This window comes from Microcoleus sp. Pol12A5 (assembly GCF_036701435.1).
Lineage (GTDB): Bacteria > Cyanobacteriota > Cyanobacteriia > Cyanobacteriales > Microcoleaceae > Microcoleus.
Map to the genome: position 1 here is coordinate 1 of NZ_JAUBQU010000055.1, position 40908 is coordinate 40908.

36 protein-coding genes are annotated in these 40908 nt (G+C 45.8%); 16 read left to right on the forward strand and 20 right to left on the reverse strand.

The window, feature by feature from the left end; genetic code table 11:
- The first annotated feature begins 281 nt into the window (after positions 1–281).
- Together QUA45_RS16030 and QUA45_RS16035 are read left to right on the forward strand one after the other, a co-directional pair.
- Positions 282–974 (forward strand): YqiA/YcfP family alpha/beta fold hydrolase, encoded by a 693-nt coding sequence (locus QUA45_RS16030; RefSeq protein ID WP_333100718.1) that lies wholly within the window; start codon positions 282–284, stop codon positions 972–974.
- Between the two features lie 32 nt (positions 975–1006).
- Entirely contained in the window at positions 1007–1714 is a 708-nt protein-coding gene (locus QUA45_RS16035; RefSeq protein WP_333100716.1) for an ROK family protein, read from the forward strand.
- 192 nt (positions 1715–1906) lie between these two features.
- Here QUA45_RS16035 and QUA45_RS16040 read toward each other — a convergent pair whose 3' ends face one another.
- Positions 1907–2191, reverse strand: a complete 285-nt coding sequence (locus QUA45_RS16040; RefSeq protein WP_333100715.1) for a WGxxGxxG family protein — start codon at positions 2189–2191, stop codon at positions 1907–1909.
- Positions 2192–2374: 183 nt separating this feature from the next.
- Here QUA45_RS16040 and QUA45_RS16045 point away from each other — a divergent pair, with 183 nt between their 5' ends.
- Positions 2375–3562 (forward strand): histidinol-phosphate transaminase, encoded by a 1188-nt coding sequence (locus tag QUA45_RS16045; RefSeq protein WP_333100714.1) that lies wholly within the window; start codon positions 2375–2377, stop codon positions 3560–3562.
- Positions 3563–3615: 53 nt separating this feature from the next.
- Positions 3616–4011 carry a VOC family protein gene (locus QUA45_RS16050; protein WP_333100713.1) on the forward strand — a complete coding sequence of 132 codons (396 nt, stop codon included), beginning with the start codon at positions 3616–3618 and terminating at the stop codon, positions 4009–4011.
- 34 nt (positions 4012–4045) lie between these two features.
- On the opposite strand, the gene QUA45_RS16055 is transcribed toward QUA45_RS16050, so the two are convergent.
- A complete protein-coding gene (locus QUA45_RS16055; protein WP_333100711.1) occupies positions 4046–4624 on the reverse strand; it encodes a hypothetical protein in 579 nt (192 codons plus the stop codon).
- A gap of 58 nt (positions 4625–4682) precedes the next feature.
- On the opposite strand from QUA45_RS16055, the gene QUA45_RS16060 reads away from it, so the two are divergent.
- Both QUA45_RS16060 and QUA45_RS16065 read left to right on the forward strand, forming a co-directional pair.
- Positions 4683–5108: a DUF2358 domain-containing protein gene (locus QUA45_RS16060; RefSeq protein ID WP_333221514.1), complete on the forward strand. Its 426-nt coding sequence runs from the start codon at positions 4683–4685 to the stop codon at positions 5106–5108.
- 165 nt (positions 5109–5273) lie between these two features.
- On the forward strand, positions 5274–5690 hold the full coding sequence (locus QUA45_RS16065; RefSeq protein WP_333221492.1) for a fasciclin domain-containing protein: 417 nt from the start codon (positions 5274–5276) through the stop codon (positions 5688–5690).
- 195 nt (positions 5691–5885) lie between these two features.
- Here QUA45_RS16065 and QUA45_RS16070 read toward each other — a convergent pair whose 3' ends face one another.
- The gene (locus QUA45_RS16070; protein WP_333100707.1) at positions 5886–7352 is read right to left on the reverse strand and encodes an alpha-amylase family glycosyl hydrolase; all 1467 of its coding nucleotides are present in this window, start codon (positions 7350–7352) and stop codon (positions 5886–5888) included.
- A gap of 760 nt (positions 7353–8112) precedes the next feature.
- Between QUA45_RS16070 and QUA45_RS16075 the strand changes: the two genes are divergently transcribed.
- From QUA45_RS16075 to QUA45_RS16085, 3 genes are all read left to right on the forward strand, one after another.
- A complete protein-coding gene (locus tag QUA45_RS16075; RefSeq protein ID WP_333070968.1) occupies positions 8113–9402 on the forward strand; it encodes a glucose-1-phosphate adenylyltransferase in 1290 nt (429 codons plus the stop codon).
- Between the two features lie 717 nt (positions 9403–10119).
- A complete protein-coding gene (locus QUA45_RS16080) occupies positions 10120–10275 on the forward strand; it encodes a hypothetical protein (protein ID WP_333100704.1) in 156 nt (51 codons plus the stop codon).
- A 435-nt stretch (positions 10276–10710) separates the two neighbouring features.
- Positions 10711–11715 carry a J domain-containing protein gene (locus tag QUA45_RS16085; RefSeq protein WP_333100702.1) on the forward strand — a complete coding sequence of 335 codons (1005 nt, stop codon included), beginning with the start codon at positions 10711–10713 and terminating at the stop codon, positions 11713–11715.
- Between the two features lie 162 nt (positions 11716–11877).
- Here the strand turns inward: QUA45_RS16085 and QUA45_RS16090 are convergent, their stop codons facing one another.
- From QUA45_RS16090 to QUA45_RS16110, 5 genes are all read right to left on the reverse strand, one after another.
- Positions 11878–12153: a DUF1816 domain-containing protein gene (locus tag QUA45_RS16090; RefSeq protein ID WP_333100700.1), complete on the reverse strand. Its 276-nt coding sequence runs from the start codon at positions 12151–12153 to the stop codon at positions 11878–11880.
- A 373-nt stretch (positions 12154–12526) separates the two neighbouring features.
- Complete coding sequence (locus QUA45_RS16095; RefSeq protein ID WP_333100698.1) at positions 12527–12814, reverse strand: DUF1816 domain-containing protein; 288 nt, start codon at positions 12812–12814, stop codon at positions 12527–12529.
- Between the two features lie 235 nt (positions 12815–13049).
- Complete coding sequence (locus QUA45_RS16100) at positions 13050–13805, reverse strand: DUF2993 domain-containing protein (protein WP_333100696.1); 756 nt, start codon at positions 13803–13805, stop codon at positions 13050–13052.
- A gap of 128 nt (positions 13806–13933) precedes the next feature.
- Entirely contained in the window at positions 13934–14527 is a 594-nt protein-coding gene (locus QUA45_RS16105; protein WP_333100695.1) for a pentapeptide repeat-containing protein, read from the reverse strand.
- A gap of 246 nt (positions 14528–14773) precedes the next feature.
- Positions 14774–16186, reverse strand: coding sequence for an HD domain-containing phosphohydrolase (locus QUA45_RS16110; RefSeq protein WP_333100693.1), 1413 nt, complete (start codon positions 16184–16186; stop codon positions 14774–14776).
- A 275-nt stretch (positions 16187–16461) separates the two neighbouring features.
- On the opposite strand from QUA45_RS16110, the gene QUA45_RS16115 reads away from it, so the two are divergent.
- The 3 genes from QUA45_RS16115 (at position 16462) to QUA45_RS16125 (ending at position 18918) form a co-directional block, all read left to right on the forward strand.
- Positions 16462–17199 carry a DUF2993 domain-containing protein gene (locus QUA45_RS16115; RefSeq protein ID WP_333100690.1) on the forward strand — a complete coding sequence of 246 codons (738 nt, stop codon included), beginning with the start codon at positions 16462–16464 and terminating at the stop codon, positions 17197–17199.
- A gap of 234 nt (positions 17200–17433) precedes the next feature.
- A complete protein-coding gene (locus QUA45_RS16120; protein ID WP_333221494.1) occupies positions 17434–17988 on the forward strand; it encodes a DUF6658 family protein in 555 nt (184 codons plus the stop codon).
- Positions 17989–18642: 654 nt separating this feature from the next.
- A complete protein-coding gene (locus QUA45_RS16125) occupies positions 18643–18918 on the forward strand; it encodes a PP2C family protein-serine/threonine phosphatase (RefSeq protein ID WP_333100497.1) in 276 nt (91 codons plus the stop codon).
- Positions 18919–19374: 456 nt separating this feature from the next.
- Here the strand turns inward: QUA45_RS16125 and psb35 are convergent, their stop codons facing one another.
- Positions 19375–19587 carry a photosystem II assembly protein Psb35 gene (gene psb35 / locus QUA45_RS16130; protein WP_333071025.1) on the reverse strand — a complete coding sequence of 71 codons (213 nt, stop codon included), beginning with the start codon at positions 19585–19587 and terminating at the stop codon, positions 19375–19377.
- 211 nt (positions 19588–19798) lie between these two features.
- Here psb35 and QUA45_RS16135 point away from each other — a divergent pair, with 211 nt between their 5' ends.
- Positions 19799–22816 (forward strand): glycerol-3-phosphate acyltransferase, encoded by a 3018-nt coding sequence (locus QUA45_RS16135; RefSeq protein WP_445305324.1) that lies wholly within the window; start codon positions 19799–19801, stop codon positions 22814–22816.
- 143 nt (positions 22817–22959) lie between these two features.
- Here the strand turns inward: QUA45_RS16135 and QUA45_RS16140 are convergent, their stop codons facing one another.
- The 4 genes from QUA45_RS16140 to QUA45_RS16155 form a co-directional block, all read right to left on the reverse strand.
- Positions 22960–24690, reverse strand: a complete 1731-nt coding sequence (locus QUA45_RS16140) for a phosphatase PAP2 family protein (RefSeq protein WP_333100480.1) — start codon at positions 24688–24690, stop codon at positions 22960–22962.
- Between the two features lie 318 nt (positions 24691–25008).
- A complete protein-coding gene (locus QUA45_RS16145) occupies positions 25009–26229 on the reverse strand; it encodes an ABC transporter permease (protein WP_333100481.1) in 1221 nt (406 codons plus the stop codon).
- A gap of 82 nt (positions 26230–26311) precedes the next feature.
- Complete coding sequence (locus tag QUA45_RS16150; RefSeq protein WP_333221498.1) at positions 26312–27529, reverse strand: ABC transporter permease; 1218 nt, start codon at positions 27527–27529, stop codon at positions 26312–26314.
- A gap of 108 nt (positions 27530–27637) precedes the next feature.
- Positions 27638–29506: an efflux RND transporter periplasmic adaptor subunit gene (locus tag QUA45_RS16155; RefSeq protein WP_333100483.1), complete on the reverse strand. Its 1869-nt coding sequence runs from the start codon at positions 29504–29506 to the stop codon at positions 27638–27640.
- A gap of 518 nt (positions 29507–30024) precedes the next feature.
- Between QUA45_RS16155 and QUA45_RS16160 the strand changes: the two genes are divergently transcribed.
- The gene (locus QUA45_RS16160; protein WP_333100485.1) at positions 30025–30435 is read left to right on the forward strand and encodes a hypothetical protein; all 411 of its coding nucleotides are present in this window, start codon (positions 30025–30027) and stop codon (positions 30433–30435) included.
- Positions 30436–30446: 11 nt separating this feature from the next.
- Here the strand turns inward: QUA45_RS16160 and QUA45_RS16165 are convergent, their stop codons facing one another.
- A complete protein-coding gene (locus tag QUA45_RS16165; protein ID WP_333221499.1) occupies positions 30447–31457 on the reverse strand; it encodes an ABC transporter permease in 1011 nt (336 codons plus the stop codon).
- A 267-nt stretch (positions 31458–31724) separates the two neighbouring features.
- Here QUA45_RS16165 and QUA45_RS16170 point away from each other — a divergent pair, with 267 nt between their 5' ends.
- Positions 31725–33980 carry an SBBP repeat-containing protein gene (locus QUA45_RS16170; protein WP_333221501.1) on the forward strand — a complete coding sequence of 752 codons (2256 nt, stop codon included), beginning with the start codon at positions 31725–31727 and terminating at the stop codon, positions 33978–33980.
- 52 nt (positions 33981–34032) lie between these two features.
- Here QUA45_RS16170 and QUA45_RS16175 read toward each other — a convergent pair whose 3' ends face one another.
- From QUA45_RS16175 to gor, 6 genes are all read right to left on the reverse strand, one after another.
- Positions 34033–35640 (reverse strand): ABC transporter substrate-binding protein, encoded by a 1608-nt coding sequence (locus tag QUA45_RS16175; RefSeq protein WP_333221503.1) that lies wholly within the window; start codon positions 35638–35640, stop codon positions 34033–34035.
- Positions 35641–36178: 538 nt separating this feature from the next.
- A complete protein-coding gene (locus tag QUA45_RS16180; RefSeq protein WP_333221505.1) occupies positions 36179–36664 on the reverse strand; it encodes a Spy/CpxP family protein refolding chaperone in 486 nt (161 codons plus the stop codon).
- Between the two features lie 19 nt (positions 36665–36683).
- A complete protein-coding gene (locus tag QUA45_RS16185; protein ID WP_333221507.1) occupies positions 36684–37130 on the reverse strand; it encodes a hypothetical protein in 447 nt (148 codons plus the stop codon).
- Positions 37127–37717 carry a sigma-70 family RNA polymerase sigma factor gene (locus QUA45_RS16190; RefSeq protein WP_333221516.1) on the reverse strand — a complete coding sequence of 197 codons (591 nt, stop codon included), beginning with the start codon at positions 37715–37717 and terminating at the stop codon, positions 37127–37129. The genes QUA45_RS16185 and QUA45_RS16190 overlap by 4 nt, the downstream gene beginning before the upstream one ends.
- A gap of 284 nt (positions 37718–38001) precedes the next feature.
- Positions 38002–38538, reverse strand: a complete 537-nt coding sequence (locus QUA45_RS16195; protein ID WP_333221509.1) for an opioid growth factor receptor-related protein — start codon at positions 38536–38538, stop codon at positions 38002–38004.
- Positions 38539–38722: 184 nt separating this feature from the next.
- A complete protein-coding gene (gene gor, locus QUA45_RS16200) occupies positions 38723–40066 on the reverse strand; it encodes a glutathione-disulfide reductase (RefSeq protein ID WP_333221510.1) in 1344 nt (447 codons plus the stop codon).
- Between the two features lie 525 nt (positions 40067–40591).
- On the opposite strand from gor, the gene QUA45_RS16205 reads away from it, so the two are divergent.
- Positions 40592–40908, forward strand: a 317-nt coding sequence (locus tag QUA45_RS16205; protein WP_333221512.1) for a hypothetical protein, incomplete at its 3' end; no start/stop codon positions are given.

Consider the following 40908-nt stretch of genomic DNA (forward strand, 5'->3'; position numbering starts at 1 on the left):
GAGTATGGCATTATCCGCTCTGAGTATTTTGATTGTAATTTTACATTAGCCGATCGCCCGTGACACGAGCCGATCGCCCGTGACACGAGCCGATCGCATCTCTACGGGCGATCGTCAAAAGATCTCAAATGGGTTCTATAATTTAAATCCCTGCGACTCCTTAATCTCTTCCGAAGATCGGTATATATTTCCTTTGAGTTAGCGTCTTAACTTTTTTACTTTAGTTAATAACTCATATTAAGTTAAAATAATTAGTTGGGAAGTCTCATAAATTTTTCTGGATGAATCTACAGAACCATTCGAGTTACATTTATTTACATGGATTTGCTTCAAGTCCTGATTCAGCGAAGGCTAAATATTTCCGAGATCGCTTTTCTTACCTAGGAATTGACCTAATAACTCCCGATCTCAATCAAAATGATTTTTCGGGACTCACTCTCACCCGCCAATTAAATCAAATAGAAACAGACTTTTTGTCAAGCGAATCATCCCAATCTCCAACAGAAAATGTAAAAAGTATAGGGGGAGTCACCATAATTGGGTCTAGTTTCGGGGGACTGACAGCAGCTTGGTTGGCCCAGCGACAATTGTCAGTCAAGCAAATAGTTTTGTTAGCACCGGCTTTTGACTTTATCTCCCACTGGCTGCCACTGTTGGGACAGCAACAGTTAGAAAAGTGGCAGTCTGAGAAATATTTGCCCGTTTACCACTACGGCCAACAGCGTTATGTGCCACTGAATTATCAGTTTTTGGCAGATATGGCTCAATACCCTGAAGAAAAATTAATCCGGTCAGTCCCTACGTTAATCCTTCACGGTCAGCATGATACAATAATACCGGTTCAAGCTAGCAGAAATTTTGCCGCTAACCGTCCCTGGGTGCAATTAATCGAATTAGAAGACGATCATTCTTTGGGAAATGTCCTAGCGGAAATGTGGGAAGCGATTCAAAAGTTTTGCCCATTCAAAAATTAAAATTAGACAAACTTGCAAGTCTTAACAATAAAATGACTGAACAAGATAGATCGACTCGCACCTTAGCCGTTGACATTGGCGGAAGTGGCATCAAAGTTATGGTTTTGGACAATGAAGGCGCACCCCAAACGGAACGCAGCCGTTTAGAAACGCCTCAACCACCTAAACCGGAACCGATACTAGAGGCGATCGCCTCTTTAGCCAGCGGACAAGGGGAATTTGACAGAGTATCCGTCGGTTTTCCAGGCGTCGTGCGTCTAGGCGTCATCAAAACCGCAGTGAATTTAGATCCGTCTTGGATAGATTTTGACTTAGAAACTACTCTCAAAGATCGCTTGGGAAAACCTGTGCGAGTGGCTAACGATGCGGATATTCAAGGATTGGGAGCAATTGCTGGGACGGGGGTAGAATTAGTAATTACCCTTGGCACCGGTTTTGGTTCTGCCTTATTTGTCGATGGTATCTTGGTACCAAATCTTGAGTTAGGACATCACCCGTTCCGCAAAGGGGAAACTTACGAACAGCAATTAGGCCGATCGGCATTAGATACAGTCGGTTCCAAAAGGTGGAATCGCCGTCTAGAAAAAGCGCTCACGTCTCTGCAAAATCTCTTTAACTGCGATCGCATTTACATCGGTGGCGGCAATACTAAAAAAATTGCTTTTGAGTTACCGCCACAGGTTAAAATAGTACCAAATGTGAGCGGTTTATTGGGCGGGATTGCTTTGTGGCGCGATTGAATAAACTTTGTGGCACAAATGCCCATCATCAATATCAAAGAAAATCAAAGAAACCGGATCTTTGGCTCTGATTAAAGGCAATAATCGAGTCTTGCGGTAAAAAATCCGGTTTCTGAATCCACCCACCACTGTTGATTTTGTTTTGGGCTTGGGCGGTAGCGGATCCATCGAAGAGGGTCGCCGTTGAAAAAGTTATTCGCCCATTGGATCGCGGTAGCGTTTGGGTTCATCCTTGCGAAACAGATTCGCCAAACCGAGGATGCCCAACAAACCCAAAGCACCCCAATGATTGTTGTCGTTTTTGCTTTCTTGAAAGGGAGTTCTGTCTAGAACGACTCCATTAGAACCAGTATTGTTCTGGGCTGGAGCTGAATCGGTTTGAGCTGAGGCAGGCATAGCTGAAGGGAGAACAGCCAAACTCAAAGCTATGATGGTAGCGGCGGCATTTTTAGAGATATCGGACGGCTTGACTTTCATACTTGGTTTCCACATATTAGCAGTTACTTTCTAAGAATAATCAATTTGCCGCAGCCGACGCATCAATCGATCGACAGAAACTAAATCCCTCCTCTCCTCTTGCTTTCGAGATAGAACAAGCTCTATGCTAAGTTCAGATGCTTGTAAGCAGATTATCTAAAATAAAAAGTCTAAAACTCTACCATGCTTCCCTTTATCCGAAAAGATTTAGCCGAACTTACCGCATACACTCCCCATCCGGGCGGCACATCAGGAGAACCAGCGCACTCGGAAAGGGCGATCGATCGCCTAGATACCAACGAATGCCCCTACGACTTGCCAGAGGAATTAAAAAAAAAGTTAGCTTGGAGTTACCAGCAGTTAATTGAGACAAATCGCTATCCCGACGGAGGACACGCCGTCCTCAAAGAGGCGATAGCCCAATACGTCAATGAATCCCTAAATGTCGCCCCCCTTATTAAGGGGGGGTTAGGGGGGGTGACACTGCCAAAAACCGCCATTACAGCCGACAATATTTCTGTGGGTAACGGTTCCGACGAACTAATTAGATCGCTCTTAATAGCTACTTGTTTAGGCGGACAAGGCTCTATTTTGGTAGCCAATCCCACCTTCTCGATGTATGGAATAATCGCCCAAACCCTCGGCATTCCCGTTGTAAGTGTTCAGCGGAAAGAGGAGAATTTTGAAATCGATATCGAGGCGGCTAAAAGGGCGATCGCCCAAAATCCAAATCCCCCCGTGCGCGCTGTCTTTGTCGTTCATCCCAATTCTCCCACAGCCAATGCTTTGACAACCGATGAAATAGAATGGTTGTCAACTTTACCAGAAGAGATATTAGTAGTAATTGACGAAGCTTATTTTGAATTCAGCCAAAATACTTTAGCCGACCAATTGCACCAACACCCGAATTGGATAATTTTACGCACATTTTCCAAAGCATTTAGATTGGCATCAATGAGAGTCGGATATGCGATCGCCCATCCCGAACTCGCAGCCGCCTTAGAAAAAATCCGCCTCCCCTACAACCTTCCCAGTTTCTCGCAAACTGCAGCCGAGTTAGCCTTAGCGCAGCGGCAGTTATTGCTAGCAACCATTTCCAAAACTATATCAGAAAGAACAAAATTAATTGCAGCGCTAACTCAGCATCAAAAATTACAAGTTTGGCCGAGTGCGGCTAACTTCGTTTACCTGCGGGTGAAAGCCGGCGATCGTAATTTAGCAGAAACTGAACACAAACAAATCATGCAGCAGCTAAAAGAGAGAGGTACTTTAATTCGGCATACTGGGGGAGGTTTGCGAATTACGGTGGGCAGTCCCGATGAAAATCAGCGAACCGTCTATCGAATTGGAGAAATTTTTGACAAGTCATAATATTCGGTATCCAGTTTCTGCTTGACACAAAAATAACTTTGGAGAAGATATATATGCTTCAAGGAAAGGTTTTACGAGTTGCTCGTCCAACGGATTGCCTCGATCAAGTTGTTCATTTCTACACAGAGGGTTTAGGGCTGCAAATCCTCGATAGTTTTGAAAACCATGAAGGTTTTGACGGAGTAATGGTTGGGATGCCAGGAGAAAGCCACCACTTTGAATTCATCCATCAACGGGGACATATTGTAGGTGGCGCTCCAACTCAAGACAATATTATCGTCTTTTACCTTCCTAACCAACAAGAATGGCAGCAGGCTGTTGAGCGAATGAAAGCAATTGGACTTGAGCCGGTAAACTCCTACAATCCCTACTGGGACAAAGATGGAGTGACCTTTGAAGACCCAGATGGCTATCGAGTCGTTTTGCAGAATGCCGAGTGGAGCTTGTAGCAGCGCGATCGTCGCATCAGGTATCTACACCAATTTATAACTCATCCTTTCCTTGTCGCGCCGCCCGAATGGTTTGGGGAAATACGCCTACTAAAAGTGCCAAAGCTTCATCGGGAATTTGTGCCACCGTTTCCGAATCCAAATATTGTTCAAATTGAGTTAAAACCATTTGTGCGCGTTCCAAAGCTGCTGGCTTTGCCGTTAACTGTTCCATTAACCGCACCCACTGCCGCCGAATTCCAAAAGCTTTCTGTATTTGTTCGGGAGATTGAGGGCAAACCAAACAAAAATTCCCGACGGGAATCGCCTGTTGAGAGTCAAGATCAAAAGCGCCCCCAACGGCAGCCCCAGGCCCGGCAAACTCCGCGTGGAAACGTTTAATCAAAATTAGGCCGTTCCGGCGACGGCTATCTACCATCAACAGCTTGCCGCTGTTGATTTCTACGAGAATGTCAGAGGAGTGGGGGTGTTCTGTCAAATCTGTGTCAAGGTTTCGATGTCGCAAGTCCGGGCCAGCAGAAAGGCCGGCGCGGACAATATAATTAGAAGTAAGATTAGAGCTGGATGAAGTATCAATTTTTTTCTCATCCCGCTGCCGATCGAGATTATTCATTTAAAGTTATAAATTAATACTGTCACAAGGTGGTAGTTTGAGCGCGATCGAATATCAAATGCAGGTAGAAAAAGCAGTAGACACCCTGAAAGCGGATCTCCCGACACTTGTTGAGAAAGACATCTCCTACGACATCTACACAAAAGATGTTTATTTTCAAGACCCTGTTAACAAATTTAAAGGAAAAATCAACTATCGCATTATCTTTTGGACTCTGCGATTTCACGGGCAGCTATTCTTTAGCGACATTAACTTCGACCTGCACGGCGCAAGTCAGACAGCGCCTGATACTATTGTGGCAAATTGGACTGTTCGCGGCGTCCTGCGGGTTCCGTGGAAAGCTCGGATCTTCTTCAACGGCTACTCTACTTATAAACTGGATAAAGACGGCTTAATTTACGAACATCTCGACACCTGGGACAGAAAACCCGGAGAGATTTTAAAGCAGTTTTTCCGCAAGGGGGAGGATTCCAGCCAAGGATAAGCTAAAAACGTCGATCGCCCCGATCCATCAGGGCCGGCCATCCAAATAACTTATAATGAAGAAAATAATCATCATCCCTCCGATTCATTTTCTGCTATTTGTAAATTGCTAAAATGATTGTCGCCTCTGATTCATTTTCTGCTATTTGCACTCCTGAAAAACATCATGCCAGATATTGTCGAGACTGCCACTAATGCCGGCTCTTTCAAAACACTCGTGACTGTTATTGAAGCGGCTGGTTTGTTAGATTTATTGCAAAGTCCGGGTCCCTACACCGTCTTAGCACCAACTGACGAGGCATTTGCCAAAATTCCTACAAATACTATTACGTCTTGGTTGGAAGACATACCCAAGCTCAAGAAAATTCTGACTTATCACATTCTGTTTGGAGAGGTACTAACTGAGAACTTACTTGAGTTAAGTTCTGCTGAAACAGTGGAAGGTTCTGTGGTGGGAATTGATACTTCTGACGGCATTAAAGTGAATGATGCTAAAGTTCTCAGTTCAGATATTCTTGCCGACAACGGCCTCATTCATATCATTGATTCGGTGCTACTACCAGCAATGGTTGCAGCAGAATAAAACTTGTGTTTTCGCTGATAAATTTCGGGTGCGCTAGGCGCACCTGATGCCTATAATAAATTCTAATAAATTTAGAATACGCGGGGCAAATCACCGATAAATGCCTGGTGCGCACCTTACACCCATAAATGTCTGGCGCGCACCTTCCTGCTATAAATGTAGGTCTACGGGGAGCAGATTACCCTACATTTTAAACTAATTATCCGAACCTAAAATCAAGCCAGATCGTGCCGGCAGCATCAATTCTAACTGCCGAGTTTCCCCTTCACCTTTCCAAACAAACTCGCCTTTACCGAACAGCAATTTCTCGTGAGGAGATTTCAAATTAGCTGCCTCAAAGCTAATATTAGCTTCTTCGGTCGCGACATTGACAGCAACAACTATTTCCTCATCCCCCAAAATTCGGGCAAAAACGTAAACTGTTCCTTCAGCAAACAGAATGTGGTACGCTCCAGTGCGGAGAGCTTCGTATTTGTGCCGCAAAGCTATCAACTGCTTGTGATAATCTAAAACATCGAGTTCCCAGTGAGCTTTTAAGGGGAAACCGCGACGAGAATCGGGATCTAGAGCACCGGGTAAACCAACTTCATCGCCGTAGTAAATGCTGGGAGCCCCAGGAAAAGTTAACAGCAGCAAAGTAGCGAGTTCGACGCTAGCTTTATCGCCCCCAGCAATTGACAGCAACCTAGCTGTATCGTGACTTGCCAACAAATTAAGTTGAGTTAGCTGTATCGGCCACGGGTACAGTTCCAAAACGTGCTGAATTTTGTCACCGTATTCTTTAGCAAAAAGCGGCGGATAGGGATGGTAAGAACGACCTTCTATTTGAGCTAAATCTACCCGATCACCCGCTGCAAAAGCAATAGTCGGGGCAGCAAAAAGATAATTCATTACTCCGTCAAATTGACTGCCGTCGAGCCACTCTCTGGCATCTTCCCAAACTTCGCCAACAATGTAAGCTTCGGGATTAATGGCTTTAACTCGTTCTCGAAATTCCTGCCAAAATCCCGGCGTTTTAATTTCAAAAGGAACGTCCAGCCGCCAGCCATCGATGCCGAATTTAATCCAGTATTCGGCGATTTCCATTATGTATTCTCGCACTTCTGGATTGTCGTGATTGAATTCAGGAAGTGCTCGATTCCCATCCCAACCGGCATAATTAGCAGGAAAATTGCCGTCGTAGGCAGATAGCGGCCAGCCTTCAACTTTAAACCAATCTACCCAAGGAGAATGGGGGCCGTTTTCGAGGATGTCGTGAAAGAAGAAAAAGCCGCGGCTGGCGTGGTTGAATACGCCGTCGAGGACGATTTTGATGTTGCGATCGTGGGCGGCGTCTAGAAGTTCTTTAAACGCTGGATTGCCGCCCAACATCGGATCGACTTGATAGTAGTCGTGGGTATGGTAGCGGTGATTGCTGGCCGACTGAAATATGGGGGTGAAGTAAATTGCGTTAATGCCTAAGTCTTGCAAGTAGTCTAGCTGTTCCATCACGCCCCACAAGTCGCCACCTTTGTAGCCTTGGAGGGTGGGGATGTCGTGCCATTCTTCCCACATGAAGTTTTGCAGCAGGCGTTTGCGGGGCTGTTTGCTTTTGGCGAAGCGATCGGGGAATATTTGGTAGAATACGGCGTTTTTCACCCAGTCCGGCGTTTGAATTTGCATACACTTTTTCTAGCTTTTACGGCTTAGGCTACCGTAGCAGGGGTTTCCAGGGGATCTAGCTTTTGGTAGAGAATAGACATTTAATCCCATTTGATCGATCGACAAATTGTAAAATATTACACAAATGTGCAGTCAATTTAAGATTGAAAACTGACTCTACCTATAAATTTATAGTCCCGCCGGCCTGCGCTTCCTGAGTGCTGTGGAGTTAGACAAACTCACATAACAGGAACGCCAGCAAAAACAACAGGATCAAACTCAAGCATAACCAGAGCGAACTTTGGGCCCATACAAAGCCTCACTGGGCGTGGCGGTGCCGGCCACCCTGGAAAAAGAACAACAGCGCGCGCCATCCTGGAGGGAGAAATTGCGAAAACGAGCAATTTACCTAAGAAAGTTGTTATTAACAGCCAAAATCCCCAACCTTATTCTTTCCTTAAACTGCCGTTATTTACTGAGGGGTATTTTAACTCACAACTCAAAACTTTGTTAAATATCCATTATTGATTGATGGGTATTTTAACTTAAAACTCAAAACTCAAAACTCCAGTCCCGAACGCACTCCAACTCTTATAAACCGGGTTTTTTAACTCTTATTGAGGGTGTGAAGAAGTATTTGGATTAAACAACCCGGTTTCTGCGTAAGCGACTCCACTCATAAGTGAAAACTCAAAACTTCCTTGCTCTCCCCCCTTGTCAAGAAGCCCTCACCATCCGACACTGTACTTGGAGAGTTAATCGACCCTAGGGAGAAAGTTCCTTGAAAAAAGTCTTAGCCATCATCCTCGGTGGCGGTGTAGGCACCCGCCTTTACCCCCTAACCAAACTGCGGGCCAAACCCGCAGTTCCCCTCGCAGGCAAATATCGCCTCATCGATATTCCTGTCAGCAACTGCATCAACTCCGAAATAGTCAAAATTTACGTCCTCACGCAATTCAACTCGGCATCCCTCAACCGCCACATCGCTCGCACCTACAACTTTTCCGGCTTCACCGACGGATTTGCTGAGGTGCTCGCCGCCCAGCAAACTCAGGAAAACCCCAACTGGTTTCAAGGGACAGCGGACGCAGTTCGCCAATATCTGTGGCTGCTAGAAGAGTGGGACGTTGACGAATATTTGATTCTTTCGGGCGACCACCTCTACCGCATGGACTACCAGAAGTTTGTGCAGAGACACCGCGAAACCAACGCCGATATCACCCTCTCGGTTTTGCCAATGGACGAGAAGCGGGCCTCGGATTTTGGTTTGATGAAAATCGACGACAACGGCCGCATTGTTTCTTTCAGTGAAAAGCCAAAAGGCGATGCGCTCAAACAAATGCAGGTGGATACTACTAAACTGGGACTGACAGCACAGCAGGCTCAGGAAAGTCCTTACATTGCTTCGATGGGGATTTACGTCTTCAAAAAAGAAGTTCTGATTAAACTTCTGAAAGAATCTCCCAACCAAACTGATTTTGGTAAAGAGATTATTCCGAATAATGCAAAAGACCACAACGTTCAAGCTTATTTGTTTGACGATTACTGGGAGGATATCGGAACCATTGAGGCTTTTTACGACGCTAACTTGGCGCTGACAAAACAGCCTCAGCCACCTTTCAGTTTCTACGATGAAGATGCGCCGATTTACACTCGCCCGCGTTTCTTGCCGCCGACTAAGCTTTTAGATACTCACGTAACTGAATCGATTATTGCTGAAGGCTGCATTCTCAAGCAGTGCCGGATCGACCATTCTGTGTTGGGAGTTCGATCGCGCATTGAAGCTGGATGTACGATTCAAGACACTCTAGTCATGGGTGCTGACTTCTACGAACCCGACGCCGAACGCCATTCGAGTTTGGACAACGGCGGCGTCGCCCTCGGTATCGGTGCAGATACTACAATTCGCCGCGCGATTGTGGATAAAAATGCCCGCATCGGCCGCAATGTTCAAATAATTAATAAAGACCGAGTGGAAGAAGCAAACCGCGAAAACCAAGGTTTTTACATCCGCAGCGGCATTATCGTAGTCCTGAAAAATGCCACAATTCCTGATGGAACTATCATTTAGTTATTAGTCATTAGTCATTAGTCGTCAGTCATTAATTTTTTAAGTTAAAATCTGTTACCTCTCAGCAAGTGACTGATGATAAATAAGTAAATTAGTGACAGATCACCAATGACCGATGACTGATGACTGATGACGAAATTCATTCTTTTTTTTGTTGATTATTAATTCCCACCGCTGAGGCGAGGTTGTCGAAATACTTGGCTGCATTCAAAGGCTCGCGCATTATTAATAAGGGACAGTCTCTGTTACTGTGTGCCGTGATACAGATATGTCCGATCGCCTGCGTCTGGAGAATAGCTTCTGATTCTTGTATTTGCGCTCGTAGCACGACTGACAAATGCGCTGCCCGTTTCTGAGTACAACACAACTCTCGGAACTATCTTTCCACTCGTCGCAGCAGCCGCAAGGCCAACTTAGCAAATAATTCATAATGTGAGCACCCTCGTGGCGTTAAAACCTGATCCCTTTATTATCTTATCTTAATGTTTTATAGAAGTGTGTGATGTAGCTAACAGACAGCAGAGATATTATGCTATATTAGTTTGATTAAAATCTATTCAGAGGTTGTAAAAATAAGCTTCTATAGCACTGGTCTGGGGTGAGCAAAAAATATCTCGAAATTTTGTGGGATGACGGCGCACTTTAGGGTATAATACAGTCACAATTCAGACACCAGATTCGACCGGAATTGCTGCTGAGAACCTGCTAAGATTTGCATTGAGTAAAACCTCCTATAGAGAAGTTCGATCGCACCGCGCACCGCAACAAAAGAGCAAAAAAAGCTCGCTCTTCCGCAACACTCAACCCGACGGGTACTCGCGCCAGCAACAGCAGCAGCTCTCCCGGGCTCGCTTCAACCGGGATGCACCCTAAAGCTCTCGCCTCCTCCCAAAAGCCCGAAGGCGCACAACTCCTAAAAATTTATGGTGGCAAGAGTCTTACCCTCTAAAAGTTCAAAGGTGTAGCAACCGCCCATAGGGTAAGGGTGTTGTTCATTCATTGATGAAACATTGTTTTTGTTGTCGAATGCCAAAAGCATTTCTAGACCCGGCTGCTCAGGCTGTCCTCAGCACCAGAGAGCCGAATCCTATAAAATCTCAAACAACAGCGGGGTGCGGAAATTGCGATCGTCGCGCAAGCAACAACCGAACTCGATCGAGTCCAAACCTTTGATAACCTATAATTTGAATGAGATGCCGCAGGTACTTTTACCCCTGGCATTAAACTAATTCGCCATCCTGAGGCTAATTTGGGATTTATTCTTTCTAACAACTAACAAATAACAACTAATAAAGAGGGGATTGCTTAATGGCTGCGACAGATTTTAAAGACTATTACGCTATTTTGGGACTCAACAAAACTGCCAGCTCTGACGAAATTAAAAAAACTTTCCGCAAACTAGCCCGGAAATATCACCCGGATATGAACCCCGGGAACAAAGAAGCCGAAGCTCGTTTTAAAGAAGTAAACGAAGCTTACGAAGTGCTATCAGACCCAGAAAAACGCAAAAAATACGATCAATACGGTCAATACTGGAAGCAAGCTGCCACCACTCCAGGCGGATGGCCAGGCGGGGGCGGTACGACTGTAGACTTTGGCGGCGTTGACTTCAGCCAGTACGGCAGTTTTGACGAATTTATCAATGCCTTGCTCGGCCGCGCAGGTACCAATGCCAGTAGTGCCCGCAACGCCAAGTGGAATTACAGCAACTACCGCGCAGGCGGACCCACGGGTTTTGGCGGATTTGAAGATTTTGCGGGGTATGAAAACCGCAGCGCAGGAAGCTCTCTCGACACCGAGGTGGTGGTTTCCCTGACTTTGGGGGAAGCATTTCGCGGCACTTCCAAGCGAGTCGCCACGGGCGAAGTTTCGATTCCAGCAGGAGTAAAAACTGGCAGCAAAATTCGGGTAAAAGGTAAAGGTCAAGTTGACCCGTACACCAAGCAGCAGGGAGATTTGTACCTAAAATTAGAAGTTTTGCCTCATGCTTTCTTCCAGTTTGAAGGAGAGAATTTGGTCTGCGAAGTGCCTATAACTCCCGACGAAGCGGTTTTGGGAGCTTCAATTGAAGTGCCTGCGCCTGAAGGTATGATAACTGTAAAATTTCCAGCCGGGATGCGATCGGGTCAGTCTTTGCGGTTGCGGGGCAAAGGATGGCCCAAACCCAAGAAAGACGAGCGGACTGATTTGTTAGTAAAAATTGCGATCGTGCCGCCGAAAGAAATGAGCAGTATAGAACGCGAATGCTATGAAAAAATCAAGGCAAATCGCACTTTTAATCCCCGCAGCAATATCAACCAAATGCTGCTTTGAAAAAACGTGCATTTCTCAGACGCAAATAATACCCTTTCTGACATCTTTCCTAGGGACACAGCATTGTTGTGTCCCTACTGTATGCAAGCGCGCTCTCATTTTAAAAAAACCCTGTTAAGAACTGAAATTTTATTCCCCCGTCGTTGGCAGTTTCCAACGCGATCAAGACTCTTCGCTAGCTGTTAGGTGAGTAGGTTGGCTACCTTCTTTGATGTTGATGCTAATTTTTTTAGCTCCTTTGTTCTCCAGGTCTCGGATGTACCTGTTCGAGCTGTTAGAAGCTTCCTGTCTGCTGTCATAGGGGCCAAAGTAATAGGTACGCTTTGGCGAATCAGTGTCAACTTCTACCCACCATTCGCCACGTCGAGTGCTGCTAGCAGGTTGAGCTAGCACCCAAAAGGCGGTGAAAAACATAGCCAACATAGATATTTCAAACATATTTACCTCTGGGAAGACTTAAGTAGCTTTTTCTGTTCTCTCTCAATTTATCAAGGCAACAGGATCTATCGGCTCGTCCTCAGTGCTGATTTAGCCCCGATTATTTTTGGCAGTTAGTGCTAGCTAAAATCTGCATTTTGGTGTAGAAGATACCGACATTTAAGCCACCACTACAAATATAAAGTCCGCAGGGTAAGGACTAAGACAACATGATGCTTAATATTATTGTTGAGGCTTCAGTTAAGGAAAAACTCAAACAGAACTTACACTCTCTAGACGCCCAGAAACCGGGTTGTTTAACCGATACCCCTCGCAATAGATGGAGTATTTGCGTTAAAAAACCCGGTTTCTGCCGGTTGGACTATCAAAATTATTAAGCAGCGACACCTTCTGAGAATTCATCACAAATGGTGAGAGCCGAAGGCTGACACCGTTTGATGCGGATGCTAACTTTTTTGGCTCCCTCGCTTTCCAAGTCTTCTATGTAGCCTGGAGTATTGCTGGAAGCTTCTTTGTCTGTGTCAAAGGGGCCAAAATAGTAGGTACAGTGGGGCAAGTCGGTGACAATTTCTACCCACCATTTCTCAGAGCGGTGGTGGCTGGGCCCCGCAAATACGGACAAGACTGCGACGTAGATACAAAATAAATAAAATCCGAGCATTTTTATTCTTCAGGGGTGATTTAATTTATTATTAAAATGTATCAAAATAATTTGCCACTCGAATCAACCTCAGTGCTGATTTTGAGTCGATCGAACTGAGATGGTAGATTGTAGATCTTAGATTTTTTCTCCCATCTAAAATCTAAAGCAAAACCCGCCGGTGCGGGTTGTTTGCTAACTGAAAAATGCTCTTTTTCCCAAGTAGAGGCCTGGGCAAACCTCAGCCTGCTGAGGTTTAGCGCTTGCCTTTGGGGAACTGTTCGATACCAGCCCAACCGTAGAAAACCAGCTCGTCGTTCTGAACTCGGCAGCGGTCTACTCGTAGTTGAGTGCCTTCTAAGGCAAATTTGTCTAAGTCTAGCAAGTTATTTACGTGGGCAATTATAGCCTGACCCAAGTCTACTGCTTGCCCGTCACCGCCGTAAGTAACGCTGACAAATTGGATTTTACGTCGGTCTTCTACTTGCAATTGAGCTGTAATATCTATTTTGACGGGTTCGCTGGCCTCGCCTACGGTAATTTCGGACTGAAGCCGAATTGATTTGTCACTTCCGAAGCTGACTTCAGTGTTTTGAAAGTGCAGAGATTGCTCTTGATACTTCAGCTTCTGGAGTTTTTCAACTACAAAAGGTGTATTGAATGAGGTGGTTAAATCCGATCGACTTAAGACTACTCGCATATTGGCCTGGGTAGGCTGTCGCAATTTCACTTGACCTGCAAAAATCGCCCCAAAATCAATTGAGACTGCTTGCAGGTAGAGTTCCATCACTTCTATGCGGAGGCCGTTGTACATCAACATACCTTTGCCAACAAAGTCGAAACCGTCGATGCTTCCCTGCAAGAGTTTGGCTACTGGTTCGACTCGGATGTTGGCCTCGGCCTTTTCAGAACGCTTGAATAAGGCTGCGATCGCAGCTCCTGCTACTTTACTAACAAGGCGATCGCCACTTTGACCTTGAAAGGATGTACCGCTAAACAAAGCTGCTACCATTTATTCGTTTGCTCATCTACAGTCGCCATTATAACCCTATATTAAGAAATGTAAAAATCGCTTGTGCTTATTCACTCTATAAGCAGATCTTGTTTTTTTGTCTGTCTTCAAAACAACATTGTTGAAATTTAAAGGCTCAGGGGGGTGCCTTGGAGACAGGCGCGATCGAGCAACGCTCCATCCCACAGGGTTTGTTCGATCATGGCGCAAAGTAAATTAGCCCCCGTCAGGTTAGCGCCGCGCAGTACGGCTCCATTCAGAATCGCTTCTTCCAAGTCAGCTCCTGACAAATCAGCGCCGGACAAATTGGCATTGCTCAAATCGGCACCAAGCAAAATTGCCCGAGCCAAAGCAGCGCCCCGCAAATCGGCGCCACGAAAATCGACACCGCTCAAATCCAAATTGCCGATGGATGCCCCCGTCAAAAAAGCACCCCCAAAACTTGCGTCGCGGACTAAAGCGTTAGCGAAGGAAGCTCCCCGCAAATCGGCATTGCGAAAATCTGCGCCTCGCAAGTCAGCGCCGCTCAAGTCAGCACCTCTGAGGTTGGCTCGCAATACGGCCCGCTGCAAGTTAGCGCCGGCGAGATTAGCTCCACTCAAGTTGGCTTGAGACAAGTCAGCACCTGCGAGATCGGCTCCCGCTAAGTCTTTGCCGGCTAAATCAGTGCCGGCCAACATCAAAATTTTGCCTTTGCGTATGGCTTCGAGGTCATTAGTCATTAGTTTTTAGTCATTAGTCATTGTCGTCATTAGTCATTAGCGCACAGACAGGCGGTGGCTACAACTCCCAGTGGTAGGGTGCGCTTAGCAAGCACAGGCTGAGTTTTTGTAGTGTTGGAAAAGATTTTGTGCTGAGTTTTAAATGCCCAATACTTCTTCGGCTAGGCACTTTAACTGCGCTCAGCACAAGCTCTGTACAAGTTCCCAATTACCAATTACCGATCGCCCATTTCCCATCCAGTTATTTTATAATGCCGGAGCGGTCGCGGTCGTTCGATCGCCCAAATCCTCCAGCCATACGTTAGGCAGTTGGCTCGGGCGGTTCGGTAACTGCATCAAACCCATTTCTGCCAGCCTGACGACGTTGCTGAGTGTTTCCACCAAAGCCGGATCGAAGCGAGTGCCCGACAGTTCGCGGCACTGTTCCAAAGCTTCGCTCAAACTCAAAGCCGGACGATCGCCACGGGGTTGAGTCAATTCTTGAAAATCAGCGACCAACCCCAAAATCCGCGAAGCAACGGGTATGGTTTCGGCTCGCAAACCCTCTGGCCTGCCGCTGCCGTCCCAATATTCGAGTTGGTGCTTGACAATTTCCGCCACAGGTGCTAGTTCCGGCATTGCTTGCAGCAGTTGGGAACCAATGAAACTGCGATCGCGCCAAAAAGAGAAAGTTGCTGGGTCGAATTGATCGGGAGTGCGATCGAACACTTCATTCGGGGCAGAAACTAAGCCGACTCGAAACAGCAATCCAGCCAGCCGCAGCCTCCGCAACTGCAAAGCAGGCAAATCCAGCAGTTGACCCAAAGTTTCCGACAAAGCCGCCACCTGCAAAGACGCTGTAGGATTGGAGGTATCGCGTTCGTCCACGCGCTGGGCCATCCGCAGAAAAGCTTGAAGTTTGTTAGCGTTCAAATTGCGGCTGACGCGCAAAGCTTGACCTTCTAATTCCCACAATTCGCGGGTTTGGCGGTTAATTGCCACCATTTGCTGCTGAGAACTTTGCAGGTAAGTGACTATCCGCGATACCACGCCACTAATATCTGCCAAGGGCGGGCCTTTGGTTGCCAGGATTTCGCGGTACATTTCCAGCAAACTGTCGGCTAGGGGGGAGTTGTAATGTCGCGTCTGTTCTATAAAAATTTCTGCCGAGGCCGACACCAAAGACTGGTCAAACGACCACAAACCGTAGAACTTTCGTTCTGTATCGACTTCTGGCTTGCCCTCGGGCAAGTATTCCTCGGCTGAAAGTTCGCGGCAAAGCACCATTGCTTTGTATGTGGGGGCGACGATGATTAAATTCCATTCTTGGATGAGGGGGTCGCTCTCATCGAGATTTATTAAAGATACATTTTCTAATTGACCCGTTTTGTGGGTAGCGAAACCGCTGTCGGCTACTGCACCGATGACAACGCGCCGAGAGGCATTAGCAATATCTAGGTAGCGATCGGCTTCCTGTAAATACCATTTACCCTGCTGAAACGTTACCAAAACTAAGGGTTGGAGTTCGCTCTTGTCCCCGCCACTGGTTTGCAAAATGTGGTCTTCTAGGGCGTGACATAGGGCTACTAGGGTGTTTTTGAAGTATACCCCGTAGCTAGAAGGCAGTTTTCCGTCGGGAAGTGTAGCTTGTAGTCTAGCGAGAGTTGATTCTGAATTCATTGCAAAAAGCGGTGCCGGCTCTTACTTATTGTAGCGGGCGATCGAACTTCTAGAAAAGACTTTTGGCAAAAATCCTAGTTTTTGAGTTTTCACCGCTTCGCCACGGAGTCAATGTAGAGTGCGCCGAAGAGTACCTGATTAATTTTAGTAATTTTCTGGAAACCCTCTGTCTTTGGCTGAGTTTTTTTCATACGAGAAACCTGCCGAGAGGAAGACGATAAATAACTTAGGTATTAACTACTATTTTTAAAACAAGATTATTAGGAATTCTGAGCGTGCTTCAACAAAATAGAAGTTTAGGGGAACAGGCGATCGACAAAGTTGCAGAGATTGCTATTGCTAGCAAATTAGACGAATCCGAAACTTTGTCTGTCACAGTTAACACCGATCCTGGCCAGCTAGCCCAGGGAGAAGTAGAGGCCGTTGCCGTTGAGGGCAAAGGATTAGTAATGCAGCAAGATTTGCGCGTGGAAGAATTGCAAATCCACGTCAAGGATATTGCAGTCAATCCCCTGACCGCTATGTTTGGCAAAATTGAACTGAACGGGCCTGCCTTCGGTGGGGCGCGCGCAGTTTTAACAGAAAGCGATATCAACCGCGCTTTTAATTCCGAATACATCAGCAGGAAACTGAAAAACTTAAAAGTTACTGTTGACGGACAACAGCAGACAATAGACGTTAAAACTATTGAGTGCAAATTGCTAACCGGAACAATCGCTTTAAATGCTGAGGTATTAGTGCGGGAAACTGCCTCCACGGAAAAGATTTATTTCACAGCAAAACCTGAGATCGCAGCGGGCGGTTGGGCAATTTCTCTTCAGGATGTCGAGTATCCGGAAAACAAGGAATTTTCGCCGGAGTTAACTGAAGCTTTGGCTGACAAAGCTGGTGAAGTTTTAAACTTGCGAAATTTTGAACTTGAGGGAATGTCCCTGCGGATCCAGCAGCTAAATGTGGAAGCTGGTTTGCTAACTTTGCAAGCTGAAGCGAAAGTCGAAAAATTCCCTAATTAGGAGCTTGTAGGGTGTGTCAGAAACAAAAAAGCTCTTCAATTCCAGCAACTATTGGAACTGGCGAACCCTACTATTATGCTTTGCTTTGGAAAAATCTCGGCAGTTTATTAAATCCCCCTAAAGTCATAAAAAAGTCGATAGCAACCCGCAGCAAAATATTACCGCCGTTAGAGGCAGGCATGGGGAGTTTACTTTTATTCTTGACAAGTAGTAGTAAAAAATCGGAAACTTTTAATGAACACTGTAATTTCTTTTTTGAAAAAACTGCGTAACGGTCGATTTTTGACTCAATTTTTGACTGTATTTATGGCAGGTGTGCTGCTGTTTACCAGCACCGCTTGCAATGCGGGCGATGTTCGAGGCGCTCGGCCTGACAATCCTCCCGTTCAAGCTGGAGGAATGAATAATCCTCACAAGGGTGGCGGTGATGGATACACGAATTATAAAACCTCCACCGATCCTAAAGTAAATCAGTCGCCTGCTCAAGCACAAAAGAATCGGGCTGATTTGTCGATATTGGGCGATCGTCTTATGGCTGCGACTACCGGTGAATCTAATTCCTCAAAGCTGCTTTATCCGGGTTCTGCACCCATGGAAACTGACAAGTTAGACCCCGAACGCGGCGGAGATAAAACTGTGTTAGAAGCGCCAGACGGACAAAGCGATTCTGATGCCAATATTTTAGAGAAAGTAGGCGCTGCGTTTAAGGATGCTTCTGGTTTCCTCAAAGATAGTGCTGAAGATGCCAAGGAAAGCTCGGTTACGAAACTCAATCCGCTGCAAAAATAAGCAAGCATAACCTAAAATAATGTAGGGGCTGTCTGAAATTAGCCCCTACATAAATAATATATAAAATATAATTTAGCCAAAGTATATAAATGCTTGTAGAGCTGTTATATGCTCAAAAAATTAACTCTTTTTCTGTTTTTTTATGAGGCATAGCAATATATTTGACATTTTCTGGGATTTAGGCTGCGATTACCGATAGTGTTTTTGGTAAATTGTAATCATGAATAAATCTAAAAAATATTGATTAACATGAACTATTTTACCATAAATTAAACTGACTGGGTTGTTTGTTTCGTGAGCGATCGAGCGATTAACTGTGCTAAACAAAACATTTGTTTGCAGTGAATTAGCTGAATATACAAGAAAAGTTCGATTACAATTCTATTACAAAACTTAAATTTTAATAAGATTATTTTACAGACATAGCAAAAACCATAAATTAAATACTTTGAGGCTTAAAGAAGCGTTGTAATGATAGATAAAATAACAGATAGCTCCCACCTGATTGGAAAGCTTTTTATCAAACGACCGAGTTTTTATTAAAAAAGCGAATGTTCGTTGGCATCAGGATATTATTGAATCTTTCTATATCAGAAGTTTTGCCCTGAGATCTCCAGACAGATTGGTGTTGCTTGCGAGGAAAAATTTTTCCCGATCGCCCTCCTAGATGACATTGCTGAGTTCATCAGTCATATTTCAATGGAGCTATACCCAGGAGATAGTATCGTGCTATATACCGATGGTATTCCCGAAGCAAAAGACATTAAGACAAAACAATATGGCGTGGAAGCGATGTGTGAAGTCATTCGCCAAAACTGGCATTTGTCGGCTGGGAAAATTAAGCAAGCGGTGATTGACGATTTACGGCGACATATCGGCACTCAAAAAGTGTTTGATGATATTACGCTGTTGGTTTTGAAGCGGACATAATTAGGTGTAGAAAAAAAGTCACAGCCTCAAGTCACCGGATTGCTTTAGATTGAGCGTCCATACCTCGAAAAAATAAACTTATGACATTAAACTGGAAATGGTCGTCGGGGCGATTGCCTTAGCAGTCAAATTTACGAATATGTGGTGAGATGTCTCAAATGCCGCCTCCCAAAAGAGGCTGAATCTCCTGAGAACTATAAAGCTGTAGTCAATGTCTAATTTTCTATAATTAAATGTATCTCAACGATCTATTGCATCAAGGTCAATAAAGGGTTCGAGGGCGGGATGACAAGTCGATTTATTGACCTTAGTGCTTTCTGTCAATTAAAAATATTCACTCAAAGTTTTTATACATAATAGCAGCGTAAGGCGCGCCGAGGCGCACCCTACCTGATATATAAGCAAGGGTAATTTCTATTCCTCTCAAAGCTTTTTCCGATCTAAAACAGCTTGGTTCTATTTTTTCTTTGAATCAGAAACATCAGCAATCAAATCGTCTTTATCAACTTTCGGGACAAAATCAGGGCGTTCTTTGGATTCCCAACCGGGGGGGCGCTTGGAGTTGTACCAGGCGATCGAGCCGATGGTAACTGCGGCAACAAAGCCAACACCAAGAACTGCTATTGGAGCGGTCAAGCTGACACTTGATTCCGGCACTGGCTGCTGCATCAGCAGATCGATCGTTACTCGCTTGATGGGTGTAACAAGAACTGCCATGGGAGCGGTCAAGCTTATATTTATCATTAGGCCAAATCCTTATCTACTCTACTTTTACATTATCTTAAGTGCTAATGCCGTTTTGTTGATATATCTGAAGGCAGAAAAAGTGACAGAATTGTCGGCATAATGGTTAGAGGTTGAAAATATGAGAGCTGATTTTATGCCGTTGGGGACAATAGCATTGCTGTTGGCTGCGAGTTTCAGCTTGGGTGCTTTACCGCTAACGGGATGGGCGGTGCGAGTGTTTAGCCGCCGAGATTTGAGGGCGCTGGGCACGGGGAATGTGGGCGTGTCTGCTGCTTTCATTCACGGGGGGAAATTAGCGGGAATTGCTGCGGTGTTGGCGGAAATTGCCCGGGGTATTTTGCCGGTTTTGGCGGGGCGATTTTGCTTCCCGGATGCACCTGCGATCGCGATCGCCCTGTTAATTCCTCTAGTTGCGGGCAGATATGCGATCGCCCGAGGTGGAGGCGTGACCAACGCTGTTTGGGGTCTTTTGGTATTTTCGCCGCCGATGGCTGTTTCATCGGGCATTTGGGGGCTGCTGGTGTGGGGTTTGGCACAGCAGTGGTGGGGTGAGGGCGATCGGGCGAGACTCTTTGCTTCCCGTTGCGGGTGTCTGTGCACGCCAATCTGGGTTTGGGTGTGGCGACAATCAATGCCCGAATTTTTAGCAGCAACAGGATTAGCTTTGTTGTTAGCAGCAATTAATTTCAGCCAGGGTGATGATATGGCTTTATCTAAATCTGAACAATTGTTTTCTCTTGATGACTTGTTAGATGCTGCAATATGCGGCGATAAAGCTGCTAAATTGTCTCAACTGAAACGCGCAGGTTTTAACGTACCTGCTGGTTTTATATTGTCATCCAAGGAAGAAGGAAGTTCGGCAACGGATTATGTAACGGATGTAACGGATGGAAGCAAGAAGGAAGAAGTCCGACGGAAGAAGAAAGAGGGAAGAGGGGAAAAGAAAAATGCCGAGCATTTGTCAAGTATTGATGTTTTAATCCAAAATCTAAAAGCCCAAATCCAAAATCGCATAATTGTGCGTTCTTCTGCTGCGGGAGAAGACGGGGATATTAGTTCAGCGGCTGGACAATATCAAACCATTGGGCCTGTTTCAACTAAATCAGAATTGCTCGATGCAATTAATCGCTGTCGCCAGTCTTATTGGACTTCCGAAGCTGTGGCTTACCGCCGACAGCGACAATTGCCCGATACTCAAATGGCTGTACTGATTCAGCCTTACATTGACAGCCAAATTGCGGGAGTCATGTTCAGCCGCAATCCTTTAGATGGCGGTTCCCAGATTATTATTGAAGCTTTACCGGGAGGAGCCGAAGCTGTTGTCGGCGGACAAGTTACTCCGATTCATTTGGAAATAGATTTTAGTAGACCGGAATCATTAGAAGAAAGTTTAAGTGAATTTAAAAATTATTCAATTATTGATAAATCGATTATAGCAAAATTGGTGAAACAAGCCCAAGCAATTGAAGCATTTTTTCACGGCATCCCGCAGGATATTGAGTGGAGTTGGGACGGTGAAAAAGTTTGGATTTTGCAGAGTCGCCCCATTACTAATTTGCAGCCATTCTGGACGCGAACTATTGCAGCAGAAGTGATTCCTGGTGCAATTCGTCCCCTAACTTGGTCGATTAATCGGCCGCTGACTTGCGGGGTTTGGGGAGAGATTTTTAAGGTGGTTTTGGGCGATCGCGCCAGTGGCTTAAACTTTAATGAAACGGCAACTTTGCTCGGTTCTCACGCCTATTTTAATGCGACTTTGTTGGGCGAAATCTTTCGGATGATGGGATTGCCGGAGCAGGGTTTGGAATTTTTGCTGAGAGGGCAAAAAATGGGCAAGCCGCCTTTGGGGAAGATTTTGCCTTCTTTGCCTGGTTTGTGGCGTTTGGTACAGCGGGAGAGGGCGCTGAATGCAGAATTTAAGGGCGATCGTACTTCTATTTTTCTCCCTGCACTGCAAATTCTGGAGCAGGAAGAAGGAAGAGGATCGAGCGAAGCAATATTAATGCCCAATGCCCAACGCCCAATGCCCACTTATCAATATTTGTCGGAATTGTTGGAGAAAGCCGAGCAAATTCAGGAGTGGCTAAAACCGATTACTTACTACAATATATTAGGACCGATCGGGCTGGCTATTCGCAAGGCCATTTTTCGCGTTTCTGATGAATGGCTAGCTAATGACAGCGCTCCTGAAATTGCTTCTGTGCGAGCTTTACAGCAGTTGGCTCAGAAGTTGCGACAAGCTGCTGTTTCGCAGTCTGACGAAACTGTTTCAGTAGCAGATTTAGCACATATATTTGCCGAAAGTCCGGCTTTACAAGCAGAATTTAAAAAGTGGCTTGATACTTACGGATATTTGAGCGAGGTGGGAACGGATATCGCTGTTCCTACTTGGCGAGAACAACCGGAAGTGTACCAAAAACTGCTAATAAGCATGGCTCAAAAAGGCGAAACTAATTTAGTCGAAAAGGGGAAATTAGGATTGACTTGGGGGCAGAAGTGGCGACTAGATAAATGTCAGGAAAGAGCGATCGTCAAAAACGAAATTAGCGAAATTTACGCGCGGTTGTTGGCTCATTTACGCTGGAATTTTTTGGAGATTGAAGCTTGCGGATTGGCAATGCAGGTGTTTCAGGAAAGCGGAGATATTTTTTATCTGGAATTTGGGGAAATTCAGCAGTGGATTCGCAGCGGTACCAGTGTTTCGTTTAAGGATACAATTAGGGAAAGGCGCGATCGCCTGTTAGCCGATCGCGATCGCCCGATTCCCCCCGTGGTCTACGGCAATTTGCTGCCAAATTCTCAGAAAAGGGCGATCGAACTTACCCAATCCGCAACTAATATCATCCAGGGAATTCCGGCAAGTATCGGCCGTGTCGAAGGTTTTGTCAAGATTTGCCGCACCGCGAGCACGGATTTAGGAGAAAATGCGATCGCAGTAGTTCCTTACACCGATGCAGGTTGGGCGCCGCTGCTATTAGGAGCAACAGCAATTATCGCCGAAGTTGGCGGCCAACTATCTCACGGGGCAATAATCGCTCGCGAGTACAAAATTCCCGCAGTCATGAATATTTCTGAAGCAACAACTCGCCTGCGAGATGGTCAAAAAGTCCGAGTAGATGGGTATCTCGGCACTGTAGAATTGCTGGAATAATTAGCAACAGGCAAAATGCCTGTTCCACAAAGAGTTTATTTCTTGTGGAACAGGCATCTTTCCTGTTCATAAAAAGATTATTGAAAATGGTGCAACATCTCAGCAATCTCGTAAACCCGCCCCCTCCCCACAAAAAAGCTTTCCTAAGCCTTTAAGAAATTCTGCACAACATAATTCCCCACATTTCTACCCACACTTAAACCATTTACGTTAGCACTCATGAAATGAATGCCTCCGTAAAGGCGACTCATTCCCGATTCATCGGCCGCTTCGCTGAAGTTTTCAAAGGTTCGCAAAGTGTTGACACTCCTGTCTCCCCGATCTCCAAAACCATAATCCGAACCAAATACAGAACTCATAACAGTATCTGCCGCACCGCTAAAGGTACTGTGACCCGACGTGTACTCAGGGAACGGCGGAGTAGTTAGCAGCGGAGTCCACAGGGGATCGGCTGTCGTTGCGGGATTGTTGTCTGTGTCAGCTTGGCGGATAGCTGTCACGGGCCGCCACAAGTTGTACTCATACTTGGCATCCCAGCAGCTAATAGCTGCATCGGCCAGAGCAATATTCAGCAGGGAGAACAAGCGGGCGCTATCTTCTAAGGATTGACCAGTGAGAGTCGCTGTTTCTTCGGCGATTTGGTTCCAGTGGCCCGGAGGCGTAAACGTCCCAGCGCCATTAGCCCAGAATTTGGCGATGACTGTTTGGTCTGGGGTGCGCGTGAGGCTGTCACTTTTGCCAATTTCTTTGATATAGTTAACCTCCTCTGCGTACTTGGCGCTGTCAAGGGTGGGCGGGCCCGACGGGCGGAACTGAGAACCGCTAGTCATCGCAAAGGGAGTAACTTCGACCCACTGTGGCGCTAACGCTGCTGCAAAAGCGGGGGGAGTCGGCACCCAACTGCCGGGGTCGGTTGAGGGAGTGTACTGCACTACTTTCGTGATGCCGTCTGTACTCCGCGAACTGATAATTTGGTCGGCAACTTGCTGTCCGAGGGCAATCCCGTCTTGTTTGGCTTTACCGTCGGTAATTTTAGCTAGAGACGATGCGTATGCTTGGTCAAATGTGGCTGCTTGCGCTGGGTAGAGGTTGACTAAGACGCGGTGGGCGGCTGCGGCGGTGGCTGCTTCTGCTGATGTACCTGCGGGTGGGTCTATTTCCACGAGGTAAGGGCTGTATTTTTTGCCGATCGAGTTAACAGCATCGTAAATGGCTACGTGAACCATTGCCATGTTGCGGGAAGCGAGGGGAGGTGCGGTGCTGGCCGTCCGCACTGCATTCAGCAGGACTCCGTTCCACTCGGTGACAGGGTTGCCCGATAGCTGATTTGTGAATTGGTCGCGATTGATGGTGTTGCTGTTGACTCCTGGCAAGACTGCTAAATATTCGCCCGTAATTTTGTCTTGAATTACGGTGCTGTTGCTGTTGGCGCCCGTGCCTTGCTGGATGTTTAAATCTTCAAAGGTGAGGCCGTCTAGCAATCGAATTTTGTCATTGCCGTTGCCGAAGTCGGCGATGTAGTCGGCTGTGGCTAAAGTTGGGCCACCGCTGCCTTTAGCAATGGCAAATATATCATCGCCTGTGCCACCGCTCACGGTATCGGTACCGGCGCCCGCGTAGATGATATCGTTGCCGGAATCGCCACCAATTAGGTCGCTGCCTTTGCCTCCCCAGAGGATGTCATTGTCCGCACCGCCAACAATCGTATCGTTGCCTTGGTCGCCGCAGATTTTGTCTTTACCGACATCGCCTTCGAGATAGTCGTCTCCGCTGTTGGCATAAATGATGTCGTTGCCATCTAAGGCGGTCAATCTGTCTGGTTGGGTGGTTCCTTCGAGATAGTCAAAGTTAGAACTAGGGGTGAGGGATGCCATGTTTATTTATTGGATATTTTGATTAAAGCGCAAAGGTTCGTACCGTCTGTAGATGCTTCGGTGTGTTTGCCCCTGATTTAATAGTATTAAACTTTCTGGTTGACAAGTAAACGCCACAACCAAGCTTTATTTAATATTTAACGGGCTTTTTATGAAGTTTTGCGCTTTAAATCTGCGTAAAAATACAGAGATTAAAACTGCATTCGATACTGCAATGTTGTTAATTGTTTATAAAAAAACACTTTTTAATATTTAGATAGAGATAATTTTGACCAGCATAAAAGGCGCGGATTGTGTAACTGAGTAAGTAGATATTTATTAAGCACTTCTCAAAGCTGCGATCGGGTCGAGTTTGGCGGCTTGGCGGGCGGGGACAACGCCGAAGAAGAGGCCGACTGCACCGGATACACTGACAGCAAGGGCGATCGCCACGGGTGATATTCCAGCTTGCAAGGGCGTGAAATTACTTACAAGCAAGATACCGCTGACACCTACGCAAGTACCGACTATCCCTCCGGCAGCGGACAAAATTACAGCTTCGACAATAAATTGAAACAAGATATCTTGTTGGGATGCGCCGATCGCCTTTCTGAGCCCAATTTCCTGAGTGCGTTCGCTGACGGAAACCAGCATAATATTCATAATCCCAATGCCACCGACTAATAGGGAAATGCTGGCAACAGCAGTTAACATCAGTGTCAGAGCCCCAGAAATCGCACCCATTGTTGCCATTAAATCTTTTTGATTTCTGACTGTAAAGTCGTCTTCGGTGGTAACTTTGTGCCGCAGTCTCAGCAAGTTTTCTACCTGAAATTGAGCCGCGTCCATTTGCAACTCATCTTTAATAGAAATAAATACCGACGTGACAGCTAAACCGTAGGGAGATTTCCGCCCGACAATGCGGTTTGCCATTGTGGCGATCGGCACTGCGGCCGAGTTATCGTAATTCGTACCAAAAGATGTGCCTTTGGGTGCCAATACTCCTATTACTTTGAGGCTGACATTTTGGATACGCACTTGTTCGCCCAATGGATTTATATTGCCAAAAAGTTTTTCCGCTAATTCGGAACCTAGAACCACAACTTGGTTACTTTGTTTAACATCTACTTCAGTCAAAAACCGCCCTTTTGCCATTTCAAAGCTTCTGACTTCTATAAATTCTGGAATCGTGCCAAAAATTAGAGCAGAAACGTTTTTGTTGCTGTAGCGAACAATCTCTGAACTGTTAAGTTCTGCTGACACGCCTTGAACGGAGGGGACTTGAGTTGCGATCGCCTTAGCATCTTCTACTATCAGTGTTTGAGGCGCACTTGCGATAGAACTTCGCCTAGCGTTGGGAACTCCGGGTCTAACTATCAATACGTTTGTACCCAGGGATTGAACTTGTCCTGCTACAAATTTTTGAGCTCCTTGTCCCACTCCAATCATCGCAATTACTGAGGCGTTGCCGACAATCATGCCGATCATTGTTAAACTGCTGCGAGTTTTATTAGCTAGCAGTGTTTGACCTGCCATTTTGACGCTTTCAATAAAATTCATACTTAGTTATTAATTATGAGTTATTAATTATGAGTTATTTTTATAACAGTCAACAGTCAACCGTCTACCGTCAACAAATTAATTAAGCACTTCTCAATGCCACAATCGGGTCTAATTTAGCAGCTTGTTTGGCGGGTACAATGCCGAAAAATAAGCCGATGCTGCCGGAAACACCTACTGCAAGTGCGATCGCCACTGGGGAAACGCTAGCTTGCAGGGGAGTAAAAGCAGCGACTAAAAGCACGCCGCCGATGCCGAATCCAGTGCCGATCGCACCGCCTGCTGCCGACAAAATCACAGACTCTATCATAAACTGAATTAGGATATCTTGCTGAGAAGCTCCGATCGCCTTTCTCAATCCAATTTCCTTCGTGCGTTCGGTAACAGAAACTAGCATAATATTCATAATTCCGATGCCGCCGACAAACAGCGAAATGGCCGCCACGAAAGCCAACATCAACGTCAAAGCACCAGTAATACTGCCCAAAGTCTTCATCAAATCTTTCTGGTTTCGGACAGTAAAATCATCTTCCTTAGTAATTTTATGACGCAATCTGAGCAGATTTTCTATTTGAAATTGGGCGGCTTGCATCATAGTTTCATCTTTGATAGCAACCGAAATAAATGTTACTTTTGTACCGTAGGGAGATGAGCGACCTACGATCCGGTTTGCCATTGTTGTCAGCGGTAAATAAACGTTCATATCTTGATTGTCGCCAAAACTTGAACCTTTTGCCTGCATGACTCCAATCACTTGAAAGGTAGAGTTTTTGATGCGAATGTATTGACCAACTGGTTGTGTATTGCCAAATAATTGTTCGGCTGCTTCCGATCCTAAAGCAACCACATTTTCTTGTCTTTCTAAATCTAATTTGCTTAAAAAACGACCTTGACCCATATCAAAGCTTCTGACTGTCAGAAATTCTGGGGTAGTTCCGACAATGGAAGATGAGACATTTTTATTGCGGTAAGTAACGATTTGACTATCATTGAGAGTTGGTGCAACTTCTTGGACCGAAGGAACTTGAGATGCGATCGCCTCTGCATCTTCCACTACTAAAGTCTGGGGCGGAATCACCGGGCGGGTTTGCGCTTCAGGACTTCCGGGAATAATAAATAGCAAGTTTGATCCCAGAGAGTTAACTTGTCCCTCGATAAATGTTTGAGCTCCTTCGCCGATACCTATCATAGAAATTACCGAAGCATTGCCAATGATAATTCCTAACATCGTCAAGGTGCTGCGAAGCTTGTTTGCCATCAAAGTTGTGACAGCCATTTTGACGCTTTCAACAATATCCATAATTCGATTTTGAATTTTAGATTTTAGATTAAGGAATTGGTAATTGGGTAAGGTGCGCATTGCGCACCCTACTAATGACTAGCGAGCGAGAGGAGCGCACTGAAATGACTACTTTTGATTCTTGATGATATCCTCTAGTTTTTTACCTTGAGGAAGTTCGGTAAAAACGCGATCGCCCGCTGCAGCACCCTCTAAAATCTGAATCTTGTTGCCAATAGTCGAGCCAACCGTAACAGGCTTAAACTTCGGCTGCTGTTTCTCATCGGGAACTAGCACACCTGTTTGACCTTTATTAGTCACAATTGCCACCGTCGGCACAACTAAAGCATTGCTCAGCTTTTGACCGACAAATCTCAAATCTACATTCATCCCCGATTGCAGCGACTCTTTGCCCGTATCAATGGCAACTCGCACTTGAAATAGCGTCACATCCCGTTCCTTAACAGCTTCCGGCGCAATTAACTTAACGCGGCCTTTAAACACTTTGTCTGGATAAGCATCGGCGACTATTTCAACTTCTTGACCCGGTTTAATTTGACTGATATCAGCCTCCGGGACTTTCGCCAAAACTTCCACATCTCTAGCTAAAGCGACAATGGATGTCGAAGTGGCCGAAGTAGCTTCCGAGGCCGAAGTTGCGGGAGTTACAAAAGCTCCTTGGATGGCGTATCTTTGGGTAATAATTCCAGCAAAAGGAGCGCGAACTTTCGTATCTTCTAACTGCACTTCTTGAAAGCGGACTTGAGCTTGAGCTTCGGCTAATTCAGCTTGAGCTTGAGCTATTTCTTCCGGGCGTGAACCGTTTTCTTGTGCGGCTAATTGGCTTTTTGCTTCAGCAACTGCTGCTTCGGCTTTGGCGATTTCTTCGGGACGGTTGCCGTTTTCTAGCTGCGCTAATTTGCTTTTAGCTTCGGCAACTTCTGCTTCGGCTTGAGCAATTTCTTCCGATCGCGTGCCGTTTTGCAATTGGTTCAATGCTTGCTGCTCGACTTGCACAGCAGCTTGCAGTTGCTGAATTTGCGACAGCCGATTTTCTTGTAGTTGTTGCAGGCGTCTTTGAGATTCTATTAATTTAGCTTGGGCTGTACGATTTTCTTTAATTAATTCATCCAGTTTATCTTTAGCCAGAGCACCTTCTTCCACTAACGGTCGATTGCGTTCCACCCGTTGAGCGGTTAGTTCGGCTTGGGCTTTACTCGAGTCAATTTGCGTTTGTGCTTGGGCAATTTCTTGTTTGACACTGCCGGTTTGAGCATCTGCTAAACGAGCTTGAGCTTGGGCTAAACGAGCTCGCGCTTGGCTGACTTCTTCAACGCGGCTGCCGGCTCTCAGTCGCTGCAAGCCTGCTTGAGTTTGCTGCAAGCGGGCTCTGGCTCCTGCAACTTCTTCCACGCGGCTGCCGGCTTGGACTTGTGCGAGACTGGCCTCGGCTTGCTCTAAGCGCGCTCGGGCGCTGGCGATATCTTCCGATCGATTCCCGGCTTCGATTTTGGCGAGTTTGGCCCGAATGCTAGCTTCGCGGGCTTTAGCTTGAGCGAGTTGAGCTTCTACATCGCGGCTTTCCATGCGCGCCACAATCTGTCCTGCTTCGACTTTATCGCCCTGTTCGACAAACAATTCTGCGATCCTGCCGGAGCCTTTAGGGCTGAGATTCACGCGCTGTACCGGCTGCACCGTGCCGCTGGACGTGATCCGTACCGTGAGGTTTTGCGCTTCCACCGGCACTGTCATAGTGGCGATCGCATCTACTTTCGGCTGCGATCGACTTTTTGCTACATATATAGTGGTCGGTACAGCTAGCAACCCGGCTGCAACCAACCCAATTACCCACCGCTGCGGTTTGCGCGCTGGTTGCTTCGGAGACTGCTTTTGGGCGGTTTTGTTATCTGCAATTTTAGTCTCTGCGGCCTTGGTGTCTACAGTCTGAGTATCTTCCACCTTGACCTGAGCAGTTTCCTTTTTAGGGCTAACGATCATACCGACTCACCTAATTTAATCTCAGGATTACCTTAAAGGTAAAATTTTTGCTGATGCTTGGCATCGTCTTTCAGACTCATCCGATCGGGTGATTTAAAAAAAGTTCCCCAACCAGCACCTGTAAACAATTATAGCTAATCTTTGCAATTTATTAAAAAATGTTAAGTTTTTTCAGCCAAAAGAGGTGGTTCTAAACAAAATCGCTCCTGGCTGCTGGCAAATAAAAATATATTTTAGCAGATAATATTGTTTTTGGGATCTAGGATCGTGCTTCTCACCAGCAACAAAGGCAGATATGGCAGGGGGCGATCGATCGTCACTAGGTCATTGCGGACTCGTGTTAGCGCTCGCAACGGGATCGGCCAGTGCTAAGCTCGTAACGACAGAGTATGGACACACTTATTCTCATAAACCCGGTTTCACTGGTAGCGGTGCCTAAGTCCTGAATACATATCCGCACGGTGTCCACAACAGGTTAAAATATTTTTCAAACTCGTTAAAAAGGGAAAATCAAAATAATGAATCGTCCTCAAAGCGTTACAGTTCTGGCAATTTTGCAGCTAATTAGCGGCGTATTCAGCCTCCTTGACGGCTTGTTCATCTTACTTTTTGCTGGCATTTTTGGCGGTCTCGGTGCGGCTGTCGGCGGGGCGAGAGTTGGCACTGTAATCGGCGGCTTCATTGCAATTTTTGCGACGGTCGCTCTAATTATTGGAATTATTTCCTTAATCTTAACATGGGGTTTGTTTCAACTCAAAAAATGGGCTTGGACGGGAACATTAATTATCCATGTCATCGCCACCCTCGCGCAAATTGCTAAAATGTTTGGCAGCGCAGGTGCAGCCGTTAATTTTTTAACCCTGGGTTTTGCAGTGGCTAGCATTTACTACCTGCTGCGTCCGGATGTTAAACAAGCATTTCTTGTTTAATTTCCTTTTAATTAACGGTACTGAATTCTCGGATCGAAAAAAGCATAGGAAATATCAACCGCCAGATTAATCAGTACAAAAGTCACAGCCACAAAAATTACTCCTCCTTGGACAATTGGGTAATCCCGCGTCAGAATACCAGTGTAAATCCAAGAACCAATTCCCGGCCATGAGAAAATAGTTTCAGTCAAAATAGCGCCACCTAAAAGAGTGCCGAACTGCAAACCGATAGTTGTGACAATTGGCAAAAACGCATTTTTCAAAGCGTGTTTCAAAATCACCCAATATTCCGGCAATCCCTTCGCCCTCGCAGTGCGGATGTAATCTTGAGAAAGCACTTCCAGCATTGCAGAACGAGTGATGCGAGCTATAATCGCCAGAGGAATAGTTCCTAAAGTCAAAGCTGGCAGGATTAAATGGGCGATCGCATCTCGCAAAGCCACCAAATCCCACCTCAGCAAAGAATCCAAAACATAAACACCCGTAATCGACTTAAAACCAAACCCCAAATCTACACTAATCCGCCCGCTTGGAGGCAGCCATTTCAGATAAACAGCAAACAAATAAATCAACATCAATCCCAACCAATACACTGGCAAAGATACGCCAATTAACGAACCGCTAATCGCGAGATTGTCCAGCCAGCTATTTTTCCGAACAGCAGCCAAAATCCCCGCCGGAATTCCGATTAAAAGTGCCAGCAACATTGCGACCACAGACAGTTCAAAAGTAGCAGGCCAGCGGCTTGTAATTTCATCAATTATCGGAATACCGCTAATAATGCTATTTCCCAAATCCAAGCGCAGCAAACTCCATAAAAAAGCCAAATATTGCAAAGGTAAAGGCTGATTTAAACCTAATCTCGCTTTCAAAATTTCCACCTGTTCGGGAGTTCCCCGTTCTCCCAAAAGCACTGTAGCTGGGTCTCCCGGTATCAAATGCAAAAAAGTAAATACTAGCAGAGTGATGCCGAAAAGGACTGGCAATAGTCCTAGCAAACGTTTAAGAATATATTTAGCCATAATTAGATTTGAGATTTGAGATTTGAGAACAAAAATATTAATCAAAAAGTAAACTTATGTAAAGTATGAAGAACCAAAGAGAAGATTTTTTGATCGACAGTGACATACTTACGCACATACTTACGCAGACATAGGTTGTTTTAAGATTGATTTTCTTTTGGGGTAAATCTTGCAGGCGATCGCACTAGCACTAGATAAAAACGAGCGATCGCACCTTTAACTGCAATGTACGCATTTTGTGACATAAATTCATTTGTGAGGTGTATTATGCCTTCCTCAACAATATCAGCACGCGCGATCGCAGGCGCAGTTGCAGGTACTATCGCTGAAACCACACTGACTATTGGAAAACTAGCGCCTAACTTTGAATGGCTCAAACAATTCGGGACACCCAATGACGATCGCTTCAGGAGCACAGCACTTGACAGTGCAGGCAGTCTCTATCTGACAGGAGACACCTATCTCCCTTTGAGCGGCACCAATCCAAGTACAAATGCCTGGGTAACCAAATATGACAGCACTGGCAGTCAGTCGTGGCTCAAGCAGTTAGGGGATAACTTGGCGACGGAAGTGACAGTGGATAGTGCTGGCAATGTCTACCTGACAGGAAGCACTGCTGCCGCTTCACCGGTGAAGATTTTTAATGATTCCGACGCTTGGGTAGCTAAGTATGACAGCACCGGCAGCCAGTTGTGGCTCAAGCAGTTCGTCTTCGGAAACTCTAATGACTATCCCTCATGCCTAGGAGTGGATAGTGCTGGCAATGTCTACCTGACAGGAACAAGTGGCTATACAACTTCAGGTGCAGGTGGAGGCCCCAAAAGCGCTTGGGTAGCTAAGTATGACGACAGTGGCAACCAGTTGTGGTTGAAGGGTGTCAATGCTGACACCCACGACCTCTCCGATGGCATAAAAGTGGACAGTAGTGGCAATGTCTATCTGACGGGCACAAACTATAACTTTTCAAAAGGCTATCCACCGGATGTTCACACCTGGGCAGCCAAGTATGACAGCAATGGCAACCAGTTGTGGTTGAAGCAAGTCGGGACTGCTGACTCTGACTACCCAGAAATCACAGCCCCCTCAGATTTAGCGGCGGATAGCGCTGGAAATCTCTACCTGACTGGAGAAACCAACGGCTCTTTGGGAAGTCCCAATGCAGGCAGTGAAGATATTTGGGCAACTAAGTACGACAGCAATGGCAATCAGTTGTGGCTTAAGCAATTCGGGAGTCCTGAATATGATTTCCGCCCAAACTCAGCACTTGATAGCGCTGGCAATCTCTACCTGACGGGAGAAACCAACGGCTCTTTGGGAGGCCCCAATGCAGGCAGTGAAGATATTTGGGCAACTAAGTACGACAGCAATGGCAATCAGTTGTGGCTCAAGCAATTCGGGAGTCCTGAATATGATTTCCCCTCAGACTTAGCAGTCGATAACGCTGGCAATGTCTATCTCACGGGCTCAACCGAGGGCGCTTTGGGAGGCACCAATGCAGGCGGTCAAGATATTTGGGCAACTAAGTACGACAGCAATGGCAACCAGTTGTGGCTCAAGCAATTCGGGACTGCTGAATCTGACTCCTCCTCAGAATTAGCACTCGATAGCGCTGGTCCTCTCTATCTCACGGGACAAACTAACGGGGCTTTGGGAGGTCCCAATGCAGGCGGTCAAGATATTTGGATTGCTAAACTTGGCACAATCGCAGAGGTAGTCACACCAACGCTGACACCAACACCAGTACCAACACCGATACTAATATCGACGCCTACTCCCACAACAACGCCGACGCCTACTTTAACACCAACTCCTACGACCCCACCAACGCCCTCAATCACTCCAACGCCCAATCCGACATCAACACCAACGCCTTCAATCACTCCAACGCCCAATCCGACATCAACACCAACGCCCTCAATCACACCGACACCAACGCAGTCCAATTCTGATCCAATTATCGGTACTGATGGCGACGATATCCTTGCAGGCGATCGCAGCAACGATACCATCAGTGGCAAACAGGGAAATGATACCCTCAGTGGTATTGATGGCAATGATTGGATGTATGGTCATCAAGGAAATTATTTTCTCGAAGGTAGCAACGGGGATGATACGCTTTACGGTGGCAAGGGCAATGATACTTTGCTTGCGGGGAACGGTGAGAATGTTTTATTTGGCGATCGCGCTTTTGACAGTCTCATTGGGGGTGAAGGCAATGATACTTTGTATGGCGGCAAGGGAAATGATACCCTATTTGGCAGCTTGGGAAATGATTGTTTAATTGGAGGTTTGGGGAGCGATCGATTCCTGTTAGGACTGGATGCTGGAACGGATACCATTTTAGATTTTGAAGACAAGAAAGATTTGCTCACACTTGCTAGCGGTATCACCTTCTCTCAATTAGCAATTACTCAAAGTAACAGTGCAACTTTAATCCGGTTTGTCCCAACCGGGGAAATCTTGGCATCTCTAAGCGCGATATCAGCGAGTCAAATTAATGCTGCCGACTTCACTTTCCTCTAAAACATGGCTTACGCATAAACTCTATCTGTAGAGTGCATCTCGCTCTAACTTCTCAATTTTTGCTCACTTCCTCAAAAGACTCAGAACCTAAAGGGCTCGGAATCCAACCTTGAATATTCTTGCGTTTCCCTAAAAGCGGCTGCGAATGTACGATCGGCAAACGCACAGCTTCCTCGTGCAAAATCTCGCTAACTTCCGCATAAATTTTCGCCCTAGCTGCTTTATCGCCACTGGCCCTCCCCTGTTCCAAAAGTTCCAGAACTTTCGGATTTTTCCAATTTCCCAAGTCCCCCGTGGAACCAGGCCCGAAGTGAGGATAATAAAAATTGTCTGGATCGCCATAATCTCCAGTCCAACCCATCATAAAAGCTTGAAACCCAGGAGGTTTTAGCCGATCGGCTAAATAAGCAGACCAATCCTTTGTCAGCAATTTTACCCGAATCCCGATCGCGCTCAAATCCGCCGCCAAAGCCTCAGCGATCGGCTTCGGCGTGGGAAAATAGGGACGGCTGACGGGCATATACCACAAATCCAAATCAAAACCGTTCGGATAACCGGCTTTCGCGAGCATTTCTTTAGCTTGCTGCGGGTTAAATTCATAATCTTTAACTTTATCAGACGCTGCCCAATTCAGCGCAGGCGGGATAAATTGCGAATCATGTTTTCCGAGTTCTCCCCAGAAAGCTTGGACTATTGCTGGCTTGTTAATTGTTTGGGCGATCGCCCGCCTGACTTCTGGTTTTGACAAAGGTTCGTAACTCGGATTTAAGGCTAAATAACCGACATTAAAAGAAGGTCGCACAACAGCTTCTAAATTAGTATCTGCTTGAACCTCTTTCAATTGATCCGGCGTTAAATCAACACTAAAATCAAGTTGACTAGCTCTCAATTGAGCCAATCTTGCCGCCGGATCGTCAACAAAACGAATTACCAATTGATTGACTTTTGGCGTCCCAGTTTTCCAATAATTCGGATTTTTTTCCAAAAAAATGCGATCGCCCGAACGCCATTCCTTAAACATAAAAGGCCCAGTACCCACCGCGACCGACCCCGGAGTGCCGTATTTAGCACCCGCTTTTTTCACCGCCGCCGGACTCGCTATCCCGAAATAACCAGACCCAATCGCCGAGGGAAAAGCAGCAAACGGTTGATTTAAAACAAACTTAATCGTAGACCTATCAACAACTGCCACATCTTTTACCAGGGAATTTTTATCTCCCTTGAAACCACCAAAAAAATTCTTCCAAATTGGATAAGTTTTGCCAGATTCTCGATAACCGTTAGGATTTTTTGCATCCCACCAGCGCTCCACATTAAACTTTACAGATTCCGCATCAAAATCCGTACCGTCGTGAAACTTTACCCCGGAACGCAGCTTAAAAGTCCAACTTTTACCATCTTTAGAACTTGACCATTCAGTAGCGAGACTCGGCTCAAGTTCCACAGTTCCCGGTTTGAAATCAGTCAAGCGATTGTAAATTTGGTCGATAACAATCACCGAATTGCCATCAGTAATATTTCCCGGTTCCAGATTGATCGGCTGCCCGCCCGCACCGTAAACCAAAGCCCCAGCAGGAACCGCAGCAGGAGTTGTCCGAGTTGGAGAATTATTGCTAACCGTGTTTGAGGGCGTGCCGCAATTTGATAAAATTACAGCCATTCCAAAAACTAGACTTAATAAAACTAAACGCCAGGGTTTTAACAATCTCATTTCAATAGCTCCGGTTTAATAGAAAATTGTACTCATATCAATAAAATTCTAATTGGATATTTCTCTCACCTCTGTAGTTTCTGCCTTCTCGGCAGTTCATTTAGTAAATTCTATATTAAAAGCCAGTATAAATTAACAAACCAAATATAGCAGCCTGATGATATCATGCTGGAGGGGAAAATCTCAACCCACACCTTTACATTAGGCGACGGAACCAGGATGAAAGCTAACGTTTCGCCGCGGCTAGAGGGGTCATTCGATTTTAGGTTTTAGATTTTAGATTTACTCAATGAATCTGGGAGAGCATCTCATATTTGTAAAAACACTTCTTATGACTTCTTTCTTCTTCCTGTTTCCTTCTGGCTCCTGCCTCAAAACTCCAATTTATAGCTTACCTGAAAAAGTTCAAGCTCCCAGATTGGGAGCTTGAACTAATGAATCGCAGAGGGCGTAAACACCCTGCGGTTCACTCAAAAATCCTCGTCAACTACTGCGGTTTTTGACCGTTTTGCATCCTGTTTCTAGCCGTTTGTCGGCGCTGCTGCATCAGTTGAGCTAATTGGCTGCGCTGTTCGGCAGTGAGGACTTCTCGCATTGCAAGTGTACTTTCAAACTGCACCTCTTCCAACTGCTGTCTCAATCCGACTATTTGACGGTGTTTTTCGCGTATTTCGCTAGCATTTGCCGTACCCGACATCATCGTTTCCAATTCTTGTCTGGCTTGGCGGACTGCTTGCATCCGCTGGGAAACTTGGTCTTTGTAGCGATCGCGAACTGCCTGCATTTGCTGCTTTTGGTCTGCGCTTAAATTAAGTTTCTCGAACATCCCACCTTCCCTGCCAGCGGGTCGATTGGGACGCTGGTTTTGTGCAATTGTTTCCGGTTCTATGGGATTGGGAACTGCTATTGCTGCGGCTGTGCTGCCGAGAGTCAGCATTAAAACGGCTAGGGCAGATATACGACGAATTGACATGAAAATTGCCTCTTTGAGATTACTTATTTGTTGGCGGTTCACTGTCAGCACCCGGGCTGAAAGTCAACCAGTCTGTTTGTGAGCGATCCGTCATACTTTCTTGGGGAGAATCATCAAGTACACCCTCCCAGTTAGTAACTAAAAATGCTTCTAACTGAGCTGTTTCCTTATCTGGCAATTGTGCCGTCTCAAACGGACGGTAGCCAGACCAAAAAACTAGCAGGCTAGCAGCAATCGCAGACGATAAAGCCCACTTAGAAACAAAGGATATTTTTAACCTGTCATCAGACTTAGCTGAGGCACTTAATCGCGTTTTTTTGCGGTGGGCTTCATGGAAAACAGTCGCCTGGTTACTTTCGATTGCTGCTAGAATTTTTTGCTCTAAATCTGGTACAGCTTCAGGAATATTGGGGCGATGTCGCTTCAAGAAATTAACTAACTCTTGGTCGCTGCTTGGGTTATTCATAGCTCGCTGACACCTTCTTTTTGCAAAAATTGCCGCACAGCATTTCGGGCATAAAACACGCGAGATTTGACGGTTCCAGCAGGCAGTCCCAAAATTTGGGCTACTTCTTTTTGCGGGATGTCTTCTAGGTCGTGCAACACCAAAACGCTGCGGTGTTCAAAGCTCAATTGCTCCAGTCCCCGCTGCACTAAATCTTGATAGTGCAACTGCATCAAGTCTGATGTGTTATCTTTGAGAATAACCCGATCCATTGTTTCTTGATTTTTGAGTTGGGAGTCAAAAGAATGCTGTTTAGCAAATGCTTGTCTTTGGTCGGAAGCCACATTCCAAGTGATTCGATAAAGCCAAGTAGAAAAGTTTTCCTGGTGCTTGAGTTTGGGCAATCCTTTCCAGACTCGCAGGAATACTTCTTGTGCTAAATCGTCAAGAAGCGACGGGCCGCAGAGTTGATAAAGGGTTGACCTGACTTTGTGTTGGTAGCGTTGGTAAAGGTAGCGAAAGCAAGTGCGATCGCCCTTTAAACACTCAGCAACTAAGTCCGAGTCGGAACAGTCATCGGTTAAAACATTGGCTGGCACACCTAACACCTGTGAAGTCTCCCTCACCAGTTCGTTATCTGAAGTGTTTAGACAGGACAGCTTGAAAAAAGGTTCAAATTATTTAAAATATTATTTTGATCATGAATCCGCTTGGGGCAGAAAACTGCACCAATGTCAGCAACAGGTACTCCGGCCTGTGCCACAAAAATTAAATTTTCTTGTGGGGTGGGGTTCTAGCCCGTCTGTAACAGGCACTCCCGCCTGTTCCACAAAAATTAAGTTTTCTTGTGGGCCGTAGGGTTGACTATAGCGACCAGTCCCCAATATCGGTTCTAACTATTTACAGCATTTTTCCAATAAGTATAAGTTTTTAAACCAATACTTTCTTTGTTTTCGGTATAGATCTCATCTAAACTTTTGAAAAGAGCTAAAGCGTAATTTTTCAATCCCAACTCTGTCAAACTTGTGAGAATCCTAGTCAGTCGCAGGTAGTTGTGATTAAATTGTTCAATCCACTCTCTTTTCCTTGACAAATATTCCTCGGATTTGGCAATTACAATTTCTGCGTTTTCCCCTTCGCGGCATTCCAGCCCGTAAAATTCCAGCAGGACTTTTAGAGATTTGACTAAGCGACTTCTCAACTCTTCACTTGTTCTAAAAGCTTGAATAACCTCATCATTTAAAGTAGGAGCACTGGAATTAAAGCGGCTCTTTTCTCTCAGGGGAAACAGCCATTGAATGTAATTGTGCACGGATTCCAGCTTCTGGTAGTCCCACGACCAAATATCCTCGATCGCCCGACCTTGTGAATCAGGCTGCTGACCGAGATAGAATGCTAAAATTTTGTTTTGTTTGGTTGAATTACTCATTAATAAGGTGTTTTGTATCTAAATTGTATTTTTGGGCGGGCGGGACGCCCACCCCACAACCAGAAAATTAAATTTTTGTGTGGAACAGGCAGGATGCCTGTTCTTCAAAATAGTTTTCTTGAGTCGGTTTTAAGCGACTTTAGCTATTAGCCAGGGACTTAAGTCCCTGGCGGCTTCGCCCGCTTTACCGCAAAGTCACAAACTCTTCTGCAGTCGATGGGTGAATGCCAATAGTCGCGTCGAAGTCTTTCTTCGTAGCTCCCATATTAACAGCGATCGCCATTCCTTGAATAATCTCGCCCGCGTCTTTCCCCACCATGTGGACGCCCAAAACTCTGTCAGTATTAGTCTCAACGATTAACTTGACAAAAGTTTTCTCGTCTGCACCTGTCAAAGCGTGAAACATCGGCCTAAACTTGGCTGTGTAGCACTTAATTGAGTCGGGGAACTTTGCTCTAGCCTGCACTTCGTTTAAGCCGACAGTACCCGCTTCCGGCTGAGAAAATACCGCTGACGGGACATTTTCGTAACTGATTGCTCTCGGATTGTTGCCAAATTCAGTATCTGCAAAAGCCCGTCCTTCGGCGATCGCAATTGGCGTTAAATTGATGCGGTTGGTGCAATCTCCCACTGCAAAAATGTGCGGCTGACTGGTGCGGCTGTCTTTGGTAACTGCGATCGCACCTTTATCTGTTTCTACTCCCGCATTTTCTAAAGCCAATTTTTCCAAGTTGGGTTTGCGCCCGGTAGCGCACAACAGCGCGTCTACTATTAGCGTTCCTTCGGATGTTCCAGACAGAGTTAATTTCAAGCCTTCTGGGGTTTTCTCAATGTGGTTGATCGAGCTTTCTGTCAAAATTTCTATTCCGTGCTTAATCATTCCTTCTTGCACGTTGGTGCGAATTTCTGCGTCGAAGTCGTTCAAAATTAAGTCACGGCGGATGATTTGAGTTACTTGACTTCCCAACCCGTTCATAATGCAAGCAAATTCGACGCCGATGTAGCCGCCGCCCCAAATTGCCAACCGTTTTGGCTGCTCTTTTAGCAAGAAGATTTCGCGGGAGGTAATCGCGTGTTCGATGCCCATAATTGGCACTCTTTCGGCTTCTCCGCCGACAGCGATTAAGATTTTGGCAGCGGTTATTTTTCTGTCACCAACTTCGACGGTGTGGGGGTCGATAAATTTGGCGTATCCCGAAATTAATTCTACTCCGGCTTTTTCGAGAAAGCTGATGTGCAGTTTGCTGAGTCGGCGCACTTCTGTGTCTACCGTGGTGACGAGTTTTTCCCAGTCGAAGCTGCTTTCTACTGGACTCCAACCGTAGCCCACTGCATCTTCATAAAGGTGCGAAAATGTTGAGGCGTACACCATGAGTTTTTTGGGGACACAGCCGCGAATTACGCAGGTTCCGCCTACTAAGTCATTTTCGGCGATCGCCACTTTTGCGCCGTAGGATGCTGCTCGCTTGGAACTCGCCAATCCGCCGGAACCCGCACCTATCACAAACAAGTCGTAGTCGTATGTCATAATTGTCTGTACCTTCTTATCGCCCACTTAGCAATTTTACGCTTTACTTTTCTTAATGATATCTCAAAAAATTTTTGTTTTTTTTGGGGTCAACTACTTTACCTTTTCCCAGGGAGCGGGTACTATTAAATAATAGGAATATATGCCTTAATATAAAAATTGTCATACTCCCATTATTAGATTATAGCACAAGTGATCGACAAGAAACATATAAAAATATAACTATTTTATAGCCGCCGCCAAGAATAAAATAGCTAATTGTCGATCGCTCGTTATAGCCGAGTCGAACTCCGGTAAATCCCTGTAAAAAAGCGAAACTTTGATGATATTCCCGATTTTTAAGGGGTAGTAGGGGGCAACAATCAGGCGGGATCAGGGCTAATCGCAGCGCAGCGACAGAAAACTGATACTAGCTTAACCTATCGGAGCAATCACGGGAGATTATTACCCTACAGTTTTTGATAATTTCCTCAATCCTTGATAATTGCTATATTATAACCATAAATTAATTATCGGGCTAGCTTTATGATCGAGTGGCTGGTAGTCTGGGGAGTGACGGAAGCAGTAGGCATTCTCGTTAAACCCATCTTAGAAGATTTAGTTAAAGACGGCGCGAAGGATTTTGCTAAAGATTTTTTTAAAGATTCCCTGAAAAACGTCATAGTTGGCGAAAAAGACCCGCGAAAAGTCGCAGCGGGCAAAGCAATCAAAAAGTTTTTGGAGTTGGTGCAACAGCAGTTAAAAATCGCCGGACTTCCCCCCGATGAAATTAAGCGGTATATTAAAGATGTTAAACAGTTTATCAATAACAAGTCTGTTAAGGAAATTTTGGGCAAGGCTTT

Bases quoted from the DNA above. Each gene is read 5' to 3' on its own strand.
- QUA45_RS16100 (WP_333100696.1), bottom strand. From the start codon at position 13,805: ATGGTAGCAGCTTTGTTTAGCGGTACATCCTTTCAAGGTCAAAGTGGC.
- QUA45_RS16180 (WP_333221505.1), bottom strand. From the start codon at position 36,664: ATGTCAATTCGTCGTATATCTGCCCTAGCCGTTTTAATGCTGACTCTC.
- QUA45_RS16155 (WP_333100483.1), bottom strand. From the start codon at position 29,506: ATGATCGTTAGCCCTAAAAAGGAAACTGCTCAGGTCAAGGTGGAAGAT.
- QUA45_RS16185 (WP_333221507.1), bottom strand. From the start codon at position 37,130: ATGAATAACCCAAGCAGCGACCAAGAGTTAGTTAATTTCTTGAAGCGA.
- QUA45_RS16105 (WP_333100695.1), bottom strand. From the start codon at position 14,527: ATGACTAATGACCTCGAAGCCATACGCAAAGGCAAAATTTTGATGTTG.
- QUA45_RS16045 (WP_333100714.1), top strand. From the start codon at position 2,375: ATGCTTCCCTTTATCCGAAAAGATTTAGCCGAACTTACCGCATACACT.
- QUA45_RS16090 (WP_333100700.1), bottom strand. From the start codon at position 12,153: ATGTTTGAAATATCTATGTTGGCTATGTTTTTCACCGCCTTTTGGGTG.
- QUA45_RS16170 (WP_333221501.1), top strand. From the start codon at position 31,725: ATGCCTTCCTCAACAATATCAGCACGCGCGATCGCAGGCGCAGTTGCA.
- QUA45_RS16160 (WP_333100485.1), top strand. From the start codon at position 30,025: ATGAATCGTCCTCAAAGCGTTACAGTTCTGGCAATTTTGCAGCTAATT.
- gor (WP_333221510.1), bottom strand. From the start codon at position 40,066: ATGACATACGACTACGACTTGTTTGTGATAGGTGCGGGTTCCGGCGGA.
- psb35 (WP_333071025.1), bottom strand. From the start codon at position 19,587: ATGCAGCAGCCAGTGCCGGAATCAAGTGTCAGCTTGACCGCTCCAATA.
- QUA45_RS16095 (WP_333100698.1), bottom strand. From the start codon at position 12,814: ATGCTCGGATTTTATTTATTTTGTATCTACGTCGCAGTCTTGTCCGTA.
- QUA45_RS16055 (WP_333100711.1), bottom strand. From the start codon at position 4,624: ATGAATAATCTCGATCGGCAGCGGGATGAGAAAAAAATTGATACTTCA.
- QUA45_RS16030 (WP_333100718.1), top strand. From the start codon at position 282: ATGAATCTACAGAACCATTCGAGTTACATTTATTTACATGGATTTGCT.
- QUA45_RS16065 (WP_333221492.1), top strand. From the start codon at position 5,274: ATGCCAGATATTGTCGAGACTGCCACTAATGCCGGCTCTTTCAAAACA.
- QUA45_RS16175 (WP_333221503.1), bottom strand. From the start codon at position 35,640: ATGGCTGTAATTTTATCAAATTGCGGCACGCCCTCAAACACGGTTAGC.
- QUA45_RS16085 (WP_333100702.1), top strand. From the start codon at position 10,711: ATGGCTGCGACAGATTTTAAAGACTATTACGCTATTTTGGGACTCAAC.
- QUA45_RS16140 (WP_333100480.1), bottom strand. From the start codon at position 24,690: ATGGCATCCCTCACCCCTAGTTCTAACTTTGACTATCTCGAAGGAACC.
- QUA45_RS16135 (WP_445305324.1), top strand. From the start codon at position 19,799: ATGCCGTTGGGGACAATAGCATTGCTGTTGGCTGCGAGTTTCAGCTTG.
- QUA45_RS16150 (WP_333221498.1), bottom strand. From the start codon at position 27,529: ATGGATATTGTTGAAAGCGTCAAAATGGCTGTCACAACTTTGATGGCA.
- QUA45_RS16070 (WP_333100707.1), bottom strand. From the start codon at position 7,352: ATGCAAATTCAAACGCCGGACTGGGTGAAAAACGCCGTATTCTACCAA.
- QUA45_RS16165 (WP_333221499.1), bottom strand. From the start codon at position 31,457: ATGGCTAAATATATTCTTAAACGTTTGCTAGGACTATTGCCAGTCCTT.
- QUA45_RS16110 (WP_333100693.1), bottom strand. From the start codon at position 16,186: ATGAATTCAGAATCAACTCTCGCTAGACTACAAGCTACACTTCCCGAC.
- QUA45_RS16060 (WP_333221514.1), top strand. From the start codon at position 4,683: ATGCAGGTAGAAAAAGCAGTAGACACCCTGAAAGCGGATCTCCCGACA.
- QUA45_RS16035 (WP_333100716.1), top strand. From the start codon at position 1,007: ATGACTGAACAAGATAGATCGACTCGCACCTTAGCCGTTGACATTGGC.
- QUA45_RS16120 (WP_333221494.1), top strand. From the start codon at position 17,434: ATGAACACTGTAATTTCTTTTTTGAAAAAACTGCGTAACGGTCGATTT.
- QUA45_RS16040 (WP_333100715.1), bottom strand. From the start codon at position 2,191: ATGAAAGTCAAGCCGTCCGATATCTCTAAAAATGCCGCCGCTACCATC.
- QUA45_RS16195 (WP_333221509.1), bottom strand. From the start codon at position 38,538: ATGAGTAATTCAACCAAACAAAACAAAATTTTAGCATTCTATCTCGGT.
- QUA45_RS16050 (WP_333100713.1), top strand. From the start codon at position 3,616: ATGCTTCAAGGAAAGGTTTTACGAGTTGCTCGTCCAACGGATTGCCTC.
- QUA45_RS16145 (WP_333100481.1), bottom strand. From the start codon at position 26,229: ATGAATTTTATTGAAAGCGTCAAAATGGCAGGTCAAACACTGCTAGCT.